This is a genomic window from Paenibacillus sp. FSL L8-0644 (assembly GCF_038008165.1).
Classification (GTDB): Bacteria; Bacillota; Bacilli; order Paenibacillales; family Paenibacillaceae; genus Paenibacillus; species Paenibacillus polymyxa_D.
Genome location: NZ_JBBOYN010000001.1, coordinates 2421100 through 2478770, shown reverse-complemented (window position 1 = coordinate 2478770; position 57671 = coordinate 2421100). Strand labels below are relative to the sequence as shown.

Genomic DNA, 57671 nt, shown 5'->3' with positions numbered 1-57671 from the left:
CATACCATCGGTAATGCTCAGCTCTGGAGACAGCCAATCGGTAATGTACGGCTCTAGAATGCTACGGTTTTGCAGCAATCCGCCGATTTCCGCATTGGACAGCAATACAAACTCATTGATGGGGTCCAAACCAATCCCCTTGTATTTTTTGTTGCGGTCTTGTTCATTCGTTTCAAAAGCGAGAAATTCCACATTGTCCGGTTTATCGCTCTTTTTCTTGGAGATCGGATCTGCTGGAAGCTTGAATCTGCGGTTAATTTGATATTTCAAGCGGAGAAGGGCATCAATTCCCGTACCTCCGAGTCCGATAATTAAAATAGGATTATCAATAGTATCCACTCTGATCTTATCGCTTACGATCCCCCCGCCGAGTGATACGTCTAATTGTTGGATATGCTCTCTAACTACTGGTTTCATAGATATGACCTCCTAAGGGTTCGTTTAGCTGTTTACTGAAATAAATTCCAGCAAAATGGTTTTGTCCACACTGGCTAACGGGATGGTCAGACGATCACCGTTTTTGAGTTCAAGACCGTTGCCTGTGTCTACAGCCCGCCCGGATTTTTCAATCGTAATCTCGGAGGTACTGCGCACAATGATACGATCCTGATTGGCTGGTGTGAACACAACCTTGTCGGTTCCAGCAAATTCCGGTGCCAGTTGCAGCAACTGGTGCAGATTAAATTTGCCCCGGAAGGTGTTCAGCTTCTTGTACTGCGGATACGTTTTTTCGCCAGTGTTCTCATCCCGGATTTCCAGTACGATTTGACCGACAAAGCCACGGTTGGCCTTTTTCATAGCCTTCCAGATGAAATATGCGGCAACCAGCAGAACGAGCAGTCCCAGCCCTAAAAGAATGAGTGGCATTAGCTTGGACTTTTCAGCAGGTGTTGTTGGCTGAGTCGTGCCCGTATTTGTACCGCTCGTCGCCCCTGCTTTAGCACTAATGGTTACAGGCTGTGTTTCACGGTAGAAGCTCTTCTCCTCTGCTCTAACGGTTAGTTCGTAGTCATGCTCATCTGGAATCGTATAGGAACCGGTAAAAGAATCCCCTGCGTTGGTTAACGGCACCTCATTCGTTGTACCGGAATCCAGATCCTTGACCTTCAGAACAGCATTCATATTCGCATACAATTCCTGATCCTGAAGATGCTGGCTATTGCTCGTCAGGTAGGAACGAATTTGAACTGCATCGCCTTTTTTGTATGATTTGGCGGGCGGTGCGTCCATTTTCAGCTCCAGATCATAGTTAAATACCAGATTAATATCAATCTGATCCTGCTGGACTCCCTTGACTTGGAGCTTCCAGTCACCAGCCGCAGGCTTGAGCAGTTTAATCAGTGAGTAGCTTTTGGACTTGGACAGCAGCACATCGCTCGAAGGAATCGGCTTGCTGTTGCCCGACGGGTCTATCAGTCTCGCATCCACCGGTTTCGAGGACATGATCGAAATGTTAGCCTCCAGCACACTATCGTTCGGTACGGTTACCGTTACGTCCTGATAGTCGCCGTTTGCCGTAATGGACTGCAAAGGCACCACTTTCAACTTCAAATTGCTGGCGAAAATTTCACTCAGAATGTTCGGCAGGTCATCCGCTGAGCTTGTAATAAAGGACTTGCCGCCCGTTTGCTGCGCTATGTCGGCAAGCTTGTTTTTATTCAGCTTCCCATCTGCATTCAAGCCGATGGTGTAGATCGGAACGCCGCTATTTTTAGCCTCGGCTACAGCCTGTGCCATATCCTGATCGGATTGGCTTTCGGTTCTACCTGTCGTCTTATTAAAATCGTTGTTACCGTCGGCCAGCATGACGAGCATAGGCGCATGTCCAGCTGTTTTACCATCTTGCAAAATGCGGATTGCTTCCTTGACACCCACGGAGGTGTCAGTATACGCCCCCCGGTTCAGTTCGTCAATAAACGTCTTCAGTTCCTGCTTATCCGCTTCGGATGTAATATTAAGCAAGGCTTTCTCACGCTGTACGACATCCGTATACGCTACAATCCCGACCTTGTCATTTTGCGTCGACAGCATATCAATGAACATTTTCATGGCTTCATTGCCAATTTTCCCAGGATCACTGGTGTTCATTGAATTACTTACATCGACGACCAGCACCGCATCCACCTTAGAAGCAGAGGGTGAAGCGGCATTCGCCATCTGTGGCTGCCATGCCAAAATCGAGGTCATGATCATTGTACATATGATTCCGATGACCAAAAACCATTTTCTGTCTCTACTAAACATCGCTTGTACCCCTTTGCCGGTTAATTCTCATTCTAAATTACAGTTGTACTCCCCTACTATTAAATTATAATGAGTTTTACATGAGCGCCAGCTGAAAATACTGCCCGAATGGTCTGAATCCAACCCAAAAGCCTGTTATACCGCGAGATTTTACCAATATCCTGCAGTAATGATATAATTATACCCCAACAAGGGCAATCGGGCACCAGCCTTCTCCTTTATACGACAAAAATAACAATAGCGAAACCCGCCCATGTAAAATATTGAACTAAAAATCCAAGTAGAAAGAGGAAATACACTATGATCTCATACGGATGTCTGGCGATTATGTTTCTTTTTGTCGCCATCAAATCACTAATTTACTATATACATAAAAAACGCGCCCCGTCGATTACACAAATCGACACCGAGCTTCTAGCGCTGCTGAACCGGAGAAGTGAGCACAATGAATAGTTCCAAACAAGCTGTACAATTTCGCCCATTTACCCGCACAGAGTACGCCTTCCAAAAGCTAAGAGTCTGCAAGCGTTGTGGACAATTTACCGCCCTTTGGGAAGAAGAGTGCACATCATGTGGTCGGGATACACTAGTTCCTGTAGAGCAATATGCCAGACTCAGAGCCAAACGTTATTTTCGTAAAGACCTTGCCGTTAGTGTCATATTGCTGGCTGCTACTGTCTTTTTCGGCCACTCGCCGCAACAAATGCTTCTGTGCGGTATCGTCGGTGCGCTTCTTCTGCTGCCCTTGGTGCTTCTACAGCGGGGTATTTATCCTTATGAACAGCGTAGGCAGCTTATACGTCTGCTCAGAGGTCGTATAGGGCAGATCCAGGAAGGACTAAACGTTAATCATAAAAACGCGGTTGCCCTGCGGCAGCTCAGTGAGCGTGTCTCCTATGAAATGCTGCGTGAGATGGCTGTACTCCTTCACAATGATCGGATAAGGCTCCAGCAGGTCGCTCTGCTGCAATCTTTTGTTCTCCGCAAAGACATGGAATTAACGCTCGATCCTCTCCTGATCAAGAGCTTTGAGCCGCTTATGGTCAGATATATCGGAGAGATTGCCAGACTCAATCGTGAGCTGATCAAGGACCGGACATTCCGATACGTAGTCTTTTATGAGCGCCGCATTCTGGAATTAGCAGGGGGCGAAGATATTCTCGTCCGCGTAGCCAGTGCAGCTGTCCGTAAAAAGCGCTACGTAGTCACCCATGCCGCTTTCATTTCCAGATATGTGCGCAAACTGCCAAAGGAACGAGTCCAGCGTTTATATCATATCATTCAAGAGAATCCGTTAGAACCCTTTGGAGATTTGGCCGATGAAGTAAAGATCATGTACCTGATGGAGCAATATAAAAGCTAAGCTGCCATAATGCCCTTCTTTATATGACGTCATCCCGATCACAAATCACTGCAATGAACCAGCAAAAAACCGTCAGGATCGCCAATGTGCCTCCAGACGGTTTTTTAAATTGTGGATTATTATAACATTGTTACTTTTTTATTGGCTATTGGCCTTGCAGTTTTTGCTGCGTATGTCTAATAGAAGTAAAGTTAAAAGCACGCACTCCCTGGCTATCATACACAATAATCTCTTTATTCAAATACGGGTGTAGACCATTAAAGTATCCGGGCATAATCAGTCTGCGCATAAATAGGTTTTTACCCAGCATACGGGGAGAATTGGTCGCTACGACAAGCATTTGCTGGGTTGCAGACCATGGGCTAGGTTGAATATATGACAGACAATACTCGCCTGCCGTAAAATCACCGCCCAATGTATAACCTTCCTCCGTACATGTAATTTGCAGATCGGCTTGGTGCTTGTGAAGCAGCTCATGTCTGGACAAGCCCGAAGTGACACAAATCACGTTGCTATCAGCCAGTGCTTCCTCCGTAATATCAGTGGAAGACACCACCGGATAATGAACACCGATATACGGATTCCAAGTCGCTGTTCGTGGGCTAGCCAAGGCGTTCGCCGTCCGTCTCACCGCCTGCTCTTCCTCCGGTGTAGCGTAGCTGGACGGAAGGACAATGTGAAGACGATCCATATAAACATCAAGCACACCCATACCATGGCTCAAAACGTTTCTTCCCACGCTTTTCGAATCCACAATTTTCTTTTTGGCATCCGATTCTTTTGTAAAGCATCCACTGCTTTCTTCCACCCGTTCGGCAATCAAGCGGTATTCAGGGGAGGGACGTTTGTGTGACTGTGTCTTAACAAAGCGAAAGCGACTGTATTCCCGCAAATCCAACACGAAGATACGGGCTCCGATACGAACTTGAGCCAACTCCAAGGGCATGACCTCTTGAGAAAGATGAATGATAAATTCTTCGGCGTGAACTGCCTCGATATCTAACTCACCTGTGGCACTCATTTCACCGTACAACTCGGCATATTCCTCATTTACATCCATTCGCGTCAGTTCCAGCCAGTAAGCCCGGTTATGTCTGCCCCGTTCCGTCCGGTAGGCAATACGCTGAGGTACGACATCTCTTTTCCATTGCATAAGCCAGCCCAGTACACCGTCCAGAAGTCTCAGCTCATGCGTGTCCCAGTGATTAGAATGACGTTCTACGACACCTTTAAAATGATCAGATGGAAGCGCTGTTACAGGGGCTGTAAATGCTTGTGCAAATAAGTAATCCTGATCTCCGCATACATTCAATATTGGCATATTCAACAGATTTATCAGATGCTTGGGATGTGGCGCTCCAGAGATAACCGCTATAGCCGCAAAACGAGAAGGATAAGCCTGTGCCATCGCCCAAGCAGCGTATGCTCCGTTCGAATAACCCGTCAGATAGACCCGATCTTCGTCCACTCGATACGCTTGCAGTATGACATCCAGCCCCTCCAAAAAAGCAGCTTCTCCAATATAACTGCCCAACGTTACACCACGGCACGAAAAAGTAACGAATATAGCTTCCTCTTCCCAGCCTCGCCCAAAACCTCGATTCTGAAAATCCGGCAAACCCAGCTCATATCGCTTGCCTGGCATCAGAACGATCAGAGGATACTGTCGGTCAGCCGAATAGCTTCTGGGAAGCTGAATGGTATAGCGTTGCAAACTATTGTCCAAACGGGAGACAAAAAATCCTTCCCCAATTCCGTCATTACACAAAAAGATGTGTTCTTCTTGAAGTAAGGATGGGGAATGTGACTGCTCGGTATGTCCATTTGTGAAGATCTGTTTTAATAGCTTGATATATTCACGCACAATCCGGTAATCCCAGATTTCAAAAGGATCTTCTGGAGAATCCGTTAACCTTTTTAATTCCTCAAGCAAGCCCTCTATTTGTATTTTCTGCGCAAAGTGAAGAATATCTATAGCGCGGGCTTGAATGTACCGGTCATACTCTTCCTGCAAACCCTCCACGACGACTGACAAAGGCCGCACAAGTGCCGAATACACAAAATGATGCTCCACAGCCTCATGATCCCGATATGTAACGGTGAAGTGCAGCATTCCCGTATTCCTGGCCTTTTCCTCATCCCAGTCATAGCTTTGCTCCTGCTCCCAATGTGCTGGAAAGCGATCCAGCTTCATGCCCTCATCATCCGTTACCTCGACCCATAACGTTTGATCTAAGGGAAGATCTATCCGATCCTTACGCAGTAAATAAAATAAGATCGGGCTGTCTTCGCCCTCCCTGCCAGCACTTTCTTCAACCTCTAGCCATGCCATATGAAAACGTATATTACGCTCTACAAATTCTCGATGCAGTTCTGTCACATCTGATTCGTCGCATACCTGATTTCCACTGATACGAATAGAGCGGGCCTCCTCGGGAATAAACGCAGCAATGATAACTACCGTGTGATCGCCTTCCTCCAGATACAAGCGAAAAGGACCGGATTCCGCATATACAAGTGTGCCATCTATCCATATTTGTCCCGTTCCTTCAAAGGGTCTGAAAATCACTTCCTGTGCAGCCATACAACGAAGATTTGAAACCAGCAAAAGCCTTTCTTGTTCGGCCAAAGGCGGAAAAACACCTAGATTCAGTTCCCCAGTCCGAGGGTCCAGCTCGGTCAATAATCGGCACGCTGCCTTTCCTCCGGCTGAAAGCTCTACTCCTTCTTCACCACAAGCCTTTTCCAAATTCCAATCCTCATGGGCAAAATAACTTGACCATTCCCTGCCCACACCGCAATTTTCCGGAAGCTCGACTGGACCGACTGCATAAGCAGACGCCAGACGTACCGGATGATCCGACAGCACAGTAGTTGCTTTTTCCAGATGTGTGAACCTCATAACATTCCCCCTCCAGGTTTTTGTTTCCTCAGAGACGTAGTCGCGGTTATATTCCGTTTAACATTCAATTGAACTATATAAAACTATTCGTTATTACCTCTACGTACTCCTCTGTGCTTTTCAAAAAAGAAGCTATTCTCACAACAAAAAAAGAGGCAGCTTCTGCCACCTCTCTTGAACATTACACTTATTTTCTTACAATGCTGCCTGCAAGTCTTCAATCAAATCTTCCAGATCTTCAATCCCAACCGAAATCCTCACCAAACCTTCGGTAATGCCTAACTCTGCACGACGTTCTACCGGAATAGAGGCGTGCGTCATACGTGCAGGAACGCTAATCAAACTTTCAACCGCTCCCAAGCTTTCAGCCAGTGTAAAATATTTCACCTTTTTCAGAAGTGCAACCGCGTTAGCGTCGCTACCTACATCAAAGGAAATGATGCCGCCAAAGCCTTGAGCCTGGATTTTGGACAGTTCGTGCTGCGCATGGCTTTCCAGTCCAGGATAATACACTTTTCTAACCTTCGGATGTTTTTCCAAAAAGGCTGCAATTTCCTTCGCATTTTGCTCAATCGCTTCCATACGCAGACCCAATGTTTTAATACCGCGGATCAATAACCAAGAATCCTGCGGGCCGAGAATAGCACCAATGGCGTTTTGCAGAAAATGGAGTTGTTCTCCCAGCTCGTCGCTGTTCACAACAGCCAGACCAGCTACAACATCGCTGTGGCCGCCCAAATATTTGGTAGCAGAGTGAATGACAATATCAGCCCCGAGTGTAATTGGCGTCTGCCAATAAGGGGTAGCAAATGTGTTGTCGACGATCAGTAAAAGATCATGTTTTTTTACAAGCTCCGAAACAGCGCGGATATCAGTAACTTTCAAAAGCGGGTTCGTTGGCGTTTCGACATACAATGCCTTCGTATTCGGACGAATTGCTTTGGAGATAGCTTCCAGGTCAGTCGTATCCACAAATGTGGACTCAATTCCGATACGGCTGAGCACTTTGCTTACAATGCGATAGGTGCCTCCGTATACATCATCGGTCAGCAAAATATGATCCCCTGCATTAAACAGTGAAAATACCGCATGAATTGCAGCCATACCCGAACCGAAAGCAAAACCACGCTTTCCTTCCTCCAGATCCTTGATCAGCTCCTCCAAAGCAAACCGGGTCGGATTGCCTGTACGCGAATACTCGTATCCCTTATGGACGCCAATTTCCTCTTGCTCATAAGTGCTTACCTGATAAATAGGAACGTTAACCGCGCCTGTATGGGGATCGGTAGGAAGCCCGCCGTGAATCAGTTTTGTTTTGCGTTTCATTTTATATCCCGCCTTCATATATTTTTTTACTCAGATAACGTTCGCTGCTATCCGGGAAAATGGTAACAATATGTGCACCATCCGGTGCATTTTCTGCTTCCAGTAAAGCGGCATGTAAAGCAGACCCTGAAGAACTGCCAACGAGAAGACCCTCACGTGCAGCCAGTTCCTTGACACGGCCAAAAGCATCGACATCACTAATGGTGTGGATGGCATTAAAATATCCTTTATCCACAAATTCAGGAATTAATTCCATGCCAATTCCTTCCGTTTTATGTGGACCTGACTCGCCGCCATTCAAAATGGACCCTTCCGGCTCCACGATGACTGTTTTAAGGGCTGCATTTTGTTCCTTAAGATAACGCGAGGTTCCCATAAACGTTCCCCCCGAGCCTGCACCTGCCACAAATACGTCCACTTTGCCGTCCAGATCGTTCCATATTTCAGGTCCCATTGTCGTATAGTATGCCTCGGGATTATCCGGATTACTGAATTGCCGCGGCAAGTATGCATCTTTTATTTCAGCAGCCAATTCTTTTGTTTTTTCGATAGCTCCTTTCATCCCCTTACTCGTCGGGGTATGAACGATGCGTGCTCCCAATGCCTTCATCAGGTCCTGTTTCTCTTGGCTGAACTTCTCAGGCACAGCAAAAATAACCGAGATATTATAATGAAGTGCTGCCATCGCAAGACCAATACCTGCGTTGCCTGCTGTTGCTTCAATTAATGTCCCACCTGGCTTCAGCTGACCTGTTTTTAATGCTTTTTCAATAAGAGCCTTACCCACCCGATCCTTTACGCTGCCGCCGGGATTCATAAACTCCAGCTTCGCAAACAGGCGAATTCCTCTCGGTAGAGAATAGCTGTTCAGCTCCACTAATGGCGTACGTCCGATGAGTTCAAGGGTATTTTGATATACATTCATAATTTCAAGCTCCTTTTAATGGCGAATCCAAAATAAACCAATGGTCAAAAATTAACGCCTACTGTCGGAGAAGTTCGCTATCATCTCCAAGAAAACATAGTAATGCGGTAAGTATTGATGCAATAAGATTTTATGTGTATTTGAAGCTTTTGTCAAATGGACCAGTCACAATACCCACACCCCCTGCCTGCTTGCTCGATAGGATAGAGAAGATGTCACAAAATATTCCCCGTGCAACATAAGGAGGAGTTCATATATGGGAAAGCAATTTCTAAAGATAGCTGCCGTATATTTTGCCCTCAGTGTGCTGCTTAGTGCCATTATTGGCGTGTCGGGTGATTACAGTCTGTCCAATGTTCAGTCTCATATCCATTTATTGGGTTGGACAGCGCTTGGAATCATAGGTCTGATCTATGTGGCCTTTCCCGCACTTTCAGTTACTATTCTGGCACATATCCATTTTTGGATGCATAATATCGGTCTGCCCGTGTTGATATTGGCGCTTATAGGTCAAAATTACAAGGTTCCAGAGACTGAAGTTTGGATCGTTACAGGGTGGGTGTTACTCGCAGGGGGGACTATGCTGTTTATGGTGAATGTGTGGGACAGACTGCGCTAGAGCAGATAAGTTCTCTTCATTTGACCATAAAAAAAGGAGCCTGATCATGTCAGGACTCCTTGATATCTTCATCATATGTTAGCTATATACCAGCTGTACTAGCTAAGGTCTTACTGTTACTTCACTGTTACTTCACTGTTACTTCACTGCTTCATCCTGTACATGTTCTTTACAGAAGTTCTCAACAGCTTGCAGCTCATCCTCTTCAAGTTCAAGATCAATGTAACGATTCGTTACTTTTTCAATTAATTCATACTTCAGCAGTCCTGTCTTTTCTTCGTCTACTAAATAAAGACAACGGATATACAGTCCGTTTTCAGTGTATAGCTCGTCGTCCTCCTCTACCTCTACATCAATGATAAATTCATAACGCTGTCCAGTCAAAATACCAAAAGCATCTTTAATCTGATCTACGGTGTACGCTGTAAAGTTCAACATGTTTTTATTCCCTCCGGGTTTCCTTCAATTACGGTGCATTCTACGCCTGCAGGCAGTAGTTGTTCAACTTGTATACGTACTTCTTGACGACTCAAATCCTGGCCCATGATGGATATCCAGCCCCGATCATTGCGCGAACGAATTAAACGCCCTATGCCTTGTCTGAGTCTAAGTGCCATGTGAGGCATATCTATCTGAATAAACGGATCTGCTGCATCCTTGCGCAGAGCCGTAAAAACCGGATCATTCGGAGGAAATGGCAGTGACCAGATAATAACGTGCGACAGAGAAGGCCCAGGAATATCCAATCCTTCCCATAATGTAACAGCGCACAACACACTTTCCTCATCATTCTGAAAAGCTGAGATCAGATGGCTGATTTCAGCCGAACCTTCGTACAGAAAACGATAGGCAGACGCCTCCGGGTAAGCAACGAGACCCGTCTGGAATGCAGCCAATTCCTCCTGTGAAGGAAACAGGATAAGCGCTCTTCCCTGCGATTTCTCCAGCAGTGCCAGCGCTCTCTGGATTGGATCATCCCCCGCTTGCAACGGGTACAGTGCAGCTTGCATCTGATCGCTGTAGTCATAAGGTGAAGCAACAGAGAACGTTAGCGGATTTTCAATACCGAGACTCTGCGCCATATAGTCAAAAGAGCTTTCTACGGAAAGCGTAGCTGAAGAGAATACGATCGGTATATGCTGCGCAAATACTCGCTCTTTGAGAATCTCTTTTACCATCTTCGGCATAACCACAAGCGTTAATCCATCCTGATCCTCCATCACCCACGAAATGAGAAGTTCAGGACGCTTAAACAAAGCCAACGCGGTTTGAATCATTTCCAAATGTTCTTCCACAATTTTGACTTGATACTCATCCAAAGAGAATAGTCCGCTTTCAAATACAAGCTCTTCCTCGATCATGCCGATCAGTTCTCCAAAGCGGTTTACCTCTCGAGTCAGTGACTCATTCAGGATGAACTCCTTGCGATTAGAACCCTGGACAGGCTGACTGTTCTTATCTAGTGCAGCGAACAAAGCCTCACTTTGGGAGATTGCATCTTCAATCGTCATTGCCAGAGATTCTCGCACTTCTCCCTCCAGCAGTCGGGTAATTATAGACTCAAACTGAGCGTGCTTAAGCTTGTAAGTAAGCGCATTTTGTGCCGCTGTCTCCAGTAAATGCCCTTCGTCAAAAACAACAGAGCTGTGCTCCGGCAGCAACGGCAACTGACCCTCGCGCTTTCTCGCTTCGTAGGTCCATACATGCTCCATATAAAAATCATGAGAGCAGATGACCAGATCTGCCGCTTTGCGATAATGATCACGAGACAACGTCTGACCACAACGATGCCGCTGATGGCAAACGAGACAGTCTTGAAATACATCCCATCCGAGTCTGCTCCATTGTCCATCTGTTAGCTCAGGATATTCCTTTCGGTTCCCGTAAGGAGTGAAGGACTGTAACGTATCTGGAAAATGAACAAAATCCGGTAGATCCTGATAGATATCACGGAAAACATCTGCGTCCTCATCCAGTCCGCTTCGCACCTCATCCAGCTTATTCAGGCAAATATACTGATCTGGCGACTTCCCCAATCTGGCATCAATCGTCAGACTCAAATGCTGTGCCAGCTTGGCGATATCCCCTTCCGGCTTTACCAATTGTTCAATTAACGATTCATCTGCACAGGCGATAATCGCCGGTTTTCTCATGTATCGGGCATATGCAATAGCGTACAGCAGGTATACCAGCGTTTTACCAGTACCCACACCTGCTTCTGCAAAAATGGTCTTTTTTTCCTTATAGGCACGTTCTAGCTGGAATGCCATATAAATTTGTTCATCCCGAACCTCAAAGCCGACTTCAGGCAAAACTTCATAAAATACATCCGCAATCCAGTCACTTGCCTGCTCAATAAACGGCTTGGACGGATCAAAGGCAAAAGGGTAAGTAGTCAATCGGGCTGTGCCTCCAATTCGTTCATAATGTGCATCCTTTCATTATAACGCAAAACAAGCTAAAAAGAACATGAAAACTGTAAGAGCAGCTTATATTTTTTTTATGTCGGTATAAGATTCCCTTTAAAATAAAGGGGCATACTTTCGTCTCGGTGAGATGCTACGTTATATTAATATTTCATAAAGAAAGCTACATAGACATCTACGATGGAAATTTTTTGAGAAATGTCTGTTTTTTCCGTAATAGTAAATGAAGAAAATTATCATGACAAAATAAAAGAAACCAGCTAATGTATTACAAGCATTAGCTGGTTTCTTGTTGATTGATGAATATGCATTAAGCAGAAGCTCGTTCTCCTTAACTCATGTTTAAGATTCGCCAATTAGATCCAATTTTCCCCACGCTTATTAATACATGGTTTTGTTCTTCTCCATCTATATAAAGCTTAACTTCAAGCACCCTTATTTCTTGTATATTCATAGTCTGCTCTATAACATTTTTGTTCTTTTCACTATGACTCGATATTATTTGAGGCTTAGAGTACGTGCTACTCACCTTCATTTCCTTGATTTTCTTTAGGTCCATAGCAGCATTCGCTTCTCCCATAACGATACGTTTGCCCACCATATCCGGATTTGAGTTTAGGAACAGTAACATATAAAATTTCTCCCAATACTGTTCATATTCGATAAAGCTTTTTAAAAAGTTATGGCTTTCAAAGGAAGGAATGGGAGCACCTGCTTGAAGCTCATAGGTATGGAGCAAATTGAAATGATTATCTACTGTATTCGCACGATACTTTTCCACAATAGGGAAACATTTTAACGCACTGTCGAAGTTATGATCATTTACAGCTTCAAAAAAGGCTTCTACCACCAATTCGGGCGTGGAAAATTGCGCCTCAGTGGGTTGTGGCAGATCTGCCTGCAAGTTCTCCAAATAAGTGCTTCCAGGCTGCTCTTTTCTAGCATCTTCAGAGCTGATCTCTCCAGAATGTCCTTTATTCGTACAACCCGCAACCACTACGAACAGCAGCAGGACTACAACTGAACAAAATATCCATTTTCGTTGTCGCATGAATTCATGTTCCCCCATTATTTTGAAAATCAAAGACTACTAAGCTTTCCTTAATAATCGGTGATCTCCTCCGTACTTACAGAAAAGACGATTGCTGATTGTATCGCTGCAACTCTTTTTTATGTACAACAAAGGTATTGGTACAAAGATCGTGGACTCCCTGTTTCTTCGCAGTAAAAGCGACCACAATATATATAAGACGTAAAATCACAAAAGAAACGGCTTTAATCCAATAACGTCCTGAGGCATGCAAGAATCCAAGACGCTTTCCTTCCTTGTCTACAACAATTAAAGAGAACACAAGCTTACCCGGTGTTGCTCTTACCTTCGATGATTCCCATAACACACAGTAAAGCCATGGTACTACGAGCCATAAGATCAGCGGCCAAACCATAAGCAGCACTTGTATGAAACCCGTCTCCTTTATACCCAGAAGATCTGGGATAATGTTAATTGCTCCCCCTACTAAAAGGACTATGCCAGTAAGGATGATCAAATCAATCAAAAACGCGGCTGTTCTTATCCAGAATCCTCCGTACATCCGTCTTTCAGTATCACTTGTTCCTGTCATGATATGTATAACTCCTTTTGAAACGATATTTAAAATCCAGTTTATTCCTTTACACAAGATGATATCATACGGTTACCTACCTATATTGTCAATTTACGAATAAATACTCTTAAACAAGTAAAAGGACCTATTTCCATGCATCAAAATGAAAATTTTATAGGAATTAAGAGCTTTATATACAATGATTTTTCTTTGATTGGGTACAAAATAAGCGCAGCTACAATCTCTTCCCCCTCTATAAGTAGTACTTTGGCATCGAATTAAATAAAGTCTTTTTTTGTGCATAAAAAAACAGCGCATATGTAAATGAGATTACATACACGCTGCCTCACTATTACTCTGTGGATTTGACAAGCAACAGCTCAGCTCGAATGAGCTTGTTCCCGACCATCTTACTCACTATATTTTTTTGCATTCAACACTAAACAAACCTTCTTCACCGCGCAGCTTTGCCAATGCCTCGACAAAGAAATAATCGCCATAGATAATGGGAACGTTGATGTATTTTTGCTCAGGATAATGTACAGTCCCATTCATCAGCAATCCCTCATGCTCCTCGCCCCACGCCGTACACGTATGATGCAAGCCCTTGAGTATAGATTCTGCAGCTTCTGTAAAATGCTCCGCACGTGTCGAATATTTTGCCAGCTCTAGCAAACCACTGGCTGCAATCGCCGCAGCCGATGAATCCCATGCCCCTCGGTGCTCTTCTTCTGCTCTAAAATCCCACACAGGCAGGCAAGCATCGCCCAGTTGGGACAGGAAAAAATCAGCCGTGTTCTCGGCCACCTTCAAATAACGCGAATCGCGCGTGTACCCATACGAAAGCGTAAAACCATACAATGCCCAAGCCGTGCCACGTGCCCAGGCAGAACCGGGAGCAAATCCCTGTCCACCATGCTCGGCGACCTTTTTTCCAATCTCCGGATCGAATTCGACCACATGTGCGATAGAACCGTCCGAGCGGACAAATTCACGTGCTATGGTATCTGCATGCTGCACAGCGAGAGCGGCAAAACGCGGATCTCCGCTTTCCTCCGAAGCCCAATAAAGCAAGGGTAGATTCATCATACTATCTATAATCGCAACGCCCCGTGTATCCATGTCCTTCGAGGGGAAGTTCCATGCGCGAATAAAACGGCCATTCACGTTAAAACGGGCAGCCAGCAGATTGGCAGCCAACACCCCGCGTCTTCTGGACTCTGAATCTCCGGTCAGCCGATGGGCGGCTACACCGCTGAGCAGCCAAATAAAGCCAAGATCATGGTCTACAGCTTCGCTATTATAGAGTATTTTTTCCAAACGACCCTCGCACCGCTGTGCAATCCCGGCAGCCACACTGTCAGGACGCGCCCGATTGGTCAGCCACAGTAGCCCCGGATAAAAGCCTGCTGTCCACCACGCTTCTTCACGATTATCATAACGTCCACCCTCAGCAACATGTGGAAAAGCGTCCCCCAGTCTTGCCGCTAAGGCAAGGGTCTTATCCAAAGCCAGCTCCCACGATTGCTCCAGCCACGCTTCTGCTTTCGTCATTTCTTTTCCCTCTCCTTTTTCCACATGTTAAACCATATTCATGGCTCCAGCTCTAACTATTCAGGTAACCGAATGATAAAGGAAATGCGGTTGCCTTCATATTCCAGACGCGCTCCCTTAAGTAAACCATTCCGACAGGCTACTGAAGCTAATTCTTCCGGCCATACCACGTTCGTTCCTTCCGTCGTCGGGATAACTTCGAGGCTTGCGCCTGCGTATTCTACTCGAATGCTTTCCGTTTCTTTCCCGGCTGACATGACATGATGAATTACGCTGCGCTCCCGACCGTCATACGCCATTAAGGGAATAAGTGCCCCTACATTCTGAATATTGCCTTGAATCTCATACGCCACTTCAATTTTGCCAGGTACCTGACGATAATGCGTTCGGATTTCCCTCACTCCCGGGAATGGACCTTCCCACAAGAGAGTGAAATCCGTTGCTCCGTCAGACGCTGAGCTTTGTTCCAGCTGTACGGTTCCTCCGCCATCCTGCGGGTCAATCCCTCCATCCCGGTCGAACTCCAACGTACCGGGAATGCCTTCCGACAAGCTGTGCCACTTTCCGTCCTCCGTTTGCCAGGCCGGGGTATAGCTCAGCGGGAAAATATCTCCCTCCGCGAAGCCTGTAAAGCCGCGGTCTGCATGACCTGCTGAGGACGGACCGATCAGCGACGGCAGCGCAGACTGCTGAATACGCACGATGCCCGGAACATTATACGGGTCGTTGACCGATGTTTGCACAAGCATTTGCTGCCCCTCTACGGCTGCAATGACAGTCTGGAACCAGCCATCCGTTGCCAACACCCGGCTGCCGATTTCCGCCGGGATGAAGGTTGGAGAAATGCGATCCATCTCCTCCCCATATAGAAGGGTGTGGGCCAGCACAGCCGCCGTCCACAGACTGTAGCAGGTATGATTTGAATACACCTCAAAGCCATGCCGTGCCTCGGACGAATAATGGTTGCGGACGATATGCAGCTTGCCGTCATCGGTCTGCCAACGGCTAATTGCTTGCCAGCATAGATCTGCTGCCCGTCGGAACGCACCTGCAAGCCCATGCTCTCCTGCCGTAATAGCCTGCTGAGCATGTGTTGTAAAGACAAAGGCAGCAGCCGCTTCGTTCCACTGATGCTGCGCGCTTCTTCCACGCGGCGGAATTTCCCCGTGCGGGGATAGCGCCAGTAATGTGCTGAGCGCCCCCCTGCGAAGGTGGTCACGCAGTTCGAGTGCGCAGCTGCCATCATATCCATTCTCCAGCATCACGCCCAGATGGAAGCGTGTAACGATATCGTAGGCAAATGGGCTATTGGGCCGATCCAGCGGTCCATCCTGATACAGGCCCAAACCGGTAAAACGAGGCAAATGGTAGCTTCGGATATACTTCTCCATCCATTCCGAATCGGCTGCAATTCCTTCCGCTGCACGCAAAAACTCGCCGGAAATCATAATTGCATTCCAGTTGATCATCCGGTTCGGGTTTTTCATTTTGCTCATCGTAAAAATGTAGGTCTGCTCCGGCTGAATTCTGCTCAGTTGTTGCTTCCATGCCGTGGCTTGTTCTGGCAGCAAATTTTTAAGGAGCCGATACGCTCCCATCATCATAATTGGAAAAAAGTCTGGGTGGTGATCGGGCGCTTTTTCCTCCACTACACAAGCTATGCTATGCGTCAAGGCCGCAGCAGCAGATTCCAGTAAATCATGCCGGCCTTCTTTGACCAATACCGCCGCAGCGAACGCATAGGACGGGGTGGAGTAGTACCGTTCACTTTCAGAATGGAGGTCAATGATAGCTCCAGATTCATCCTGATGCAGGGCATATGCGCGAACCAGCTTTTCCAGCACGGCCAGCTTATGTTGGTGAGTCCATCCGTCATTCACTTGGTTCGGTGCGCTTTCCACCTGTTCTATAAATCTCTCCAGTTCCGTCTGCCAAGGGTACGCGCTGCCTGTCTGCAGCTTATTCATCCTGTCTGCCTCCCATTCAAAATGAAAATTAATGTATGGTAAAAAACAGATTGCAATCTACGCTTGCAGAACCGTTCCAGTGATTGGAGCCCAGCTGCAGCGATGTTTTATAAAACACAAAGGGAACTCCGTCATGATCTATGTGCTTCACAGCCTCCACCCCCGCCCGCAGCACGCTGGCATCATAATCTAGCCTGACGACCGCGCTCGTTCCCTTCCATTCCACGAAGTTTGCTCCCAGATTAGGCTGAATGCGGCTGATGAAAAGCTCCTCCACATCCCATGACTTCATGCTAACGCCAGACGTTTCAAACTCAAAATGATCTGTGACGGTAAGCCTTGCTCCCTTGCTTCCCTCCAGCACAGTCCATGTGAAGGAGCGGGTGAAGACTGCCAATTCTTCTACGGGATAAGCAGATGTCAAATCAAGCTTAAGTCTTGTGCCTGGCTGTACCTCCTCCTGCTCATCCAAAGCAATATCCAGTACAACCGCCTTTGCCTTTGCGCCCGATTGCTGCATAGTCCCATTGATGACAGGCACGGAGTGACCTCCGGAGGAGATATTGATAATCGACTCTCTTCCCGGTGAAAAATAGGCCTTCGTGTATAAGCCTGCTCCCAGATCACACAATAGATTTTCGCCACCACCATGAAGGATGAAGTGTCCAAGATCGTTATGATTGTGCGGTTCATTGTTATGCCCAGCCTTCGCTGAAAATGCAAGCATGATACCTGATTCACCCTTTTGGCTTCCATATCCACTATGGCTGGAACTGCGGCTGCGGCACATCAGCCAACCAAGTTGCGGCAAATAATTGGCAACGGTCTCACCGCTCCCAAATGCCAAAGGATTCGTCCAGACCAGATTACGCAATACATGAGCCCAGCGGCGACAGGGGTCTTCCAACAGACCAGGTACGCAGAAAGGGAGTGTAGATGGTCGTTCTTGCAATGAATTCAAATGAGAGATGAGTCCGGAAGGCAAACGTTCCGTTTCACTACTGTCCGAATAATTAGCAAAAATGCCATCCGACAGATGAACCCGCTCTGCAAAGGCTGCGATTTGCCTAATCTTTTCCGAGTTCAGAATATCCACTGCTCCTTCGGTAAACTCACGCAGCATATCGGCAAAATAAATGAAATAACCAAAGCCGTACACCCAGTATCCTACGCCTTCGGGGCATCCCCCGTCCTCACTGTAGCCTGCCAAAAAACAATCCAGTGCGCCCAGCATACTCTCGATGGCTACCGCTCTGGAAAAGTCGTCTTCTACTAGCAGCAGTGCTGCAATTCCGCAACCGGAAGCACATACTGCCGACCAGTTATGATCTGCGGTTTCCCATCCAAAATGACGAGGCTGCCAAAAAACGGGTTCCAGTACACGACGTTCGATCTCTTCGTGCACCTGAGCGACCACATGGCTAGCCAGTTGTTCTCCTAGCAGCAATAAAATTTCAACCAGCATTTGGGCTGTTTCGGACGTGAATAAATCCACCTGCTGCCAAGGCGGTATTGCTGTGTCCTCTTCGTTGACATGTGCAGGAAGCGCCCAGGTGTACTCGCTGCATATGTCCAGCAGACCGCTTTCCATCGCTTTTATCTTTCGAGGCTCCGGCTTGACAACCGCTTCCAGCACTATAGCAACCAGTCGTCCACGCCGTCCAAAGTATACATCCTCATACGGTTTGCGCTCCCCTGTATTCGCAAATTCCCGAAACAGAGACAACGGCAGTTCAGGCCATGATGTTTCCCGATTATCTTTACAGGCACGCTCAATATCCTTCCAAAACTCGGCGTATATCGGCTCAGAGACAGTCGTCCGCAGCCTTTTTGTCCAATTACTCCTTAACCGTTGCCTTGCTGAATCCTGCATAGTACCAGCCAGCGCCTTAACGAGCCGCGAAGCAGGCCAAGCCTCCCTCAGAAGACTCATTTGCCTTTCCTCCCCATGAGAAGCATTCGTTTCACCCTCTTTTTTGTTAACGCTTTCATTGTATCTAACAATCATCCTAAATTCAAAGGGGTAGAAAAACAATACCGCAAAACACAAAAGAACCTCCACGCCACGTTGCTGTAGTCATGGAAGTTCTTGTTCTACTCTTTTGCCAGACTGAGTCCAGATTGGCCTGGATTTATCGTTTCTAGACCTTTGGCTTTTCTGGTTTCCAGTTTTTAATTCCGTCATCCTCCAGAATACCCAGTGCTGCATCTGAGATATTAGGATCACGTAGCAAAGCGTCCTCGACTCTAAATTTAATATCGTCAGCATCTGCCAGCGTCATGCCCGGTGTAAGCTCAATCAACCCTTCCACGTGATAGTAACGTCCCTCCTGCAAAATACGCATTTGAGAAATATCGGTCACATGTGTATCTGCCAAAATAATGGAAGCCACACGTTCTTCGATATCAGGAGGTGCAGATACACCAATCAAGCCCACCATGTTGTCATAACCGACCCGGAAAGCAACACCGACCATCAAACATCCAATGAGAATACTCGAAATACCGTCCAACAGTTTAAAATCAGTCAGCGATGTGACCACCACTGCTAGCAGAGCGAGTACTCCCCCCGTTGTTGCTACCAAATCTTCATAAAACACCAGACGGGTTGGCGGTGCAGCACGCCCCACATGACGGAACGCAGTGGTGAAAATGCTTAGCCCCTTCGCTTCTACTCTGGATTCATGCAGCACTTCTTTCATCGCTTTGCTCCATACAAATCCGTCCACCACTAGTGACAAAATCAGCACCACTACATTAATCCAAAATCCATGTGTAGATTCAGCCGGATGCTGAAGCAAATGAATGCCTTCCAATGCGGTTTCATAGGCCATGATCGTTACGACAATAACAGCAACCATACAGAACAGGTTAATCACCCGTCCAAAGCCGGTAGGAAAGCGTTTTGTCGGTTTTTTCTCTGCTAGTACACTGCCCGCGAACACAAACATTTGATTCACTGCATCCGCAATGGAATGCATCATCGTAGCAAACATAGAACCACTACCTGTCAAGGCAAAAGCAATCCCCTTAATCAAGGCAATGCCGGTATTACCTAACGCCGCCGAGCCCGAAGATTTGTTTCCTTTTTTGACCATACTCCAAAAGGAGTCCTCTTTCTGTTTCACTTCCATCTTGTAGCTCCTCCTGAGGTATACATAATCTGTTATATCATCGTTTGTTATGTATTATTTTTAACCCGTCCATATTCTACCTAACCATCTGAGGAGAATCAATACAAACGATAATATTTTCCATGGAAAAGGAATGCCCCATGTCACCCTACGACATGAAGCATTCCCGTTACAGCCTTCTATCAGACATACCCTCAAGTTAACAACACAGATAATCTACATGCGCTGGCGATCGACATAAGTGCCTGTTTACCAGCTTGATTTCGTAATGCCTGGAATTTGGCCTTGATGTGCCAACTCGCGGAACGCGATACGAGACAGCTTGAATTTGCGCAAGTATCCTCTGGGTCTTCCTGTCAGCTCACAACGGCTTTTCAGGCGTGTTGGAGATGAGTCACGCGGAAGCTTTTGCAAAGCTTCGTAGTCCCCTTTTGCTTTCAATTCACGTCTCAGATCCGCATATTTAGCTACAATTTCCTGGCGTTTCTTCTCTTTTACGACTTTTGACTTCTTGGCCATGTAAAGCTCCTCCTTGTGTTATATGCCAATCATGAAGGTTCACCATCACTACCGCGAGATTGATGAACACGGATATGAACATGATTTCACACCATAAATAGTAATAATTACGATTACTATTTAATATAACGCTGCTCCAAGCGTGTTGTCAACCCAAGCGGTTTGAATCACAACAACATTAAAAAGCCGTTGAAACAGTAGACCTCTTCACTCTTGTGAACGGTCTGCCGTTTCAACGGCTTTAAAATTTGCTGACTGAGCTCCGTTTATTCAGCCAAATGGCAAGCTACCCAGTGATCTGGACGTGCCTCACGATAGAGTGGAATCTCTTTAGAACAACGCCCGATAGCAAAGGGGCAGCGAGTATGAAACTTGCAGCCCGAAGGTGGATTCACCGGACTTGGAATATCCCCCTTGAGCAAAATGCGTTCTCTTTTCAACTTCGGCACCGGAATAGGCACAGCCGACAGCAACGCCTTCGTATACGGATGCAACGGATTCCCGAATAGCTCGTCACGCGAAGCCGTTTCGACCATGGAGCCTAGATACATTACGCCAATACGGGAACACAAATGTTCCACCACGCTCAAATCATGCGAGATGAACAAGTATGTCAGACCCCGTTCGGCCTGCAATTTGGCGAATAGGTTAATAATCTGCGCCTGTATGGACACATCCAGCGCTGATACCGGCTCATCAGCGATAATTAGATCCGGCTGAAGCGCCAACGCTCGGGCAATGCCGATCCGTTGACGTTGACCTCCTGAAAATTCATGGGAGAAACGGTCGATATGATATTCGGACAATCCACATAGCTTGAGCACGTCCAGCACAATCTGCCGGACCTCCTCTTTGGTAGCTATACCGTGATCCAGTAGCGCCTCACCAATGGCATCACCAATCCGTACACGGGGATTCAGCGAGCTATACGGGTCTTGAAAGATCAGCTGAATTTTAGGACGAAGCTCCTGCATCGCTTTGGCAGACAAGCTGTGCAGATCCACCCCTTTGTATTTTACGGTACCGTCCGTTTTATCCGTCAATCTAACAATCGTGCGGCCCACCGTGCTTTTACCGCTCCCCGATTCCCCTACCAACCCGAAGGTTTCACCCTGACGGATTGTAAAGCTGATATCGTCTACCGCCCGCACATGTCCTGAAGTACGGTTCATAAACCCGGACTTCACGGGAAAGTATGTTTTTAAGCGGTCTATTTCCAACAATGGCTCAGCCATGAACAACCGCCTCCTCATATAGCCAGCAGGATGCTTTCTGCTGAGCTGAAACTTCTTTTAATGTAGGCTCTTTTATACGGCAAATGTCCATGCAATACCCACAGCGGTCGTGAAAATAACAGGAAGTCGTCAGCTCCAGCGGATTAGGTACCTGCCCGGGGATGGAATACAGTTCCTCTTGGCGCTGATTAAGCACCGGTTTGGACTTTAGTAACCCCTGTGTATAAGGATGCTTGGGATGATTGAACAGCTGTACCACTTCGCCTTCCTCGACGATCTTGCCTGCATACATTACTATGACGTAATCAGCCATTTCGGCGACAACACCCAGATCATGGGTGATTAGCATGAGCGACATATTGGATTGGGCTTTAAATTTACGCAGCATGTCGAGAATTTGCGCCTGAATCGTTACATCCAGCGCTGTGGTTGGCTCATCCGCGATAAGCAGCTTGGGACTGCAAGAAACAGCAATGGCAATCATAATGCGCTGCAGCATCCCCCCGCTCAGCTCATGCGGATAGCTTTTTAAAATCTGCTCCGGCCGGGATATACCGACCTGTTCGATCAGCTCCAGTGCTCGCTTACGAGCTTCCTTACGGCCCATTTTCAAATGCTCAATCAGTGGTTCGGATAGCTGTTCACCAATGGTCATGACTGGATTCAATGAAGACATCGGCTCCTGAAAGATCATGGATATTTCATGCCCACGAATCGTGCGCATCTCATTTCTGCTAAGCCCTAGCAGATCGGTTTCCTCAAAACGGATGCTTCCGCCTGTCACCTTACCACCAGGACTCTGGATGAGACCCATGATCGACATCGCGGTAATACTTTTGCCGCAGCCCGATTCACCGACAATGCATACCGTTTCCCCCGGCTTCACACGGAAGCTGATATCATCCACCGCTTTAACCGTTCCTTCTTCTGTATAAAAATGAGTGCTTAAATGTTCAATGGAAAGTAAATTGTCCATGGTGTATGATCACCTACCTCTTATGTTTCGGGTCAAGTACATCCCGCAGCCCGTCACCAAAAATATTAATAGCGATGACTGTAGCAAAAATAGACAGTCCTGGCGGTATCCACAACCACGGTCGTTGCTGAAAATCCAGCACATTGTTAGCGGCATCAATCATATTGCCCCAAGTTGGTGTCGTGGGTAGCACGCCAAGACCAAAGAAGCTGAGTACAGATTCACTCAAGATAGCTCCGCCAATATTCAATGTAGCGATAACGATCAATAACGGTAAAATATTCGGCAGCAGATGCTTGAACAGCTTTCGACGATTCGAGAGTCCCAGTACCGTCGCGGCTTGCATAAATTCACGTTCCCGCAAACTAAGCATCTGGCCCCTCACCATCCGTGCAATCCCCGGCCAGTTGACCAGACTAAGCATCAGCATGACAATATACATCCGTTGATCGGGTTGAACCTTCCAGTCAGATAGCAGCGCGCCCATAATAAATAGCAGGGGCAAACTGGGAATTGTCAGCAGCAAATCAGCAACGCGCATAATAATCTGATCTGCAATCCCGCGAAAATATGCGGATATGACCCCCAGCGTAGCCCCCAAAAAGACTGACAATACCATGGAAGCCAAACCCACGGTAAGAGAAATTTGACCTGCCTGCATCACACGTGTCAGCACATCCCGTCCCAGCTTGTCTGTTCCTAACCAGTGATGGATATTTGGCGCCTTGTTCATCATTAATATATTTGTTTTATTATCGGAATAAGGAGAAAATAACGGGCCGATAAAACAGAGCAAAAACATAAATACCACGACGAGCAGACCAGCCATAGCAAGCTTGTTTCTGAACAGCTGCCGGAGCGCTTGCTGCCACATTGAAGATTTAACAGTTGATTGCAGTCTGCCGTTGCTCTTGCTCAAATTACTGCTCACGGATGACATTCCTTAGCCCCCTTCTTACACTTTCACACGCGGGTCCGCGATGCGATATAAAATATCGGACAACAGTGTCCCGATAACGCTCAATATGGCAATTAGCATCGTAAAGCCCATAAGTAGCGGATAATCCCGGAGCGAAAAGGATTGCATGTACAACTGACCGATTCCCGGCCAATTAAAAATCTTTTCAATAATCAGGGACCCGCCAAACAGCGCAGGTAATTCGAAGCCAACGAGCGTAATGGCAGGCAGTAATGCATTTCTCAATGCGTGCGTAAAAAGTACCTTTCTTTCCTTTAAGCCCTTTGCACGGGCTGTGCGTATATAATCCTGCTGGATCACGTCGATCATATTGCTACGGAAGTAGCGGGTCAGCGAACCCAGTCCCAGCAGCGTCATAACGATCACTGGCAAGGTCATATGCTGGAGAACCTCCTTCACATACTCCATACCTGTAGCGTTACTGCCCGTATTGAGCATGCCACCGGGTGGCAACCACTTCAGGTCAACCGCTGCGATTTTAATCAGATACAGCCCGATAAAAAAAGAGGGCACAGACATGGCAGCGAAAATCACTATCATTACCAAAGTATCAAACCATGAATACTGCTTATAAGCAGCAACCACACCAATAATGACCGCGATAAACCAGGTCAGGAAGGTCGATATAACGGCCAGCAAAAACGAGTTCCAGATATATTCATTAAATAAGGTCAGCACCGGCTTCTGCTGGGCAAGCGAATAGCCAAAATTGCCATGCAGCGCATTGCCTAGCCAATTTCCATAGCGTTCAAGAATAGGCTTATTCAGGCCGTAAATTTCCCTCAGCTCCGCTTTTCTCTCCGGCGACAGCTTCAGATTGCCGCTAATGAAATCTCCCGGTGTCATGGCATACAGGAAAAAAATCATCATCGATGCGGCCAACAAAATAATAACCATATACGTCAGTCTTTTCGTTAAAAACGAGCTCATGACAGGCTCCTTTCAATTCAAGGTCAGGCTACTCATTACGTTTCCCCCATTTGGGAGGCCCCTTGATCCGAACCTGATGTTCTTCACAAGGGGCCCGCAAATGTGGCTTATTTAAGGGACCATTCGAACAAATTACCAGACAAGCCAATGAACGGACTGACCTTTACATGTTCCATCCGACCATTGTAGGCATACACCGTCTTCTTATAGTTGGTAAAAATAACGGGCAGTTCATCGTTTAGCAGCACATATAATTCTTTATATATTTTCTTGCGTTCTTCCATATTCGTCGTAGACAAGCCTTTTTCATATAGCTCTTTTACCTTTGGATTGTTATATCCCTTGACTTCTCCATTGACGAATTGCTCGATTCCATCCGATGGATCTGTCAGCATGCCTGTCGAGAAGGCGGCGAGATCATAATCTTTACCTTCTACTTTGGCGACCATTGCATTAAAGTCTGCAAAGATTTCCGGCTGAAGGTCAACACCAATCGCTTTGTAATTTTCAGCCGCAAGCGCAATAAAGGTGTCTGTTTCTGGACGTTTAGAGGTCAGCAGGTGAATGGTCAGCTTCTGACCGTTTTTCTCACGGATACCGTCACTACCTTCCACCCAACCCGCTTCATCCAGCAGCTTTTTCGCTTGCTCCGGGTCGTAGTTGTATGGATTGATTCCATCGGTCGTGTAAGACCAGAATATTGGGGAAGCTGGAATGTTTGCGACCGCCCCTGCTCCCTGAGCTGCGTCGACATAAATACTTTTCCGATCTAGTCCATAGGTCAATGCTTGACGAACCTTTTTATCCTTAAGCTTTTCATTTTCTAGATTTACTTGCAAATATCCGTAAGTGCTAGGGGTATACGGCAAAATGTTTAAAAAGCCAAGCCCTTTCAGTTTGTCGATATTTTCCTGAGTTGCAGTGAATTGAGCAAAATCGGTATCGCCTGTTTCTATGAATTGCCAAGCGTCGCCTTCTGCTGTTTTGTAAATGAAATGCTGTGTTTTCGGTTTGCCTTTGAAAAAGTAATCATTCGCCTCCAGACGAACTTCTTGCCCCGGAATGAATTTTTCCAGCTTATAAGCCCCATTTCCCAGAGGAGTACTATGTAGATTTTTAAAATAATCCAGCTGTCCGAACTTATAATCCTTGCCATAGTAAGCTTTGGACAGTACATATTCACCCAGAATCGGCAGAGCCAGCGCGTTTGGTTTTTCCAACGTCGCAGAAATGGTCTGCGCATCAATCACCTTGATTCCTGCAATTTGTTTTGCCTTGCCTTCCGTATAGGCGTTGCCGCCTTTAATGTTCAGCTTTCGGATTTGACTGTCGCCAGGATAGGCTTTGTCATAGATCAACGTCCAGGTAAAAGCGACATCTTCTGCTGTTAAAGGGGAGCCATCACTGAATTTAGTACCGGGAACCAGATGAAATGTATACGTTAGATTATCTTTAGAAATATCCCAGCTCTTAGCCAGATTGGGCAGCGGAAGCCCCTTCTCGTCTACTGTGACCAGCGGAGTCCACAATTGCGAAATCACGTTGCCGTCATAGCCGCTTTGGTTAAAATACGGAGTAAACACCCCGGCTGGGTCAGTCAGACCCACAATAATCGTGTCGCTTCTCTTTTTGGACACTTCCGGCAATTTGGACATATCAGAAGCCTTTACCAAACTTGTTAATGGCTGCGTTGTAGTAGCTGTCTGTGTGTCCCCATTATTTTGGGCAGTAGCATTGTTGGAGCTGTCCGGTCCACCGTTAGAGCAAGCCGCCAGCAAAATAGAGCTCGCCAGAAGTAGACTGCTAAGTAAAATAATACTCTTTTTCAACATAATCCCCCCGAGTTAAATTATTAAATTCCGATAGAACAAGTTGTGATTAAGAAGATAAACCTCATTATAGGAATTTATTGGGGTTCTGTAAAGGGAGAACTACATTTTTTATGTAAAAAAAAGACGTCAACTCATCTGGATTCCAAATGATCGACGTCTATTTGTTTAAAGTGTTAAAGTCTGACGGGTGCGTGCAGCCTAATTTCGCTCCATATAGCCAAAAATGCTCCGATGCATTTCATCCACAGCCGAAAGCCGTGCGCTATATCCGAGTAATGTTTCTCCATCAAAATGTGCATGAATGAAGCCGGAGGCCCGGAGCTTAAAAATATGGTCGTGCGTGATTCCCTTGGACAGCTTGAGATGACGGACAATCTCAATAAAGGTTCGTGGAGACTGGCTTTGATACAAATATTTTAAAATCCTAAGCCTGCTCTTCTCCCCCAAGCTTCGGATCATTCGATATTCCTGTGGGGATAAAAAATCTTCCTCCTGAACATAAATTCCTGCCGAGTAATGGCATAACAGGAGCGACCCAAATCGATAAATAATATTTATCGGCTGAAAATGGTATTGAGGCACCAGCAACACGCGCGTCAGTCCCTCGGAAGGCTCGAACCGGAAGCCATTAGTGGTACGATCCACCCACTCCATAGAGCTATATACGCCCTTCTCCTTATTTCTTCGTTCAGCTTCCTGTTCCAGACCGCTTAGAATACTTATATCCACATGGCGAAAATACTCTTCGTCCCAGCCAGATAGCAGTTGCAAAGCAAGTTTGCGAAGCTTCTCCATGTCGTCAGGCAGCGGAATCCCATAGGCTGATGCCTGTTGTTTTAATTCCTGTAAAGTTTGGCTTTCCAAACGGTCTACGACCTCTTCAACGCCCCCCTGATCAGAAAGCATACAGACAAGTCCATAAATAACCTTCCAATGTGCATTGATTTCCATGGACTCCAGCAATTCGGACAAACCTGGTGACAGCGTTCCACGCACTTGCTCCGCCCACCCGGCTGATAAGTCGGTCTTCTTGTAAGCCTTGCGGCAAATAAAGGTGTGTAAGCTGCTGAGCAGCTCAAACACCGGTCCATATGCTACATGTACATCGTAAGGAGCATTCACGTCGTGACTCATCGCTTTCTGTCCTCTTTTCTATCATATCTGATGTCCATTATACATACTATCGTACACCCATTCATTCTTAGTGAGCCATTCGTACGAGAATTTAGCAAAACACAGACACAAATATGAAGGAAACAAGCGCTATAATCAAAGCGCAAAAAAAGCCTGATCTCACCAGACTTTAACTTTTCAGCTATGAATTCAAAAAGGTTGTCTCCCACAAATATCGCAGGAGACAACCTTGGGTCAAATAGTATAATGTTTAAAGTTTGTTAGCTGCTACTTTCCACTCTAAAATTCCTGTGGATGCTGAACCTTTGGATACCATTTCAATTCTTAATTTCGTTGTTTTTACAGGCCTAAAAGTAGTTGTATTATACTGGTCTGCCGAAGCACCCAATCCATTAGCCTGCTTGACATTGGACCAGCTGCGACCATTCCAATACTTAATCTTGTAAGACTTAGGAACATCAATGCCACCGCCATCTTTAAACCAATAGACATCCGTTTGGGATACCGTATATTCTTGATCAAAATCATATTGGACCCATTGTGTACCTGTCTCAGGCCAAAATGAAAAAACCGTTTATTCACTGAATCAATTCCATCACAGAATTTGATTTTGGAACAAACGGCTCTATTTATAAGCTTTTTCACACTACTCTAGTAATTTTTTAGCGGGTAGGAAAACGAGAGGTATCCTTCTTAACCTAGCTCCAGGTATAACGCAACATCCAGGTATCCACTCTGTTATTTTGGGAGAATTTCCGGCCCACATAATAGTTGGCACAGGAAAACCACCCCTAGGCTCATGCTCTACTCTATGGATTTCAATGCCGATTCAGCCAGTGAAGCCAGTAGCTTCGCTGTTCCCGGCAACGCACGTTCGTCCAAATCAAAGGCAGGATGATGCCATTCCTGGCTTCCCTCAGTGCCGACAAAGACAAATACACCTGGGATGTTCTTCTGATAAAACCCAAAATCTTCGCTCGCCGAGGATGGTATGGGACGAACGACATCCAGACCGACCGCTTCCGCCGCCTCTTGCGCGATAGCGGCCAACTTACCGTCATTCAGAACAGGTGGCGGACCCTCGATCCAGCGGATGGTTGCTTTCGTGCTGAAAGCATCGGCAACACCTTTTACGACCTGCTCGAAGCGTTCAGTCACCTGAGCGCGAACATTCTCGTCAAATGTGCGGATTGTTCCGTCCAAATGGGCGCGGTCAGGAATGATGTTCCAAGCATTGCCACTGTGCAGCTTGGTGACGCTAATGACCGCACTATCCAGCGGATTAACGCTGCGACTCACAATGGATTGCAGCGCCGTAATGATATGTGACGATACCACGATAGGGTCAATCCCTGCATGCGGCACTGCCGCATGTGTGCTCAGACCCTCCACCTCGATGTAAAAACCATCCGCCGCTGCCATTAGCGGACCTTCTTTGATGCCGACCGTGCCTACGGGCAGGTCTGGCTTGTTATGTAGGCCAAATATGGCCTGCACCCCTGCCAACGCACCGCTGTCCAGCACTTGGGCAGCGCCTTTGGCCTTTTCCTCAGCTGGCTGGAACACCAGCCGAACCGTGCCTTTCAGCTCCTGCTCCCGCTGCTTCAGGAGTATGGCTGCTCCTAACAAGGACGCGGTATGAAAATCATGCCCACAAGCATGCATCTTGCCCGGATGCACCGAAGCATAAGGCAATCCCGTCTCCTCCTGAATAGGCAACGCATCAATGTCTGCACGAAGCGCGACAGTTGGTCCCTCCTGCCGTCCGCCAATTTCCGCTACTAATCCGGTACGCAGCGGCACATCCAGAATCGTTATATTCTGTTCTTCCAGCAGACCACGGATAAAGGCTGTAGTTTCAACCTCCTCGTTAGATAGCTCGGGATTTCGATGCAGATGGCGGCGAATGCCCACCAGCTTCTGCTCTAAAACCTGCCCCTTCGTCCCGGTTGATCCACTCATCCCTATTCCTCCTTCGTGAACCCAAAATAGTTACAATTCTCTCAAACCAACAATTTCTAGGACTGCACAGGCAATCCGGCAAAAGCTTCATGCAACAACTCGAACGAGCGCACGCGCTTGTGTATATCTCTTATTCCTGTCGTAACGATCAGCTCATCGACCTGATACTTCGCTTGAATTTCCGTCAGGACAGCATAAATTTCGTCTTTATTCCCTTTGTTAATTTGCGCTTGTGTAGCTTCAATTGTATATTCTTCACCCGATTGCTTGCCAAACTCTTCTGCACTTTCCAGCGTGCCCACCGTAGCCGTCTTGCCACTGGCCAGATGAATTTTGTACAGCTTGTGCTCACCTGCTAACTCTGCAGCTTCCTCGGAAGTGTCCGCTACGATGACTGAAAGCGCAAAAAGAGCTTTCGGCTCACGTCCATAACTATAATCGAAGGACGCCCGATACGTACGGAATGATTCCAATGCAACCTGCTCATTACTATTGATAAATTGCGAGAAAACATAGGGCAACCCCAAACGCGCAGCAATTCCAGCACTGTCTGTACTTGTACCCAAAACGTAAATATCCGCTGGTATTTCCGGAATCGGAATCGCCTGTAACCCGGCTAACGGTCCTTCTTCAGACGGAATATTATGAATATAGCGACTTACTTCATCAATTTTTTCTTCGAGAGAAGGCGCATCATGAACGTTTCGTTGTAACGCCTGTGTGGATTTCGGCAACCCGCCCGGCGCGCGTCCGATTCCCAAATCTACGCGACCCGGTGCAAGAGAGGACAGCACATTAAAGTTTTCAGCTACTTTATAAGGGCTGTAATGCTGAAGCATCACTCCACCAGAACCGACTTTAATACGCTCAGTGCGTGCCAGCAGATGGGAAATGAGTACCTCTGGCGAAGAGCCCGCAACCTGCTCGGAATCGTGATGCTCTGATACCCAGAAGCGCGTAAATCCCAATTCCTCTACACGCTGTGCTAGCTTAATCGTATTACGAAGGGCCTGCGCTGCCGTTTCCCCCTCGTGTATAGGGCTTTGATCCAATACTCCGATTTTAATACTCATGTCTCCCTCTCCCGTCTAAATTGAATAGTTATATTCCGGTGTAATCCGTTTCAGGAATTGTTGGGTACGTTCCTCTTTGGGGCGGTTAAAAATGTCGTCCGGTGTGCCTTCCTCGATAATATGACCGCCATCCATAAATACCACATGATTTGAAACATCGCGCGCAAAGCCCATTTCATGTGTAACGACAATCATCGTAATGCCTTCCTTCGCAATCTTGCGGATCACCGACAGCACCTCACCCACCAATTCAGGGTCCAGCGCCGAAGTCGGCTCGTCAAATAAAATCACTTCCGGGTTCAGCGCCAAAGCACGCGCTATGCCGACACGCTGCTGCTGCCCACCGGATAGCTGACTTGGATAATGATTCAGTTTCTCACCCAGACCGACCTTTTCCAGCACTTCAATGCTGATCTTTTTCGCTTCCTCCTGCTTGACCTTGCGGACAACGACAAGTCCTTCCATGACATTTTCCAGTGCTGTTTTATGCTTGAACAAATTGTATTGCTGGAAAACCATAGCCGTCTTTTGGCGTAGAGCCAAAACATCCTTCTTCGCAGGTCGCTTGCAGTTCACTGTAAAATCGCCAATGCTGACTTCCCCATCATTCGGCTTTTCCAGATAATTAATGCAGCGTAGCAGAGTCGTTTTTCCTGAACCGCTCGGTCCTAAAATAACGACGACCTCGCCTTTGTTCACGGTCAAATCAATGCCTTTAAGCACTTCATGTTTGCCGAACGACTTCGTAATATTTTGCAGACGGATCATGATGCTCGACCTCCATTAAACACATTGATTTTTTTCTCCACCAACCCAGATATTCGCTCAATCAATACCGTCAAGCCCCAAAATAGCAGTGCAGCTGCGATATATACCTCCAAATATTTCCAGTTGGTAGATGCCAGAATTTCAGCCTGTGCCTGGATTTCTGTGACAGAAACCGTGAAAGCCAAGGTAGAGCCATGAAGCATCCCAATAACGGAATTCGTCAGATTTGGCAAACTCACCACGAATGCCTGCGGAAATACAATCCGTCTCAGCACTTGCCACGTCGTCATCCCGACAGCATAAGCCGCCTCGATCTGCCCCTTGTTGACCGATTGAATTCCAGAACGGACGACCTCAGACATATACGCGCCACTGGTAATGGAAAACGAAATGAGTGCAAATACCATATAAGGAACATCTTTGGATTGCAGCGGCCAGCCGAAATGCTTCGCTCCCGCATCAATTAACAAAGGCAAACTGAAATAAATAAGCAGCAAATGCATCAGCATCGGTGTGCCACGGATAAAGGTAACGTAACCGTGAGAAATCTGGGATAACACAGGAACCTTATAGATTCGCGCCAGCGCCGTTATTATACCGATGACCAACCCTGCCAGTACAGAAACCACCGTAATCATTAAGGTGTTGGGCAACGCGGAGAACAACCCTAAAAAGGCAGTATATATAAATCCAAAATCCAGACTCATATGCCTTTACCTCCTTTACTCAGACGAGGACTTCTCAGGTAGCGCACCACAAAACTTTTTCGTTTTTCGGGTTCTTTCTGCACTTCATCCCGATGCTCATGCCGGAGAAGCGTATTTTCCAGCACCCTGAACAATTTTTGTAAAATCAGACTGATGACCAGATAAATAAGGGATAACGCGATGTAGGTTTCAACAAAATGCTGGGTAGCCGACCCTAATGTCTGTGATTTCCCTGTCATGTCCATCGCTCCGATTGTAAATGCCAGCGAGGTATCCTTCAGATTGCCAATCACCAGATTGGAAAATACCGGAATCACCACAGCCAGCGCTTGCGGCATTATGATACGTGTAAAGGTCTGATAGCCTGACATGCCGACGGACTGTGCAGCCTCGATTTGTCCTCGGTCTACTGCCTCTACTCCTGACCTGATAATTTCGGAAATAAAGGCTCCACTATTGAGTGCGTAGGTCGCTACAGCAAACCACAGCACATCCCATCTGGAGGAATTGATATCTACCAGCTTTAGTAGCTCTGGCAGGCCGTAATACACCAGAAACAATTGGATTAGAATAGGTGTTCCGCGAAAAAAGGAAACATACACCTGAGAAACACGTTTGAGAAATGAAATGTTATACATGCGAGGCAGCGCAACCAACAGACCAATGATAAGCCCCAATACAAGCGAGCTTGCTACAATAAACAAGGTGATGTGTAAGTAAGACAGCATTTTCGGGATAAAGCTAAAAACATAGTCAATATTGAACTCTCTGCTCATATGCCTGCCCCCTTTCTATACATCAGCGGTCAGAATACATAGAGTACCCTGACCGCTGAAATGTCCAAGTCTATCCTTACTTTTTACTGCTGTTACCTTCCTTTTTCACATCTTCCAGAGACTTCGTGAAATCCTCTCCAAGCCATTTAATGCTCAGCTTCGACAGCGTACCGTCGTCCTTCACTTCCTGAATGGCTTTGTCCAGGTCATCCGCCAATCCTTGCTCATTTTTATTCAGTACATACAGTACATCCGATTGAGTCAAAGGATCACCAACGGTTTTCAGAGCTACTTCTCCTTTTTCATCGGTGTTAAAACGGTTCGCAAAGTCTGTCGTAACGGTAGCATCTATACGGCCACTCGTAATTTGTTGCACCGTATCATTGGCCGCACCACTCGTATAAACGATATTCAGGGCATCTCCATGGTTTTTGTTATATTCTTTTAGCACATACGCCGCATTGCTGGTTGGGCTGGTAAGTACCTTTTTCCCTTTCAAATCATCAATGGAATGAATGGTATTGTTATCCTTCGCTACAGCGACTCTGTTCAGAAAAATGCTATATGGATTTTTGTTGAACAGATACTTGGCTTCGCGCTCCGGGTTTTTTTCCATTTGATGCGATACCAGATCAATCTTGCCGGCATCGAGACTTAGCAGCAAATTTCCAAAGTCCATCGTTTTGAATTCAAACTCGTATTGAGGCAGGCGCTTGTCCAGCTCCTTAATCAGCTCCACATCAAAACCTGTTAAATTTCCGTTTTCGTCAATAAAGCATACATTTTTGAATTGAGTACCTGTGCCTACGATAATTTTCTTCACGTCTCCGCTCGAACCTGACGCGCTAGACGCGTTATCTGAGGAACCGCAGCCTGCCAACACCAGGATGATTGCCATAACAGACAATATTGCAAACCACTTTTTCATATGAATCCCCCTCATCTCTTTGTATATCAGCAGTTTGCGACATACATGGTAGCTACAACATTCAATAATTCATAATCCCTATGAGTTTAATCGGTTTTAGGATGTGACTAATTTAACACCTGGAAACCTATACGTCAATCCACCAAGCTATAGAACTTTTCTATAACAAAACAGCACCCCGGAAACCTTCTGTCAGTGCATCTGCAAAATCCGAGGTCACTGCACAGTCTTCTTTGGTCGCTATTATGCTAATCTGCATCGACACCCCAGCTACCTCTGGAACATGGATACGGAACAGTTTCTGATCTTTCACTTCACGGTTCACACAGACATCCGGCAAAAAGGCAATACCCGCTTCTTCCAATACCAGCTTTTTGGCCGTGACCACATTGTCTACCTGAAAAGCAATGTCCGGGGGCTGCTCCAGTGATTCAAAAGCGCGATGAATTCTCATCCAATCTAGTGATCCACATTCGAAAAACACCAGTGTTTCACGTTGAATATCCTGTATGCTGGCCTTTCCTGTCTTCATAAACGGATGGCCGTCGTATACATACAGAGAAATCGGATCTTCATAAAAAGCAAGCGTACGGATAGCCGGATGCATCACTTTACGGACAAAACTAATGTCTACCTCACGGTTCAACAGTTTATGTAGCAGTTGATCCGTCGTAGCCGTCACAATTTTGTAGTTAACCTCCGGATAACGGACACGAAGCTGCTTTAATATTTCAGGAATGATATAGTTCGACACCGATATCGTGCAGCCAATTCGAATTTGCTGAGGGGCTTTATTACGCTGTTGGAGCTTTTGCTTCCCTTTTTGCAGCACCTGAAGCATCTGCTCCGCATAAGGAAGAAACTTTCGTCCATCCTCCGTCAAAACCGTTTGCTTACTTTGGCGGTCGAACAGCTTGCATTCTAGCTCGCGCTCTAGCGTCTGAATCCGGGCTGTAACAGAGGGCTGGGACAAGAACAAGGCTTCTGCCGCCTTGTTAAAGCTCCCATAATGATTCACGTATACAAAGGCTTCCATATTCTCGATATTCATACGCAAGTCCCCCAGTAAGTTTTATATACACTTATCCAATATGTTAACTCGGTTTTTTTGTATCATAAAACTCACTGAACGACCTGTCAATGGACATATTGAAAAAAATATCTATAATTTTAATAGCTCATTTAATTCTTTAACAGAACGTTCCAACCGTGCAACCAATTCTTCGGACAACCCGTATAGTCCATCTGGCAGACGTTCGACCCACTGATCCACTGCATACACCCCGCCAAGAATATGTCTTCCGCCCAGTGCATTGATAACCGGCTTCAATGCATAGTCAATGACCAGCAGGTGAGCCAGTGTGCCTCCGATAAATAAAGGCAAGACAGGTTTCCCTCTTAGTCCCTCCTGCGGAACCAAATCCAGAAAGATTTTCAATAGTCCTGAATAGGACGCCTTATAGACTGGAGAAGCCACAATGACGGCATCCGCTGCTGCAATCAGCGCAAGTGATGCTGTGATGTCGGGGCTGTTAAAGTTAGCTGTGACTAGATCCTCCGCTGGCAAGTCGACCACATTCAGTAATGTGACCTCCGCTCCAGCCTGCTGCAACTGCTCCGTTGTATAGTGAATCAAGCCGTATAAACGGGATTGTGTAGACGGACTGCCTGATAGGATGACAACCTTGGACATATTTTTTCCTCCTTCTGTTATGCGTCAACCTTCACTTTGGATCTGGCCGCTGTGTAGCGGTTCTCAGGTATAGGCACGCCCAAGTTTTCACGCAGTGTGCTAAATTCATAATCCTGACGGTACACACCGCGTTCCTGCAAAATAGGCACAACCAGATTTATGAAGTCATGCAGACCCGATGGTACATCAGAACCAATAATGAATCCGTCTGCTCCTTTTCTATCAAACCACTCCTGCACTCGATCCGCCACCTGCTCAGCGGTTCCGATAAAAGAGGTTCTCGGTGTAGCTGAACGCAACGCAACCTCGCGTAAGGTCAAGTTTTGTTCCTTGGCTACTCGTTTGATTTTATCTGTACCGCTGCGGAACGCATTGCTGCCAATACCATCAAGCTCAGGGAATGGCTCATCCAGCAGATATTGTGAGAAATCATGATGATCGAAGAAACGTCCCAAATATTTTAGCGCAGCCTCAATCGTCACCAGATTAGTGATCTCTTCATACTTACGTTCCGCTTCCTCCGTTGTATTGCCAATAATCGGCGATATGCCCGGCAAAATGACAATATCCTCTTCGGATCTACCATAGCGTACCGCACGTTCTTTCACATCACGATAAAACTGCTGCGCTTCCTCTAACGTTTCATGTCCTGTAAATACAGCATCCGCTTCCTTAGCGGCCAGGTTTTTGCCATCCTCGGAGGAACCTGCCTGGAAAATAACCGGCTGTCCCTGCTTGGATCGTCCAATGTTCAGCGGACCCTGCACAGAGAAAAACTCACCTTTATGGTTCAATGTATGCAGCTTTTCAGGATCAAAAAATACTCCAGCTTCCTTATCACGAACGAACGCATCCGCTTCCCACGAGTCCCACAGTCCTTTCGTAACCTGTAAATATTCCTCTGCAATTTTATAGCGCTGCGGATGCGACGGGTGCTCGCCTTTGCTAAAGTTAAGGGCAGAGCCTTCCAGCGGGGAAGTCACCACATTCCAGCCTGCACGACCTCCGCTAATATGATCAATGGAAGAAAACTGGCGTGCTACCGTGAACGGTTCGCTATAGGAAGTCGACAATGTGCCAACCAGTCCGATATGCTTCGTCACTCCAGCCAAAGCAGACAAAATCGTAATTGGCTCAAAACGGTTCAGAAAGTGAGGAATGGATTTTTCGTTAATGAACAGGCCATCTGCGATAAATACGAGGTCGAACTTTCCTTCCTCTGCCTTTTGCGCCTGCGTTTTATAAAATTCAAAGTTAACACTCGCGTCCGCAGGTACTTCAGGGTGACGCCAAGTCGTCATGCTTCCCCCAACGCCGTGAATAATCGCACCAAATTTAATTTGTTTATTCTTAGCCATAACTCTTCCACCTCTCTTGAACATGATTGTTATACCACTTGATTGTAACTTTCCAGCACTTTACCCAACTCTTCCAGATCCGGGTTGAGCAGGGCTTCATATTTGTTATCCCCGCCTACTTCGACGACAGGAACATAACGAACACCATATTTGGTTTCCAGCACGTCACGCAGCGCATCATTTCCGTCCACTTGGATATTTTCATACGGCTGATTTTGGGATTCCAGGTACGATTTGATCTCTCCACAAAAATGACAGCCGGTTTTGCTCCACAATACAACTTTAGGTTTGGACGACATATACATACCTCCGTGAGCTTAATGTTTATAATTCCGATGAATTAAATAAGGATTATATTTATAATGTATCCTGCCGACCCTTTTCCGTCAATCGCTTGTGTAATAGACATTGCTAATTCAACGATAGAAAATTTTAATCTTATATCGTATTTAATCGGTTTATTGGTAGCTCAGTTATTTAAATTTAGGGGAATTGGAGTTTAAATGTGCCTTGACGCGGATATCCTTGGAATAGTAGCGCCCTTGTGGCGAAATGAAATGGGGTTGAGTAAATGCAGGATTGGGCCGAGGTTGCTATACGCACATTAATGGCTGTCGCTATATTATTTTTAATCACCAAAATTCTTGGAAAACGTCAGGTATCCCAGCTTTCCTTGTTCGAATATATAACAGGAATCACGATAGGTAACCTGGCTGCTACCATTCCTATGGAGCGTGAATCCACCTGGTATCTAGGCCTCATAGCCTTGTCAGTATGGGTACTGACAACACTTGGCATTGAATATTTGCAAATTAAAAGCAAGAAAATCAGAGATATAACAGATGGAAGGACAACAATCCTGATCAAAGACGGCAAAATTTTAGAGGATAATCTGAGAAAGGAACGGCTCACCCTGGATGAACTCATGGAGCAGCTACGAAGCAAGAATGTATTCAAAGTATCTGATGTAGAATTTGCTCTCATGGAAACCAGTGGCGAAGTCAATGTGCTGTTAACCAAAGACAAGCAGCCTGTAACGCTTAAAGATTTGAATATGTTTCAGCTACCGGAGAAGGAACCCACAGCAGTCATTATGGATGGACAACTTATGGAGCAACAAATGGCATATATGGGGATTACTCAACAATGGCTGGATGCCAAGCTAAAGGAAAAGAGCCTGACGGTCAAAGATGTGTTTTTCGCGCAGGTGGACACGCAAGGGGAGCTATATATTGACCAATACAGTGATAATGTACAGATGTCCAAGGCACAGGATTCGAATCAAGCTGTGCTGACGCTGCTGCAGCAATGTACAACCGAGCTGCAAAAACTGGCTACGAATTCCAGCGAACAGCAAAGGAAACAGTTGTATGAGCTATGCTCACACAACTTGAAGGAAGCTATCCAGGAAATGCAGCCGGTAAATTCATCTAAATCCTGAGCTTATACGTATATAACATAAGAGTATAAGCATGGGAGTTAAAAAGGAGCGTCCTTCAGCCGCTTATGGCTTTGAAGACGCTCCTTTTTATATTACTGTGCCGGTGTACATTTCACAGTTGTTGCTGCCTTTCATTCCTTGCCGGCGCAGCGGCAGCATAACCGTAAATACCGTTCCTTCTCCCACCTTGCTGGATACAGAGATAGAGCCGGTATGCATCTCTGTTATTTTATAAGCAATGGACAGTCCCAAGCCGCTGCCTCCTGCAGTTCGGGCCCGTGACTGGTCTGCTTTATAAAACCGTTCAAAAATGCGTTGCTGATCCTGTTCGTTGATGCCCTGTCCCGTGTCCGCAATGCGGATAACCGCCTGTTCACCGTTACTTGAAAGAGAAACAGATATGCTTCCACCCTGTGGTGTAAATTTAATGGCATTGTGAAGGAGATTTACCCAAACCTGGCCCATCAGATCCTCGTCCGCGTTAATCTCAACGATATCCACCTCAACAGTCATCTCGATTTTTTTAGCCTCCCATTGCGGTTCGCAGGCGAGAATAAGCGAAATCAGCTGCTTGTCCAGCCGATAAAGGGACGGACGAAACGGATGCCGCTCCGAATCCAGAATCGCCAGCTTCATGAGATTATCGCTTAGCTTGGATAGACGAATACACTCCGTCTCGATGATCGTCAAATACCGGTCTCGCTGCTCACGATCCAGATTCTCGTCCTTGAGCGCCTTGGCGAATCCGATTATCGAGGTCAGCGGTGAGCCGATTTCATGGGATACGTTTGAAATAAACTCCTCCCGCAGCTTTTCCATAGCCTTCAGATTTGCAGCCATATCATTGATACTGTCCACCAACTGTACATAAGGATGCGGCCTCCGATGTTTTCCGTTCCTCCCGCCGAGATCCCAATCCAGATTAATGTGAAAGTCTCCTTGCGAAATACGTTTTAAAGCATCGATCATTTCGGTAAAAGCGTGCTGTTCTCTAGGCTGGAAGAAGCGCCTTACCGTCATACTGATAATACCGAAGAAGAAAAAGCCTAGCGTCGTATTCATAAGAAAGACGAACAAACCATGGGGAGCCCATGACATGTGCGAATAGATCGCCTCCATAATAAAGAACGCGGCAGTCCAGCTGAGATACAGCACCAATAACACCAGCATGAGTCTCGCAAGGATATGGAGGAATCCCGGTTCTCGTTTCATTGCCTTACCTCCAGCCGATAACCCAATCCTCGGATCGTACTGATCCGGAAGGAGTGGCTTGCCTCCAGAAACCGTTCCCGAAGGCGTTTGATATGGACATCAACCGTTCTTTCGTCTCCCTCATAATCATAACCCCAGATCTGTTCGATCAACTGGTCGCGGGTAAAGGTTTTGCCAGGATAGCTGGCCAGCTTGAAGAGCAGCTCAAATTCCTTGCGCGGCAGGGTAAACTCCTCTTGCCCAGCCCGGCATTCAAATGTATCACTCCGCAGGACAAGATCTCCGACAGTCACTGATTTGGAAACCATGATACGATAGCGTTTTAATAAAGCCTTCACGCGTGCAACAAGCACCATGGGGTCGAATGGCTTGACAAGATAGTCGTCCGTTCCGAGCGCGAAACCTTTCACGATCTGTGACGTCTCGCTTTTAGCTGTAAGCATAAGCAGCGGCAGGTCGGTTTGCTCTCTCAGCTTACGGCACAACTCCCAACCATCCATTCCCGGCATCATGATATCAAGAACAAGTAAATCGACCTTGATTTGCTCAAAAATGCGCATCGCGTCCAATCCATCCACCGCCTCGACTACATCCAGACCTTCCATCCTCAAAAAGTGTCCGACCATTTCGCGAATATGCGGATCATCATCAACGACCAATACACGCGCCATTTCAATCCCCCCCCTAACTAGTTCTGCCTTAAATCTCTCATCCTCGTCAAGAAGACTGCCATCTTATGCTTTACGCATATATGCACGCACCGTAAGCGGCGCGAAGATCGCCACAATGACTGTAGCGCCAAGCAGGGAGATCGCCAGTTCCCCGCCAATCGTTCCCGTATTCGCAAGCTCCCTGACTGCGTTCACAAGATGTGAAATCGGGTTAACGTTCACAAACCACTGTAGCCAACCAGGCATTGTGTCCACAGGCACAAATGCGTTGGAAACAAAAGTGAGCGGAAACAGAACAATCATGGAGATGCCCTGTACACTGGAAGCAGTGCGGGCAATCACGCCAAAGAAGGCGAAAATCCAGCTGACTGCCCAGGAACACACGATGACCAAAAGCGCGGCGATAGCAACACTCAGCAGCCCTCCCTCTGGCCGATACCCCAAAATATACCCCATGGCGAAGGTAAGTACAGTCGCAATAGTATACCGGATACTGTCAGCCAGCAGAGCTCCAGCCAAAGGCGCAATACGTGCGATTGGGAGTGACTTGAACCTGTCGAACACTCCTTTGTCCATATCCTCACGTAGTTGGACGCCGGTAACGACGGAGGTCGAGATCACAGTCTGCACGAGGATGCCTGGAATAATAACCGGCAAATAATGCTGCACGTCTCCTGAGATGGCGCCACCAAAGATATAGGTAAACATAAGTGTGAAAATGATCGGCTGGAGCGTGACATCAAACAATTGCTCGGGAGTATGCCGGATCTTCAGAATGCCCCGGTAGGCCATCGTCATGGAATTGAAGAACGCCTGTCTTAAACTCACAGACTTCTTCAATGTGCGATCAAAACCTGTCATAACCGTAGTGCTCTTCATGCTCTCGCCCCCTCCCCAGCATGCGCTCCTTGGGACGTCTGCTGCTCGTTTACTTGTGCCCCATGACCAGTGATGGACAAAAACACCTCGTCAAGCGTCGGCTTTTGCACACTCATTTCTGCTAGACGAATCTCTCCAGTACGGAGGGCAATCAGCAGGTCCGTTACCCGATCTGCATTGGCCATCGGAGAAATAATCTTTCCAACTTCCACTGACACGCTGGACTTGACTGAAAGCACCTGTTCAACGATCTGAACAGCTCTCTCAATGTCCTGTTGATTTTGCACTTTGAGTTGCAGAGTCGACGCCCCCACTGCCGCTTTCAGTTCATCCACCGTACCCTCAGCGACTACCCGGCCATGATCGATCACCGCGATTCGGTCAGCAAGTTGATCCGCCTCGTCGAGGTACTGGGTAGTGAGCAGTACGGTGGAACCGGTCTTGACCAGACGCCGGATCGTGTCCCACATCTTGACACGCGTGCGCGGGTCTAGTCCGGTAGTCGGCTCATCCAGGAAGATCAGCGGCGGCTTAGCGATGAGACTGGCGGCCAAGTCCAGTCGGCGGCGCATGCCTCCCGAAAAATTTTTTAACGGTCGCTTGGCTGCTTCGGCCAAGCCAAATTCCTCCAACAGCTCCGCTGCCTTATGACGCGCCTCGGCACGTCCCAGTCCAAGCAGTCTAGAGAAGATGATCAAGTTCTCAGTAGCGCTAAGCGACTCATCGACCGATGCGTATTGGCCTGTTACCCCGATCAATTGACGCACAACCTGCGGCTCCTTTACTACATCGTGCCCGAAGATACGCGCTGATCCACCATCAGGTCGCAATAACGTTGACAGCATTCGGATGGTAGTCGTCTTACCTGCTCCATTAGGGCCGAGCACACCGTAGATCGTGCCAGCATGGACATTCAAATCGACACCGTCAACCGCATGCTTATCACCAAAAGTTTTAACGAGTCCCCTTGCTTCAATGGCCAAGGTCTCTTTTTTGTCTGTATAATCCACATTCATATCCTCCCTATACGGTTTCTATAGCGAGAATAACCCACGTTTATGAACTGAATATGAATAGAAAGATATTGAACCTATTTACACTGTAAAAAAATAATCTCGTTCTACCTTGCTCACTCTTAAACCAAATGTTTTATACCACTCGGATTTCCCTTTTTCCTGCGCTACCTTGTGCAGCTCGTTATGTTTCCAATTTTTTATAGCGTCTAGAGACTCCCAATAGGAAACTGTGATGCCTACTCCATTGTGATCACGAACACTTTCCACACCTAGAAAACCAGGCTGCTCGGCAGCCAGTTCCACCATTTTGTCTCCCATCACTCCGTATCCGCCATCTCCTTCCGTACGTTCAGAAGTAAAGATAGCCGCATAATAGGGTGGCCGAGGAGTTTTAGCAATTGAGTTCATATGTTCCTCCTAAAACAAAAATATATAACCTTTCTTTCATTTGATTATAATCATAAATATTAAATAAAAAAAATGAATATATCTGATATGATACATGAATATATTTCATTAAAAATAGGAGTGAACACGAATTTGTTTAAATATAAGATTTTTCTTTGCGTAGTTGAAATGGGAAGTTTCACAAAGGCCGGGGAAGTTTTAAATCTTACACAATCAGCAATCAGCCATGCGATCTCTGGATTGGAACATGAGCTAGGGTTGACTCTTCTGATCCGAGGTCGTTCAGGCATCAGATTGACCAATAACGGGGAAAGATTGATGAAGCAATTTAGAGAGATCGTACAAATGGACGAAAAGCTCTACCAAGAGGTAGCTCTAATTAAAGGATTGGAAATCGGAACCGTAAAGATCGGCACATTTTCAAGCGTCTCTATTCATTGGCTGCCCCGTATTCTAAAAAAATTCAATGAGCAGTTTCCTCTTATTGAAATAAAACTGCTCGATGGGAACTACCATGAAATTGAGAGCTGGATAATCAGTGGGGAGGCTGATTTCGGCTTTGTGAACCTCCCCACGCTAGACACATTAGAGGCGTTGCCCTTAAAAGAAGAAAGCATGCTTTGTCTACTTCCTTCCGATCATATTCTGGGAAAGCAAGCCTCCATTCGAGTAGAACAGCTCAGAGATGAGCCTTTTATTATGCCTGTTGCAGGCTGTGACACCGATGTAAGGAATATTTTTTCACAGCATAATATGTCACCTAAAATCAAATATGAATTAGAAGATGACCATGCGATTATGGCTATGGTGCAGAATGGACTAGGCGTGAGTATTCTTCCTGAAATGATCCTGTCTCACATTCCTTACGACATCTCTATTCGTCCATTGGATGAGAGGCATTCCCGTACTATCGGTATCGCTACCGCTTCCTTAAAAAATGTTTCTCCAGCAGCTAAAAAATGTATGGACTTTATTAATGAATGGATCAACTAGCTTCATCATGTCGGCCAAGGAAGCGGATTTTCAAAACTGGACCAGTCCATATCCATTTCATTATCGTTCAGCAGACATTCATCTAGCTCTTCTTCCAAGTCCGGTCGATTCATTCCGATACCGATCATGACGATTTCGTTCATGCGATCGCCCCATTGTTCATCCCATTGGTCCAGAGCCTCAGGGTCAGCTGCAACGATCTCCTGCCGTTCTTCTTCGGATAATGCAGCAAGCCAGCTTCCCGCAGGGCCAAATTGAATAGATGGTCCTGCCTGACTAATACTCGCTGCCCAATCCTGCGGGGTTGCAATCCAGGCCAAACCTTTGGCGCGAACGATCTCCTCCGGCCAATAGTTCATAAATTCAGCCAATCTTGCAGGATGAAATGGTCTTCTACGACGATATACAAAGGAATTTATCCCATATTCGTCCGTTTCCGGTGTATGGCTTTCAAGCTCCAGCTCCCGAATCCATCCAGCGGATTGACTAGCCTTGTCAAAATTGAACAGCCCTGTATTCAAAATGTCCGAAGGAGCGACCTTTCCCTTGGAAGTACGAATGATTCGGGCTTCAGGCTGTAATCTCCGCAGCACACCCTCCAGCTTGTCCAGCTCCGCAGATTGAACCAGATCGCACTTATTCAGAATCAATACATCACAGGTTTCAATCTGGTCTATGAGCAAGTCCGAGATATCACGCGTGTCGTCTTCACCAGTAGCCTGCCTGCGATCCAGTAGCGTTTCTCCTGATTCAAAATCATGCCAGAAACGGTTCGCATCTACAACGGTCACCATGCAATCCAGTTTTGCCAGCGATGCCAAATCAATGCCAGTTCCTTCATCGGCGTACGTAAAGGTTTGAGCGATTGGCACAGGTTCACTGATGCCTGTAGATTCGATTAAAATATAATCAAACTCGCCTTGTTCCGTCAGCTTCTTGACCTCCAACAATAAATCTTCACGCAATGTACAGCAAATACAACCATTAGACAACTCGACCAGTTTCTCTTCTGTTCTGGACAAGCCGCCCTCTTTTTTAACCAGCTCAGCATCTATATTCACTTCACTCATGTCATTGACGATGACTGCTACTTTCATTCCGTCCCGATTGTTTAATACATGATTCAAAATCGTTGTTTTTCCTGCACCCAAATATCCGCTCAACACGGTTACCGGTATTGGTTTCTTATTCATGCTGGTACCCTCCCTTGAATATTAGTTTTTCATTCTTTAAATCGTAATGATTACTATTAACATCAACTTTCAGTAATATACAGCATCCCTTTTGCCTTGTCAACCGTAAAAAAACTCTTGAAATGAATGACCTAAGTTATTATTAATATGAGAAATAACGATATTTAAAGAGTTTTATTTTTTAAAGCTACAGATCAGGTTCGTGGAAATATGCACAAACTGGCGACCGTAGAAGCAATACAATCTCTGGAAGTTATTTTGCATTAATGGGAGAATTAATCTTTTTGTTTTAGCGCATATATATTTTTGCCATGGTCGTTCAAATGTGGATCAGGCACCAGAAAAAAGCAGCAGATCAAAGAGAGGCTCCTGATCTGCTGCTTTTTGCCGATGATTTCTAACAAAGAATGATGCTTTATGACGAGTACAAAGTATTATTACCAAGCGTAGGCTTCTGGCGCAGGTTTTCCCGGACCCGGGAAAATCTCATTCAGCTTGGCAAGCACATCTTCGCTCAATTTGACCTCAGGTACCCGTAGAGCATCCTCTAACTGTTCTAAGGTCCGTGGTCCGATAATTGGAGCCGTTACAGCCGGATGGGACAGTACCCAAGCCAGTGCAATCACGTCTTCCTTTTCACCCAGCTCGCGGGACAATACTGCAAATTGCTCCAGCTTCGCACGATTCTGCTCCACCTTTTCCTTGGCGCGTGCGCTGCGAGAACCAGTACCTGCTAACGCATTCCGTCCCAGCAGTCCGCCCGCCAGCGGGCTCCATGGAATCACACCCAGCCCCAGCTCTTGAGCTGCCGGTAATACTTCAAGCTCGGCGGAACGTTCGTTCAAGTTGTACAAATGCTGCTCGGATACAAGCCCCAGAAAACGCCGTGCCTTCGCTTCGGCCTGCGCCACCGCAATATGCCAGCCCGCAAAATTACTGGAACCGATATAACCAACTTGTCCCCGATCCACCACGGACTCGAATACGCCCCACAGCTCATCCCATGACACGTTTCGGTCAATGTGATGCATTTGGTATAGCTCTACATGGTCGGTCTGCAGACGTTTCAGAGACGCATCCAAATGGCGGCGAATTTTGTAAGCAGACAAGCCTGATCCTGCATTGGGTCCGTCATGTTCATTTTTCATATCTCCGTATACCTTCGTTGCCAACACGACCTTCTCGCGTCTTCCGCCGCCCTGCTGGAACCAACGTCCGATAATTTCCTCTGTCCAACCTTTACGGTCATGGCCATATACATTAGCCGTATCAAAAAAGTTAATGCCCGCATCCAGCGCGGCATCCATAATTTTAAACGCATCCTTTTCTTCGGTTTCTGGTCCGAAATTCATCGTCCCCAGACATAACCGACTCACCTTTAAGCCTGACTTTCCTAAGTATGAATACTCCATACTACCTCCCGCCTTTGCCTAAGGATTTTAAAATTCCGCAAAATTACATGCCAAAAAAAGACCATACTCCGTTTATTCACCAGAACAAACCGCATTGAAACACCCCCAATGCAATTTAAAGATTGGATAGCGCATGCAAAAAAGCCTCCGCACCATGCCGAAGCATAACATGCGGAGGCCACCTCCCCGTACTACCCGCCGAATGTTAAAGAAAGTGACTTTACGGCGGATGCCAGCAGAGCTTAGGATTTGAATCTGGAGAAGCGGAGCGTTCGCCTTTGCCACGGGATTCTTACCTTTTCATGTCTATCTAATCCAAAGAATCCCGTGGCAACAGCGATCGTAAGATCAAATCCTTCGCGGAGCGGCTCACTTCAGCCCCCGTAACTCATTCTTTTTTTAACAATCAAGGAATTAATTTCGTTTCTTTGGCTCGCTCGGCCATTTTTTTCGTATGCTTGCTGAGCGGCTTCTTCAACACCAATCCAAACAGGAAGCAAACACCGATAAATACAAACAGCATCACCACATCCCGTATCACCGTTGAAGCCAACATCCCTCCTACTGTCTCTCGTAACAGACTAACCGCATAGGTAAATGGTACAAATGGATTCAGCGCCTGAAAGAATGGTGTACTCGTCGCAATCGGGAACGTCCCTCCTGAACTGGAGAATTGAAGCACCAGCAGGATGACCGCCAGTCCCTTGCCGATATTGCCGAACACAGAAACTAGTGTATAGGTCATCGCCGTAAACACCAGACTGATCAGCATAGAGGACAGTACAAAGGCTACTTTGGCATCCACATACGCCCCGAGCAGGAACAAGTCACCGAGAGATACGCTCAGCGCCTGAAAAATACCAATTGTGGAGAATGTCATCAACCGTCCGAAATACACTTGGTAGCTTTTAAATTGTCCTTCCGGGTCATCCACATCTACCCTGAACATTGATACCAGTAGCATCGCACCTACCCAAATCGACAATGTAGTGTAAAAAGGTGACATCGCAGAACCATAGTTAGGGATTGGATATATCCGTTCCTGCTTCAACGATACCGGACTGCCGAGAAACTCACTTTCCTTTTTCACATCCCCCTTGAGCAATGCAATAGCGCGTCCGAGTGCATTTTCGCCCTTAAGCTTGCGAATGGTGTCTGCAGCCTGACGTATGGAATCCTCGGCAGCTGGAAGATCGGTCCTTACAAAATTGGCCACTTGGTGCACCGCTTTTTCCGCTTCAGGAAATTTATTTTCAATTAAGTCAGCCATTTTGACAAACTGTTGTTCCGCTTTGGGCAAATCATTACGCACAAAATCTGCCGCCTGATGAATTTTACTTTTAACCGTCGGCAAATCGTTATTTACGAAGTCTGCTGCTTTGTTCACAGCATTCGTAAACTCGCCCATACGTCCCTGAATCATTGTCGCCGCTTCATGCAGTTTCTGACGGTATTGTGGCAGATCCTGCTGGAGACGTGTTAGCTCTTGCTGGCCGAATTCTGCTGCAGCCTGTGCGTCATTTAATAGCTTTTCAATATTCGGTAGCTGCTCTTGAGCTGTAGTCAGCACATTGGCAGAATTGCGGGCTACGGATTTGATCTGATCTAGCGCCTTTTGAATGGCGGGTGCATACTCCGTATCATAATTGCCCAAAATGTTGTCAATTCCGCTACTGATTTCTCCAGCAAGGCGATCAGTGTCATCCAGCAGATTTTGCGCAGGCTTTTCACCGCGCTGGATGGCATTCCCGATACTAGTTACTGTGCTATTCAGACGGCGGAAACGATCCTCCACCCCGCCCACACGGGAAATAAGTGAATCCAGAGGTTGACTTGGCAAGTATCCGTTCACACGGTTCAGCAATTGAGAAATATGATCCAGCACCCCCACGGCAGTTGTCAGCCTACCGCTGACACGATTCACCGCAGCTTGTGCTGCTTTAGGATCAAAATCCACACCACGAATGATGTCTGTAATCTGAGAAACCTCATTCGCAATTTGTTGTACCAGTTGTAAATCTTCTTTAACTACTGTACCTATCGAATCAAGCGCACCCTCATTTTTGTCCAGAAATTCAAGTAAACCGGTTGTAAAGTCCTTGCCTGTGTCCGCTATCTGCTGTACTTCTGGCAGTGCCCTCTGGGCAGCATTAATAACTTTAAGAGCCGTTTGCGTATCCTCCAGGGCGGTGGTCAGTGCGCTTTCTACCTTGCTAAAATTTTGATCCAGTTCAACAATTCGATCACCAGCCTTTTGAATATCAGGTAGTCTTTTTTGGATATCTAAAATAACAGCGGCTACCTTGTCCAGCTCAGGCATGTTTTTGTCAATTTTGAGCACCAGGTCACCGGCGCGGTTAATTTCAGGAATTTTCTCCTTCAATGCGATAATCTTTTGTCCCTGCGCCTTAATTTTCGGCAAATTTCGCTCCAGCTCCAAGGCCTGTTTGCCCAACCTATCGATATCCGGTAGTCGATTATTTAGCTCCAACACCCGGTTTTCAATGTTACGAATTGTCGGGAGTTCCTCCTCCAACTTTACTCCAGCATCCTTCAACTTCGTCAATACCGCCTGGCTGGCAGTTTCAATAAAGTTTTGGCTAATCTGGTTCGTCAGAGAGGTTGCCCCCGAAGATGTAATTTTCGGAGCTACTGCATTAATTTTTTCATTTACGGCGTAATCAATTTCCGGCTTTTGCGGATTTTCCGTCAGCACACTCGTAATTTTCTCTGAAAAGTCTTTCGGGATCAGCAGGCTGGCATAATAATCACCATCCAACACACCTTTCCGTGCTTCCGCTTCATTCACAAAAGTCCAACCCAGCTTCTTGTTATTTTGAAGGTTATGCAAAACCTCATCGCCGATATTAATCTTCTTACCATTCACTTCTGCACCCTGATCTTGGCTGGTAACTGCAATTTTAATTCCAGATGTATTCGCATATGGATCCCACATCGCTTTCAAATTCACCCATGCATAGACGGAAGGCAAAAGAATGATGCCAATGACTAATAAAGTCCCGGTCGATACTTTGAATACATTTCTCCAGTCTGTTAAGTAGATTTGCCATATCTTCCGCAACTTCATCACTCCTTGTATGTACATTAACCTGTCGTCCAGTGTTGTATGCACACGTATTGTAAACGATTCGAGCAAATGAAGCCAATCCTGTTACAATATATGCCAAAAGCGTATGGGTCTTATAGAGATCATAGGCTTTTTCTTGCCCCAACTCAAAGAAGCCCTTCAGACCTAATGAATAGGCTCGAAGAGCTTCTTTCTTATACATAGTTATCCATTCTTCAGCAGTCTGGCCGCCGAAAATGCTGCGCCATGACGCAACTTCCGCTTCTCCAACCGTTTGTGCAGCGAACGATTATACAGAACCTGAATGACAAAATACGAGATAATGCCCAGCACCACACCGAAAATCGACATGCCGATCAGGATGTGCAAGCCTCCGTGCAACAAGTCTCTGAATACAGACCAGTTGCCGTGAAACAGCTCCATAAAAGAATGCTCGTGAAGTCGTCCGCCCCTGACATGTACCGGATAATGAGATGGATAAATCCAAGCCCCCACTTGCTTGGCGAATGGCATTAGTACAATTGGCAAAAAGGTCAGCTTACCTACAACGTTACCCACAATGGCCGCAGGCAGCGAGCCGCCAGAGAGACGAACAATCGGATAAAAAACAAGGTATACCAGAGAAGCCGTGGAAATCACAATCATCTCCAGCGCAAAGCCAATGGCGAAGCCCAAGGAGATCTTTTTAACTCCTCCAGGGGCGCGCAACAGCTTGATGAAATTCAGCCGAATCGCACGCCCTATATTTTGAAACATATTATAGTTCTTCTTCGATTTATGAGGTTTGAGCCTTTTCGGATTGAGCTTTATCAATAGGAGGACTCCTTCAACAGTACAATTCAATTTCAGGAATGAGTATTTACAGCTCCCATCCTTACTTATGTCTATACTGTCATTATAACCCTCAGCGTTCGAAAAGCAATGCTATTCCGCCTGTTTCGCCGTTTTAGGACAGAATTCGCTTGTAGACATCGTTCTGGAGAGGTACAATGTCCCAAATCTCAGCCGCGTATTGCTGAATCGTACAATCACTAGAAAATTTACCGGAGTGTGCCATATTGACAATAGCACGCCGAGTCCACTCCGAGGGATTCCGATACACCTGTTCAATATGAACCTGCGTATCCACATAGGCTGCGAAGTCCTTGAGCACAAAGTATTCATCATTATGATCAATCAGGGATTGATAAATGGCCTCAAATTCCCGTTCATGCCGCGTAAAAGGAGCATCGTTCACAAGTTGATCCAGCACTTCACGCAGTCTTTCGTCACTGTTGGCTGTTTTGCGCGCCGAATACTGGCCGTCCCGGTAATATGCCTCGATCTGATCCACCTTCAATCCAAAAATGAACATGTTGGCATCGCCTACCATTTCATGCATTTCAACATTGGCTCCGTCCAATGTACCTATTGTGAGCGCACCGTTCATCATAAATTTCATATTGCCTGTGCCTGAAGCTTCTTTGCCTGCCGTGGAAATCTGCTCACTGACATCCGCCGCAGGAATAATCAGCTCCGCCAGTGAGACCGAATAATTTTCAAGGAAAACGACTTTCAGCTTGTCCTTGACTTCCACATCTCGATTGATCGTGTCCGCCACGTTATTAATGAGCTTGATCGTCTGTTTGGCGAGAAAATAACCGGGGGCGGCTTTGGCTCCAAAAATAAATGTGCGTGGCGTCACATCCAGGCCCGGATTACTTTTAAGCTGGCTGTATAGATGCATCACATGCAAAATATTGAGCAGCTGTCGCTTATAACCATGCAACCGTTTGACCTGTACATCAAAAATGGAGGACGTATCCAATCGCACGCCCTGTTTTGCAAAAACATACTCAGCAAGCCTGACTTTATTATTTCGCTTAATCGCATGTATCCGTTCTTTGAACGTCTCGTCCCCACTGTAACGAAGCAGGTCGATGAGCTCCCTTGGACGGGTCCTCCAGCGTGTGCCGATCGTCTCATCGTACAAGCTTGCCAGCTCCGGGTTGGCGTGCATCAGCCAGCGGCGATGGGCAATCCCGTTTGTTTTATTGTTAAAACGGTCAGGGTACAGCTCGTGAAACGACTTCATCTCTCGTTCCTTTAATATTTGCGTATGCAGCGCAGCCACCCCATTAACGCTGTAGCTACCGACGATTGCCAAGTGGGCCATACGGATTTGTTCACCGTGAATAATCGCCATTTCACCAATTTTGATGTCCTGGCCTGGGTAACGCTCCAGTAGCATAGCGCAATAACGTTTGTTAATTTCTTCAATGATTAAAGAAATACGAGGAAGCAGCTCCCGTACCATATTAACAGGCCATTGTTCCAACGCCTCACTTAATATCGTATGATTCGTATATGAAACGGTTCGCGTCGTAATATCCCATGCTTCGTCCCAGCCCAAGCCCTTCACGTCCATCAGAATACGCATCAGTTCCGGAATAACTAGGGTCGGATGTGTATCGTTAATGTGCAGTGCTATTTTATCGGGCAAATGGCTATAAGGTAAACGAAGCTTCTCAAACGTACGCAAAATACTTTGTAATCCGGCCGAGCACAGGAAATACTGCTGCTTCAAGCGAAGCAGCTTTCCCTCATAATTGGAGTCGTCCGGATATAGAAATGCGGAGATAGATTCCACCGATCGATTGTAGTCGAGAAAGCGGTAATAACCGCCTTCGCCTCGAATCGGTCCTCGAACGGGATCAAGCGCTGATTCCGCACTCCAAATCCGCAGCGTATTCACCTGTGTATGACCATAGCCTACCAGCGGAATATCGTAAGGGACAGCCCAGACCGTTTCAGCATCCTTTGTCTCGAATACAAGATGTCCCTCCTGTTCATGGGTTTCCACTCTTCCCCAAAAATGAACCTCGACCTTTTTATCAGGACGACGTTCCTCCCAGACATTCCCTTTCTGTAGCCAGTAATCCGGCAGTTCAACCTGATTGCCGTCCACAATACGCTGTTCAAACAGACCATATTTATACCGGATGCCGCACCCATGTCCTGCATAGCCAAGGGATGCCAGCGAGTCCATGAAGCAAGCCGCCAGACGGCCGAGACCCCCATTGCCTAGCCCCGCGTCCGCCTCCTGTTCTTCAATTTCCTCCAGATCCCAGCCCAGTTCACCCAATGCCTGCCGAACCATATCCAGGACGCCCAAATTCAGCAGATTACTGCCCAGTAGACGACCTATCAAAAATTCCAGGGAAAAATAATAAATCTGCTTCTCTTGTCCTTCTTTATAGGCTTGGTTCGTTTCTGCCCAATTCTTGCCGACTTGTTCACGAATCATGCCACCCAAAACCTTATATACGTCTTCCGACTGAGCCTCCTGCATCGGTTTGCCCAGCCTTCCGACCAGTTGCTCTCGAAAAGCCTGCTTAAATGCTTCTTTATTGCTGAACAAAGTTGTACCTCCTGTTATTTCCGTTTTAATGGCTAAGTATATCCTTTAAATTACGCTATTCTTGGCAATGACATAGGGAACTCTAATGTCTCCAATCAGAGTTCGATCTGGTGAAAGCTGTACATCTTTATCTAAAACCACATTCTCCACAACTGCCCCTTTACGGATGACACATTTTTGCATAATAATCGAGTTGCTTACCCGCGCACCCTCCTCCACCCGCACTCCACGGAAAAGAATACTATTCTCGACCTTGCCTCCAATGGTGCAGCCATTGGCAACAAGTGAATGATCCACCTCGGCGCTGTGCGTATAGCGGGTCGGGGCTTCATACTTGATTTTGGTGTGCACCGGCTGATTCTGAAACAGGGCTTGATACTGCTGCTGATCCAACAGCTTCATGCTATTTTTATAGTAGCTCTCAATAGAATTAATAACCGCATGATAACCTTCATAACGATACGCATAAATACGCAGTCCACTTGGGTTTTTCTGGATGGCATCACGAAAGAAATGATTATCCTGATGGGCAATGCAATGCTTCACCTGATCCAGATACAAGTCTTTGTCCATCACAAACATTTCCAAATAAATGTTATGATGATCCTGCTCCTGATGAATACCCGTCACTCGTCCGTTCTCATCAATCTCCAGTCGTGCACAAGGATCATGCTCAGATTCTAGCTGGTCTATGGGTTTATATACAAGGGTAACATCTGCATTTTTCTCCTGATGATAACGGTATACATCCTCGATATCCACCTTATTGACATGCTGAGTTCCTGCGTGAATAATGGTTTGCCCCGATGAGCGATGAAAAAAATCCAGATTGTTGTGCACATGCTGCAAATCTCCACGCGATGCATCCGTCGGATCATTCCAGTCAGGTGGCAAAATAAACAACCCGCCCCGTCTGCGGTCTAAATCCCAAGGCCGACCTTCGCCCAGATGATCCAGCAGCGAACGGTATTTGCGGCGGATAAACAGTGCAATATCATGCACCCCTGCATGCATCATATTGGATAAGGTAAAATCAATGAGCCGATATCGACTAGCAAAGGGGACTGCGGCCCCGCACCGGAAATAGGTCAACTCCTTCAACTGATCCAGTTCGTGATCCAGGTTGATAACTCCAATGAGTCGACTCATAGCAGACACCGTCCTTATCCGGGTTAAATTCGTGCATGAAGCTGGCTTTCCTGATCGAACAAAATAATCTCATCAGAACTATCTTCAGGTCCAATAAACGCGTTGTCTTCAATAACGATGTTCTCATTCACGATAGCCCGGTGAATACGTACATTGCGCCCAATTTTTACGTTCGGCATGATGACAGAATCGGTAATGACGCTCCCTTCACCTACTTCGACCCCATAAAATAGTACAGAATGCCTTACTTCTCCATCCACCATGCAACCTTCATTTACAATGCTGTTTTTGAGGATCGCCCGTTGGGTTATATACTGGGCCGGTTGATTGGGGCTGCGAGTATAGATGCGCCAGAAAGGATCGTTCAGATCCAAAGGCGGATCCTGAACCAGAAGATCCATGTTGGACTCCCACAAGCTCTGAATGGTACCTACATCCTTCCAGTACCCAGCAAACGGGTACGCATACAGCGACCGGCCATGCTGAAGCAACAATGGAATGATATCCTTGCCAAAATCATGTGAGGATTCAGAATCGCTTGCGCTTTCCAGTAAATAGCGACGCAACACCTCCCATTTGAACAAATAAATACCCATGGAGGCCAATGTACTTTTCGGCTGTTCAGGCTTCTCCTCAAAGTCATATATTTTCAGATCATCGTCAGCGTTCAGGATTCCAAATCGTTTAGCTTCCTGAATCGTGACATTGATAACAGAAATGGTGCAGTCTGCTTCCTTCTCCTTGTGATAGTGGAGCATTCGACTGTAGTCCATTTTATAAATGTGATCCCCTGACAGAATGAGTACATGCTCCGGGTCATACTGATCCAAGAAATGCAGGTTTCGATAAATTGCATCCGCCGTGCCCCTGTACCAGTTGTTTCCATCTTCTTTCTCGTGCGGAGGTAAAACGAACACTCCTCCATCCAGACGATCCAAATCCCAGTCGCTGCCTACGCCGATATAGGAATGAAGCACCAACGGCTCGTATTGGGTCAATACGCCTACGGTGTCTATACCAGAATGAGTGCAATTGCTGAGAGGGAAATCAATAATGCGGTAAGTTCCCCCAAAAAATACTGCCGGTTTGGCTAGTGTACGGGTAAGTCCTTTGAGTCTTTTGCCTTGTCCGCCGGCGAGCAGCATGGCAACCACTTCCTTCTTTCTCATAACAAAGACCTCCCTGTCATGTGCGTCTGAAGCCATTGTGGCGGGATATTTGATAATATCCATTAAACATGAAAAGACAGTCGTAATCGTTTCATTGGCGAAGGAACGGGTAAGATGTGATGGAGAAGGGTAAATCATAGTTATGCGGAACGAGTGCAAGGAATCACTAAATCGTAAAATCCCGTTCATCTTTTCACATTTTGGATGCTTTTAAGCATTTGGGTATGACAACATGATCATAAGGAGGCGTACTTTATGAAGAATAAGAAATGGGTGGTAGCAGCATTGGGAATGGGTGTGACGTATCTGATGAAAAATAAAGGGGCACGCGATAAGGTATTGAATAAGGTACAGACTATTGTCAATCGTGCGAAAACCTCTGCAAAATCGTAAAATGTTAAAGCTAGAAAAAAGCGAGCCTCTCTGAATCATGGTTCAGGGAGGCTTTTCTCTGCGTCTACAAACAAATTATTGTTCGAGGCTGTATCCGTAGACGGTCAGGCATTCTCCTTATGTTCTTCTACTTCCATGATATGTTCAACGGTAAAGGTTCGATGCGTCCATTCGGAAGAACGGTAAGCCTCTAGGAGACCGAAGGTACGAATTTTCTCCTTGTCCACCTTTTTAAAGGTATGAGTAATCCCTACCTTGCCCTTGAAAGGAAAAAAGGAGAGACCTACAGTCTGATCCGATAGCCACTCGGCCCAAACTCGCCCGCTTTCATGACGAACAGCCGGGAAGCTCAAACCTTCAGCAAACCATTCATATTCTACTGTAGGCGTACCCGGCTCTCGACTGCACAAAAACAGACTCAATTCGTCGCAAAACAACATTCTCCGTACATCCGTCCGCACTTGATGGTCGAAGGTTACGCCACATGCCAGCTCCTGTTTGAGCCTCAGACGACGCTGTTCCTCCGCTTCCTGATAAGCATGCGTAATCTGCTTGTCCTGAGCATTTTGATGCTCGGTCCGCCCGACTAGCTCCTTGTACATCAAGCTACACAGCAACGCAGCATACGTGTTTCCTTGTTCGACTTCATCAATCCCAAGACGATAGAAAACAAAACGTGGACTGAGTGGAAAATCAATAAATGTATAAGGTGCTGACATATGATCATTCCAGAAAGGAGCAGCGTCTAACTGTATCCAACCCCGATCATGCTCCCTTGCTGCATATACAAAATCCTGCTTATGACGTCTATTCTTGAAGGCACTCTCTTCCCATTGTAAAGCCAACTCACCTGAAATATGGGCATGGTCATGCTGCGTCGTCATGATATAAGCTTGGTCCGTTTCATAAATAACCATATGCTCTCCCCTTCCGTTCGGCGATTCGTGTGATTGTGTACAAACTCTCTGATTGAAGGTCATGGTTATGCATACGTTTATTATATCAGGATAAGGGTAAAAAGGCAGTGGAGTTTTCCCCCTCTTTATATCTAATTACCCCTTTGATTCTGCACTCGAAACTGCTGCGGGCTCATCCCCTCCAGCTCACGAAACACTTTGTTAAAGTGCTTTGCATTGTCAAAGCCCACGTTAGCCGCAATTTCATAGATCCTGCCCCCTTGACACTCCAGCAGCTTTTTGGCTTCTGTAATGCGCAGCCTTTTTACATATTGAACAAAGCTGAGGCCTGTATAGGCTTTGAACGCCTGACTAAAATACGTATAATTCAAGGATACTGAGTTGGATACTACTGCCATATTCAAATCCTCGCTGTAATGAGCGTGGATATATTGGATAGCACGTGTCATACTACCACTTCTATCGACGTTGGCACTCGCGCCAGCTAGTCTATCTTTCTCTACGCCGACAACACTATCGTATGTGAGGGGGTTCCTCTGCTTCAATTCCTCATTCAAAACTGCCAGTGCACCGAACAGTTCCTCCCTTACAATCGGCTTGAGTAAATACTCCCGTGCCCCACAGCGAATCGCTTCGCGCGCATACTGGAACTCGTCATATCCACTGAGAATGATCACCGAAGGCCTGCGTTCCGGCTCCAGCTCACGAATATGCTGCATCAGCATAATGCCATCCATAATAGGCATACGGATATCCGTTATCACCAACTCGGGCAAAAACTGCTTCACATGCTGCCAGGCTTCCCTTCCGTCCTTGACCAGTACACATTCATAGAGACCGGAAAATTCCCGTTCGATCATAGCTTGAAGTCCCATTCGAATATTTTTCTCGTCATCCGCAATCAACAGCTTGGTCGTCATGGTCCGTCCCCCTCATCATGTAACGTCTAGGCAAAATCAGGGTCACTGTCGTCGATTGTCCGTGGATGCTGTCCAGTCTTATGCCATACTCTTCGCCATACTGCATACTTAAACGGCGATGCACATTATACAAACCGATTCCCCCATTCATCCCGGGCTCGTGGAAATCCATATTCGTTCGCGCTAGACCAGCCATGATGGCGTTTCTTCTTTCTTCAGATATCCCCACTCCGTTATCCTGTATACGCAATTCTATGATATCCTGCTTAGAGCAGGCCTCAATCGTGATGCTGAATGGGCTTTGCAATGTACTCCACCCGTGCTTGATAGCATTTTCGACTACAGGCTGCAGCGACATTTTCAGCATCTCCAGTTCCATAAACGCCGACGATAGATGAATTTCCAATCCAATTTGGTTATCGTGGCGAATGTTCATGATGGCCACGTAATGCTGGATATGTCGGATTTCATCCCGC

Annotated in this window: 51 protein-coding genes and 3 pseudogenes (2 of these 54 only partly in view); 7 read left to right on the top strand and 47 right to left on the bottom strand. The window is 46.6% G+C overall.

Annotation, left to right across the window (positions count from 1 at the left end; genetic code table 11):
- Together NSS94_RS11415 and NSS94_RS11410 are read right to left on the bottom strand one after the other, a co-directional pair.
- On the bottom strand, window positions 1-417 hold the start of the coding sequence (locus NSS94_RS11415; RefSeq protein WP_165147240.1) for a tubulin-like doman-containing protein. Its footprint begins 2973 nt before the window's first position; 417 of the gene's 3390 nt are visible here — the first part of the coding sequence; it begins with the start codon at window positions 415-417; its stop codon lies off the left edge, out of view.
- A 24-nt stretch (window positions 418-441) separates the two neighbouring features.
- Window positions 442-2244 (bottom strand): vWA domain-containing protein, encoded by a 1803-nt coding sequence (locus NSS94_RS11410; protein WP_341039310.1) that lies wholly within the window; start codon window positions 2242-2244, stop codon window positions 442-444.
- A 300-nt stretch (window positions 2245-2544) separates the two neighbouring features.
- Here NSS94_RS11410 and NSS94_RS11405 point away from each other — a divergent pair, with 300 nt between their 5' ends.
- A complete protein-coding gene (locus NSS94_RS11405; protein ID WP_165147246.1) occupies window positions 2545-2697 on the top strand; it encodes a hypothetical protein in 153 nt (50 codons plus the stop codon).
- The gene (locus NSS94_RS11400) at window positions 2690-3607 is read left to right on the top strand and encodes a hypothetical protein (RefSeq protein ID WP_340955328.1); all 918 of its coding nucleotides are present in this window, start codon (window positions 2690-2692) and stop codon (window positions 3605-3607) included. The genes NSS94_RS11405 and NSS94_RS11400 overlap by 8 nt, the downstream gene beginning before the upstream one ends.
- A 145-nt stretch (window positions 3608-3752) precedes the next feature.
- On the opposite strand, the gene NSS94_RS11395 is transcribed toward NSS94_RS11400, so the two are convergent.
- From NSS94_RS11395 to NSS94_RS11385, 3 genes are all read right to left on the bottom strand, one after another.
- Window positions 3753-6509 carry a PHB depolymerase family esterase gene (locus NSS94_RS11395; protein ID WP_341039309.1) on the bottom strand — a complete coding sequence of 919 codons (2757 nt, stop codon included), beginning with the start codon at window positions 6507-6509 and terminating at the stop codon, window positions 3753-3755.
- Between the two features lie 195 nt (window positions 6510-6704).
- Window positions 6705-7835, bottom strand: coding sequence for a bifunctional cystathionine gamma-lyase/homocysteine desulfhydrase (locus NSS94_RS11390; protein WP_029519142.1), 1131 nt, complete (start codon window positions 7833-7835; stop codon window positions 6705-6707).
- 1 nt (window position 7836) lies between these two features.
- Window positions 7837-8760, bottom strand: coding sequence for a PLP-dependent cysteine synthase family protein (locus NSS94_RS11385; RefSeq protein ID WP_029519141.1), 924 nt, complete (start codon window positions 8758-8760; stop codon window positions 7837-7839).
- Between the two features lie 256 nt (window positions 8761-9016).
- On the opposite strand from NSS94_RS11385, the gene NSS94_RS11380 reads away from it, so the two are divergent.
- Entirely contained in the window at window positions 9017-9379 is a 363-nt protein-coding gene (locus tag NSS94_RS11380) for a hypothetical protein (RefSeq protein WP_341039308.1), read from the top strand.
- Between the two features lie 138 nt (window positions 9380-9517).
- Here NSS94_RS11380 and NSS94_RS11375 read toward each other — a convergent pair whose 3' ends face one another.
- From NSS94_RS11375 to NSS94_RS11250, 27 genes and pseudogenes are all read right to left on the bottom strand, one after another.
- Window positions 9518-9817, bottom strand: coding sequence for a DUF6509 family protein (locus NSS94_RS11375; RefSeq protein WP_039273380.1), 300 nt, complete (start codon window positions 9815-9817; stop codon window positions 9518-9520).
- The gene (locus NSS94_RS11370; protein WP_029519138.1) at window positions 9811-11778 is read right to left on the bottom strand and encodes an ATP-dependent DNA helicase; all 1968 of its coding nucleotides are present in this window, start codon (window positions 11776-11778) and stop codon (window positions 9811-9813) included. The genes NSS94_RS11375 and NSS94_RS11370 overlap by 7 nt, the downstream gene beginning before the upstream one ends.
- 358 nt (window positions 11779-12136) lie before the next feature.
- Window positions 12137-12889, bottom strand: a complete 753-nt coding sequence (locus NSS94_RS11365; protein ID WP_341039307.1) for a hypothetical protein — start codon at window positions 12887-12889, stop codon at window positions 12137-12139.
- Window positions 12890-12932: 43 nt separating this feature from the next.
- Entirely contained in the window at window positions 12933-13427 is a 495-nt protein-coding gene (locus tag NSS94_RS11360; protein WP_029519136.1) for an RDD family protein, read from the bottom strand.
- Window positions 13428-13826: 399 nt separating this feature from the next.
- On the bottom strand, window positions 13827-14963 hold the full coding sequence (locus NSS94_RS11355; protein ID WP_029519135.1) for a glycoside hydrolase family 88 protein: 1137 nt from the start codon (window positions 14961-14963) through the stop codon (window positions 13827-13829).
- 56 nt (window positions 14964-15019) lie between these two features.
- Window positions 15020-16930: a glycosyl hydrolase gene (locus tag NSS94_RS11350; RefSeq protein ID WP_069010206.1), complete on the bottom strand. Its 1911-nt coding sequence runs from the start codon at window positions 16928-16930 to the stop codon at window positions 15020-15022.
- 28 nt (window positions 16931-16958) lie between these two features.
- Entirely contained in the window at window positions 16959-18863 is a 1905-nt protein-coding gene (locus NSS94_RS11345; RefSeq protein WP_341039306.1) for a heparinase II/III domain-containing protein, read from the bottom strand.
- Between the two features lie 208 nt (window positions 18864-19071).
- Entirely contained in the window at window positions 19072-20064 is a 993-nt protein-coding gene (locus NSS94_RS11340; protein WP_341039305.1) for a cation diffusion facilitator family transporter, read from the bottom strand.
- A 249-nt stretch (window positions 20065-20313) separates the two neighbouring features.
- The gene (gene rpsN / locus NSS94_RS11335; RefSeq protein WP_029519131.1) at window positions 20314-20583 is read right to left on the bottom strand and encodes a 30S ribosomal protein S14; all 270 of its coding nucleotides are present in this window, start codon (window positions 20581-20583) and stop codon (window positions 20314-20316) included.
- A 266-nt stretch (window positions 20584-20849) separates the two neighbouring features.
- On the bottom strand, window positions 20850-21818 hold the full coding sequence (locus NSS94_RS11330) for an ABC transporter ATP-binding protein (RefSeq protein ID WP_341039304.1): 969 nt from the start codon (window positions 21816-21818) through the stop codon (window positions 20850-20852).
- Complete coding sequence (locus NSS94_RS11325; protein WP_341039303.1) at window positions 21811-22794, bottom strand: ABC transporter ATP-binding protein; 984 nt, start codon at window positions 22792-22794, stop codon at window positions 21811-21813. The genes NSS94_RS11330 and NSS94_RS11325 overlap by 8 nt, the downstream gene beginning before the upstream one ends.
- Window positions 22795-22807: 13 nt before the next feature.
- The gene (opp4C, locus tag NSS94_RS11320; protein WP_341039302.1) at window positions 22808-23734 is read right to left on the bottom strand and encodes an oligopeptide ABC transporter permease; all 927 of its coding nucleotides are present in this window, start codon (window positions 23732-23734) and stop codon (window positions 22808-22810) included.
- A gap of 15 nt (window positions 23735-23749) precedes the next feature.
- Window positions 23750-24703, bottom strand: coding sequence for an ABC transporter permease (locus NSS94_RS11315; protein WP_165147273.1), 954 nt, complete (start codon window positions 24701-24703; stop codon window positions 23750-23752).
- 107 nt (window positions 24704-24810) lie between these two features.
- Window positions 24811-26535 (bottom strand): ABC transporter substrate-binding protein, encoded by a 1725-nt coding sequence (locus NSS94_RS11310; protein ID WP_341039301.1) that lies wholly within the window; start codon window positions 26533-26535, stop codon window positions 24811-24813.
- 198 nt (window positions 26536-26733) lie between these two features.
- On the bottom strand, window positions 26734-27669 hold the full coding sequence (locus NSS94_RS11305; protein ID WP_341039300.1) for an ArsR family transcriptional regulator: 936 nt from the start codon (window positions 27667-27669) through the stop codon (window positions 26734-26736).
- Window positions 27670-27919: 250 nt separating this feature from the next.
- Window positions 27920-28171 (bottom strand): annotated as a pseudogene (locus NSS94_RS26225) (discoidin domain-containing protein); the annotation flags it as partial.
- A gap of 196 nt (window positions 28172-28367) precedes the next feature.
- A pseudogene (locus NSS94_RS26220) lies at window positions 28368-28474 on the bottom strand (dockerin); the annotation flags it as partial.
- A complete protein-coding gene (locus NSS94_RS11295) occupies window positions 28474-29631 on the bottom strand; it encodes an amidohydrolase (protein ID WP_341039299.1) in 1158 nt (385 codons plus the stop codon). The gene NSS94_RS11295 and the pseudogene NSS94_RS26220, both read right to left, overlap by 1 nt.
- Window positions 29632-29687: 56 nt before the next feature.
- Complete coding sequence (locus tag NSS94_RS11290) at window positions 29688-30704, bottom strand: LLM class flavin-dependent oxidoreductase (protein WP_341039298.1); 1017 nt, start codon at window positions 30702-30704, stop codon at window positions 29688-29690.
- Window positions 30705-30719: 15 nt separating this feature from the next.
- Window positions 30720-31472, bottom strand: coding sequence for an amino acid ABC transporter ATP-binding protein (locus NSS94_RS11285; protein WP_341039297.1), 753 nt, complete (start codon window positions 31470-31472; stop codon window positions 30720-30722).
- Window positions 31469-32179 carry an amino acid ABC transporter permease gene (locus NSS94_RS11280; protein ID WP_340885196.1) on the bottom strand — a complete coding sequence of 237 codons (711 nt, stop codon included), beginning with the start codon at window positions 32177-32179 and terminating at the stop codon, window positions 31469-31471. The genes NSS94_RS11285 and NSS94_RS11280 overlap by 4 nt, the downstream gene beginning before the upstream one ends.
- A complete protein-coding gene (locus NSS94_RS11275; protein ID WP_341039296.1) occupies window positions 32176-32955 on the bottom strand; it encodes an amino acid ABC transporter permease in 780 nt (259 codons plus the stop codon). The genes NSS94_RS11280 and NSS94_RS11275 overlap by 4 nt, the downstream gene beginning before the upstream one ends.
- Before the next feature lie 76 nt (window positions 32956-33031).
- Window positions 33032-33883 carry a transporter substrate-binding domain-containing protein gene (locus tag NSS94_RS11270; protein ID WP_029519118.1) on the bottom strand — a complete coding sequence of 284 codons (852 nt, stop codon included), beginning with the start codon at window positions 33881-33883 and terminating at the stop codon, window positions 33032-33034.
- Between the two features lie 160 nt (window positions 33884-34043).
- Window positions 34044-34934: a LysR family transcriptional regulator gene (locus NSS94_RS11265; RefSeq protein ID WP_341039295.1), complete on the bottom strand. Its 891-nt coding sequence runs from the start codon at window positions 34932-34934 to the stop codon at window positions 34044-34046.
- Between the two features lie 111 nt (window positions 34935-35045).
- Complete coding sequence (ssuE, locus tag NSS94_RS11260) at window positions 35046-35576, bottom strand: NADPH-dependent FMN reductase (RefSeq protein WP_341039294.1); 531 nt, start codon at window positions 35574-35576, stop codon at window positions 35046-35048.
- Between the two features lie 17 nt (window positions 35577-35593).
- Window positions 35594-36934: an LLM class flavin-dependent oxidoreductase gene (locus NSS94_RS11255; RefSeq protein ID WP_069010216.1), complete on the bottom strand. Its 1341-nt coding sequence runs from the start codon at window positions 36932-36934 to the stop codon at window positions 35594-35596.
- Window positions 36935-36963: 29 nt separating this feature from the next.
- Window positions 36964-37233, bottom strand: a complete 270-nt coding sequence (locus NSS94_RS11250; protein ID WP_029519113.1) for a glutaredoxin family protein — start codon at window positions 37231-37233, stop codon at window positions 36964-36966.
- A 272-nt stretch (window positions 37234-37505) separates the two neighbouring features.
- Between NSS94_RS11250 and NSS94_RS11245 the strand changes: the two genes are divergently transcribed.
- Window positions 37506-38375, top strand: a complete 870-nt coding sequence (locus NSS94_RS11245) for a DUF421 domain-containing protein (protein WP_029519112.1) — start codon at window positions 37506-37508, stop codon at window positions 38373-38375.
- Window positions 38376-38462: 87 nt separating this feature from the next.
- Here NSS94_RS11245 and NSS94_RS11240 read toward each other — a convergent pair whose 3' ends face one another.
- From NSS94_RS11240 to NSS94_RS11220, 5 genes are all read right to left on the bottom strand, one after another.
- Complete coding sequence (locus NSS94_RS11240; RefSeq protein WP_029519110.1) at window positions 38463-39587, bottom strand: sensor histidine kinase; 1125 nt, start codon at window positions 39585-39587, stop codon at window positions 38463-38465.
- Complete coding sequence (locus tag NSS94_RS11235; protein ID WP_341039293.1) at window positions 39584-40258, bottom strand: response regulator transcription factor; 675 nt, start codon at window positions 40256-40258, stop codon at window positions 39584-39586. The genes NSS94_RS11240 and NSS94_RS11235 overlap by 4 nt, the downstream gene beginning before the upstream one ends.
- A 63-nt stretch (window positions 40259-40321) precedes the next feature.
- On the bottom strand, window positions 40322-41137 hold the full coding sequence (locus NSS94_RS11230; protein ID WP_341039291.1) for an ABC transporter permease: 816 nt from the start codon (window positions 41135-41137) through the stop codon (window positions 40322-40324).
- Complete coding sequence (locus tag NSS94_RS11225) at window positions 41134-42153, bottom strand: ATP-binding cassette domain-containing protein (protein WP_165147309.1); 1020 nt, start codon at window positions 42151-42153, stop codon at window positions 41134-41136. Before NSS94_RS11225 ends, NSS94_RS11230 begins: the two co-directional genes overlap by 4 nt.
- A gap of 78 nt (window positions 42154-42231) precedes the next feature.
- Complete coding sequence (locus NSS94_RS11220; RefSeq protein WP_013310063.1) at window positions 42232-42561, bottom strand: antibiotic biosynthesis monooxygenase family protein; 330 nt, start codon at window positions 42559-42561, stop codon at window positions 42232-42234.
- A gap of 87 nt (window positions 42562-42648) precedes the next feature.
- On the opposite strand from NSS94_RS11220, the gene NSS94_RS11215 reads away from it, so the two are divergent.
- The gene (locus NSS94_RS11215; protein ID WP_340955303.1) at window positions 42649-43554 is read left to right on the top strand and encodes a LysR family transcriptional regulator; all 906 of its coding nucleotides are present in this window, start codon (window positions 42649-42651) and stop codon (window positions 43552-43554) included.
- Window positions 43555-43559: 5 nt separating this feature from the next.
- On the opposite strand, the gene NSS94_RS11210 is transcribed toward NSS94_RS11215, so the two are convergent.
- On the bottom strand, window positions 43560-44747 hold the full coding sequence (locus tag NSS94_RS11210; RefSeq protein ID WP_341039290.1) for a GTP-binding protein: 1188 nt from the start codon (window positions 44745-44747) through the stop codon (window positions 43560-43562).
- Between the two features lie 171 nt (window positions 44748-44918).
- Here NSS94_RS11210 and NSS94_RS11205 point away from each other — a divergent pair.
- Window positions 44919-45034 (top strand): annotated as a pseudogene (locus tag NSS94_RS11205) (multidrug resistance efflux transporter family protein); the annotation flags it as partial.
- 150 nt (window positions 45035-45184) lie between these two features.
- Here the strand turns inward: NSS94_RS11205 and NSS94_RS11200 are convergent.
- From NSS94_RS11200 to NSS94_RS11175, 6 genes are all read right to left on the bottom strand, one after another.
- Window positions 45185-46159 (bottom strand): aldo/keto reductase, encoded by a 975-nt coding sequence (locus tag NSS94_RS11200; protein WP_340932044.1) that lies wholly within the window; start codon window positions 46157-46159, stop codon window positions 45185-45187.
- 406 nt (window positions 46160-46565) lie between these two features.
- Window positions 46566-49241, bottom strand: coding sequence for a YhgE/Pip domain-containing protein (locus NSS94_RS11195; RefSeq protein ID WP_029519102.1), 2676 nt, complete (start codon window positions 49239-49241; stop codon window positions 46566-46568).
- Between the two features lie 210 nt (window positions 49242-49451).
- The gene (locus NSS94_RS11190; RefSeq protein WP_049817076.1) at window positions 49452-50003 is read right to left on the bottom strand and encodes a DUF2062 domain-containing protein; all 552 of its coding nucleotides are present in this window, start codon (window positions 50001-50003) and stop codon (window positions 49452-49454) included.
- A gap of 190 nt (window positions 50004-50193) precedes the next feature.
- On the bottom strand, window positions 50194-52647 hold the full coding sequence (locus NSS94_RS11185) for a glycogen/starch/alpha-glucan phosphorylase (RefSeq protein ID WP_029519098.1): 2454 nt from the start codon (window positions 52645-52647) through the stop codon (window positions 50194-50196).
- 45 nt (window positions 52648-52692) lie between these two features.
- Window positions 52693-53796, bottom strand: coding sequence for a glucose-1-phosphate adenylyltransferase subunit GlgD (glgD, locus tag NSS94_RS11180; protein ID WP_029519097.1), 1104 nt, complete (start codon window positions 53794-53796; stop codon window positions 52693-52695).
- A 23-nt stretch (window positions 53797-53819) separates the two neighbouring features.
- Window positions 53820-54965, bottom strand: coding sequence for a glucose-1-phosphate adenylyltransferase (locus NSS94_RS11175; RefSeq protein WP_029519096.1), 1146 nt, complete (start codon window positions 54963-54965; stop codon window positions 53820-53822).
- A gap of 255 nt (window positions 54966-55220) precedes the next feature.
- On the opposite strand from NSS94_RS11175, the gene NSS94_RS11170 reads away from it, so the two are divergent.
- Window positions 55221-55358: a hypothetical protein gene (locus tag NSS94_RS11170; protein ID WP_023988334.1), complete on the top strand. Its 138-nt coding sequence runs from the start codon at window positions 55221-55223 to the stop codon at window positions 55356-55358.
- A 104-nt stretch (window positions 55359-55462) separates the two neighbouring features.
- On the opposite strand, the gene NSS94_RS11165 is transcribed toward NSS94_RS11170, so the two are convergent.
- From NSS94_RS11165 to NSS94_RS11155, 3 genes are all read right to left on the bottom strand, one after another.
- A complete protein-coding gene (locus NSS94_RS11165) occupies window positions 55463-56275 on the bottom strand; it encodes a DUF3891 family protein (protein ID WP_069010222.1) in 813 nt (270 codons plus the stop codon).
- A 131-nt stretch (window positions 56276-56406) separates the two neighbouring features.
- A complete protein-coding gene (locus NSS94_RS11160; RefSeq protein ID WP_069010223.1) occupies window positions 56407-57195 on the bottom strand; it encodes a response regulator transcription factor in 789 nt (262 codons plus the stop codon).
- Window positions 57167-57671: the 3' end of a sensor histidine kinase gene (locus NSS94_RS11155; protein WP_165147351.1), read on the bottom strand. 1460 nt of this gene lie beyond the right edge of the window; only the last 505 of its 1965 coding nucleotides appear in the window; the start codon falls outside the window, past its right edge; its stop codon occupies window positions 57167-57169. The genes NSS94_RS11160 and NSS94_RS11155 overlap by 29 nt, the downstream gene beginning before the upstream one ends.

Coding starts and splice junctions, on each gene's coding strand:
- NSS94_RS11410 (WP_341039310.1), bottom strand. CDS start 2,244: ATGTTTAGTAGAGACAGAAAATGGTTTTTGGTCATCGGAATCATATGT.
- NSS94_RS11405 (WP_165147246.1), top strand. CDS start 2,545: ATGATCTCATACGGATGTCTGGCGATTATGTTTCTTTTTGTCGCCATC.
- NSS94_RS11285 (WP_341039297.1), bottom strand. CDS start 31,472: ATGATCCGTCTGCAAAATATTACGAAGTCGTTCGGCAAACATGAAGTG.
- NSS94_RS11280 (WP_340885196.1), bottom strand. CDS start 32,179: ATGAGTCTGGATTTTGGATTTATATATACTGCCTTTTTAGGGTTGTTC.
- NSS94_RS11175 (WP_029519096.1), bottom strand. CDS start 54,965: ATGAGAAAGAAGGAAGTGGTTGCCATGCTGCTCGCCGGCGGACAAGGC.
- NSS94_RS11165 (WP_069010222.1), bottom strand. CDS start 56,275: ATGGTTATTTATGAAACGGACCAAGCTTATATCATGACGACGCAGCAT.
- NSS94_RS11360 (WP_029519136.1), bottom strand. CDS start 13,427: ATGACAGGAACAAGTGATACTGAAAGACGGATGTACGGAGGATTCTGG.
- NSS94_RS11330 (WP_341039304.1), bottom strand. CDS start 21,818: ATGGCTGAGCCATTGTTGGAAATAGACCGCTTAAAAACATACTTTCCC.
- NSS94_RS11235 (WP_341039293.1), bottom strand. CDS start 40,258: ATGGCGCGTGTATTGGTCGTTGATGATGATCCGCATATTCGCGAAATG.
- NSS94_RS11385 (WP_029519141.1), bottom strand. CDS start 8,760: ATGAATGTATATCAAAATACCCTTGAACTCATCGGACGTACGCCATTA.
- opp4C (WP_341039302.1), bottom strand. CDS start 23,734: ATGTCATCCGTGAGCAGTAATTTGAGCAAGAGCAACGGCAGACTGCAA.
- NSS94_RS11225 (WP_165147309.1), bottom strand. CDS start 42,153: ATGAATGTGGATTATACAGACAAAAAAGAGACCTTGGCCATTGAAGCA.
- NSS94_RS11210 (WP_341039290.1), bottom strand. CDS start 44,747: ATGAATAAGAAACCAATACCGGTAACCGTGTTGAGCGGATATTTGGGT.
- NSS94_RS11290 (WP_341039298.1), bottom strand. CDS start 30,704: ATGAGTATTAAAATCGGAGTATTGGATCAAAGCCCTATACACGAGGGG.
- NSS94_RS11355 (WP_029519135.1), bottom strand. CDS start 14,963: ATGACGAAAGCAGAAGCGTGGCTGGAGCAATCGTGGGAGCTGGCTTTG.
- NSS94_RS11160 (WP_069010223.1), bottom strand. CDS start 57,195: ATGACGACCAAGCTGTTGATTGCGGATGACGAGAAAAATATTCGAATG.
- NSS94_RS11250 (WP_029519113.1), bottom strand. CDS start 37,233: ATGTCGTCCAAACCTAAAGTTGTATTGTGGAGCAAAACCGGCTGTCAT.
- NSS94_RS11240 (WP_029519110.1), bottom strand. CDS start 39,587: ATGAAACGAGAACCGGGATTCCTCCATATCCTTGCGAGACTCATGCTG.
- NSS94_RS11340 (WP_341039305.1), bottom strand. CDS start 20,064: ATGGAAGTGAAACAGAAAGAGGACTCCTTTTGGAGTATGGTCAAAAAA.
- NSS94_RS11305 (WP_341039300.1), bottom strand. CDS start 27,669: ATGAGTCACGACGTGAATGCTCCTTACGATGTACATGTAGCATATGGA.
- NSS94_RS11245 (WP_029519112.1), top strand. CDS start 37,506: ATGCAGGATTGGGCCGAGGTTGCTATACGCACATTAATGGCTGTCGCT.
- NSS94_RS11375 (WP_039273380.1), bottom strand. CDS start 9,817: ATGTTGAACTTTACAGCGTACACCGTAGATCAGATTAAAGATGCTTTT.
- NSS94_RS11215 (WP_340955303.1), top strand. CDS start 42,649: ATGATACATGAATATATTTCATTAAAAATAGGAGTGAACACGAATTTG.
- NSS94_RS11400 (WP_340955328.1), top strand. CDS start 2,690: ATGAATAGTTCCAAACAAGCTGTACAATTTCGCCCATTTACCCGCACA.
- ssuE (WP_341039294.1), bottom strand. CDS start 35,576: ATGTCCAAGGTTGTCATCCTATCAGGCAGTCCGTCTACACAATCCCGT.
- NSS94_RS11395 (WP_341039309.1), bottom strand. CDS start 6,509: ATGAGGTTCACACATCTGGAAAAAGCAACTACTGTGCTGTCGGATCAT.
- NSS94_RS11255 (WP_069010216.1), bottom strand. CDS start 36,934: ATGGCTAAGAATAAACAAATTAAATTTGGTGCGATTATTCACGGCGTT.
- NSS94_RS11325 (WP_341039303.1), bottom strand. CDS start 22,794: ATGGACAATTTACTTTCCATTGAACATTTAAGCACTCATTTTTATACA.
- glgD (WP_029519097.1), bottom strand. CDS start 53,796: ATGAGTCGACTCATTGGAGTTATCAACCTGGATCACGAACTGGATCAG.
- NSS94_RS11190 (WP_049817076.1), bottom strand. CDS start 50,003: ATGTTTCAAAATATAGGGCGTGCGATTCGGCTGAATTTCATCAAGCTG.
- NSS94_RS11380 (WP_341039308.1), top strand. CDS start 9,017: ATGGGAAAGCAATTTCTAAAGATAGCTGCCGTATATTTTGCCCTCAGT.
- NSS94_RS11345 (WP_341039306.1), bottom strand. CDS start 18,863: ATGAGTCTTCTGAGGGAGGCTTGGCCTGCTTCGCGGCTCGTTAAGGCG.
- NSS94_RS11350 (WP_069010206.1), bottom strand. CDS start 16,930: ATGAATAAGCTGCAGACAGGCAGCGCGTACCCTTGGCAGACGGAACTG.
- NSS94_RS11295 (WP_341039299.1), bottom strand. CDS start 29,631: ATGAGTGGATCAACCGGGACGAAGGGGCAGGTTTTAGAGCAGAAGCTG.
- NSS94_RS11315 (WP_165147273.1), bottom strand. CDS start 24,703: ATGAGCTCGTTTTTAACGAAAAGACTGACGTATATGGTTATTATTTTG.
- NSS94_RS11275 (WP_341039296.1), bottom strand. CDS start 32,955: ATGAGCAGAGAGTTCAATATTGACTATGTTTTTAGCTTTATCCCGAAA.
- NSS94_RS11265 (WP_341039295.1), bottom strand. CDS start 34,934: ATGAATATCGAGAATATGGAAGCCTTTGTATACGTGAATCATTATGGG.
- NSS94_RS11390 (WP_029519142.1), bottom strand. CDS start 7,835: ATGAAACGCAAAACAAAACTGATTCACGGCGGGCTTCCTACCGATCCC.
- NSS94_RS11310 (WP_341039301.1), bottom strand. CDS start 26,535: ATGTTGAAAAAGAGTATTATTTTACTTAGCAGTCTACTTCTGGCGAGC.
- NSS94_RS11170 (WP_023988334.1), top strand. CDS start 55,221: ATGAAGAATAAGAAATGGGTGGTAGCAGCATTGGGAATGGGTGTGACG.
- NSS94_RS11220 (WP_013310063.1), bottom strand. CDS start 42,561: ATGAACTCAATTGCTAAAACTCCTCGGCCACCCTATTATGCGGCTATC.
- NSS94_RS11200 (WP_340932044.1), bottom strand. CDS start 46,159: ATGGAGTATTCATACTTAGGAAAGTCAGGCTTAAAGGTGAGTCGGTTA.
- NSS94_RS11230 (WP_341039291.1), bottom strand. CDS start 41,137: ATGAAGAGCACTACGGTTATGACAGGTTTTGATCGCACATTGAAGAAG.
- rpsN (WP_029519131.1), bottom strand. CDS start 20,583: ATGGCCAAGAAGTCAAAAGTCGTAAAAGAGAAGAAACGCCAGGAAATT.
- NSS94_RS11270 (WP_029519118.1), bottom strand. CDS start 33,883: ATGAAAAAGTGGTTTGCAATATTGTCTGTTATGGCAATCATCCTGGTG.